This is a genomic window from Arcobacter venerupis, from assembly GCF_013201665.1.
GTDB lineage: Bacteria > Campylobacterota > Campylobacteria > Campylobacterales > Arcobacteraceae > Aliarcobacter > Aliarcobacter venerupis.
Genome location: NZ_CP053840.1, coordinates 2,190,757 through 2,248,427 on the forward strand (window position 1 = coordinate 2,190,757; position 57,671 = coordinate 2,248,427).

At 27.5% G+C, this 57,671-nt stretch carries 60 protein-coding genes (2 of these 60 only partly in view); 7 read left to right on the forward strand and 53 right to left on the reverse strand.

Translation table 11 applies throughout. The features are described from left to right. The 4 genes from AVENP_RS10910 to AVENP_RS10925 all read right to left on the reverse strand — a co-directional run. Positions 1-1,204, reverse strand: partial view of a catalase gene (locus tag AVENP_RS10910; RefSeq protein ID WP_128359396.1) — the 5' portion only. Its footprint begins 224 nt before the window's first position; 1,204 of the gene's 1,428 nt are visible here — the first part of the coding sequence; the start codon lies at positions 1,202-1,204; its stop codon lies beyond the left edge, outside the window. 144 nt (positions 1,205-1,348) lie between these two features. After that, positions 1,349-4,012: an MlaD family protein gene (locus AVENP_RS10915; protein ID WP_128359395.1), complete on the reverse strand. Its 2,664-nt coding sequence runs from the start codon at positions 4,010-4,012 to the stop codon at positions 1,349-1,351. Beyond that, positions 4,002-4,586, reverse strand: coding sequence for a paraquat-inducible protein A (locus AVENP_RS10920; protein WP_128359394.1), 585 nt, complete (start codon positions 4,584-4,586; stop codon positions 4,002-4,004). Before AVENP_RS10920 ends, AVENP_RS10915 begins: the two co-directional genes overlap by 11 nt. Continuing rightward, the gene (locus AVENP_RS10925; protein WP_128359393.1) at positions 4,587-5,183 is read right to left on the reverse strand and encodes a paraquat-inducible protein A; all 597 of its coding nucleotides are present in this window, start codon (positions 5,181-5,183) and stop codon (positions 4,587-4,589) included. A 135-nt stretch (positions 5,184-5,318) separates the two neighbouring features. Between AVENP_RS10925 and AVENP_RS10930 the strand changes: the two genes are divergently transcribed. Then, positions 5,319-5,753: a globin domain-containing protein gene (locus tag AVENP_RS10930; RefSeq protein WP_128359392.1), complete on the forward strand. Its 435-nt coding sequence runs from the start codon at positions 5,319-5,321 to the stop codon at positions 5,751-5,753. A 153-nt stretch (positions 5,754-5,906) separates the two neighbouring features. Beyond that, on the forward strand, positions 5,907-8,459 hold the full coding sequence (locus AVENP_RS10935; protein WP_128359391.1) for a putative bifunctional diguanylate cyclase/phosphodiesterase: 2,553 nt from the start codon (positions 5,907-5,909) through the stop codon (positions 8,457-8,459). Positions 8,460-8,468: 9 nt separating this feature from the next. Here the strand turns inward: AVENP_RS10935 and AVENP_RS10940 are convergent, their stop codons facing one another. The 6 genes from AVENP_RS10940 to AVENP_RS10965 form a co-directional block, all read right to left on the reverse strand. Next, positions 8,469-9,770: a SagB family peptide dehydrogenase gene (locus AVENP_RS10940; RefSeq protein WP_128359390.1), complete on the reverse strand. Its 1,302-nt coding sequence runs from the start codon at positions 9,768-9,770 to the stop codon at positions 8,469-8,471. Positions 9,771-9,782: 12 nt separating this feature from the next. Further along, on the reverse strand, positions 9,783-10,265 hold the full coding sequence (locus tag AVENP_RS10945; RefSeq protein ID WP_172664293.1) for an outer membrane protein: 483 nt from the start codon (positions 10,263-10,265) through the stop codon (positions 9,783-9,785). A 6-nt stretch (positions 10,266-10,271) separates the two neighbouring features. Beyond that, entirely contained in the window at positions 10,272-10,490 is a 219-nt protein-coding gene (locus AVENP_RS10950; RefSeq protein ID WP_128359388.1) for a hypothetical protein, read from the reverse strand. Between the two features lie 142 nt (positions 10,491-10,632). Beyond that, the gene (gene ybaK, locus AVENP_RS10955) at positions 10,633-11,100 is read right to left on the reverse strand and encodes a Cys-tRNA(Pro) deacylase (protein WP_128359387.1); all 468 of its coding nucleotides are present in this window, start codon (positions 11,098-11,100) and stop codon (positions 10,633-10,635) included. After that, positions 11,084-12,169, reverse strand: a complete 1,086-nt coding sequence (locus AVENP_RS10960; protein ID WP_128359386.1) for a DNA alkylation repair protein — start codon at positions 12,167-12,169, stop codon at positions 11,084-11,086. The genes ybaK and AVENP_RS10960 overlap by 17 nt, the downstream gene beginning before the upstream one ends. 7 nt (positions 12,170-12,176) lie before the next feature. Beyond that, positions 12,177-13,043 carry a RhuM family protein gene (locus AVENP_RS10965; RefSeq protein WP_128359385.1) on the reverse strand — a complete coding sequence of 289 codons (867 nt, stop codon included), beginning with the start codon at positions 13,041-13,043 and terminating at the stop codon, positions 12,177-12,179. Between the two features lie 173 nt (positions 13,044-13,216). Here AVENP_RS10965 and AVENP_RS10970 point away from each other — a divergent pair, with 173 nt between their 5' ends. Then, entirely contained in the window at positions 13,217-13,747 is a 531-nt protein-coding gene (locus AVENP_RS10970) for a hypothetical protein (RefSeq protein WP_128359384.1), read from the forward strand. Positions 13,748-14,467: 720 nt separating this feature from the next. On the opposite strand, the gene AVENP_RS16020 is transcribed toward AVENP_RS10970, so the two are convergent. After that, the gene (locus tag AVENP_RS16020) at positions 14,468-14,602 is read right to left on the reverse strand and encodes a hypothetical protein (RefSeq protein WP_268907621.1); all 135 of its coding nucleotides are present in this window, start codon (positions 14,600-14,602) and stop codon (positions 14,468-14,470) included. 142 nt (positions 14,603-14,744) lie between these two features. Here AVENP_RS16020 and AVENP_RS10975 point away from each other — a divergent pair, with 142 nt between their 5' ends. Together AVENP_RS10975 and AVENP_RS10980 are read left to right on the forward strand one after the other, a co-directional pair. Further along, positions 14,745-15,611, forward strand: coding sequence for an AraC family transcriptional regulator (locus tag AVENP_RS10975; RefSeq protein WP_172664294.1), 867 nt, complete (start codon positions 14,745-14,747; stop codon positions 15,609-15,611). A 45-nt stretch (positions 15,612-15,656) separates the two neighbouring features. Further along, entirely contained in the window at positions 15,657-16,868 is a 1,212-nt protein-coding gene (locus AVENP_RS10980) for an HD-GYP domain-containing protein (protein WP_128359382.1), read from the forward strand. Positions 16,869-17,300: 432 nt separating this feature from the next. Here AVENP_RS10980 and AVENP_RS10985 read toward each other — a convergent pair whose 3' ends face one another. The 3 genes from AVENP_RS10985 to AVENP_RS10995 form a co-directional block, all read right to left on the reverse strand. Beyond that, positions 17,301-19,658 (reverse strand): TonB-dependent siderophore receptor, encoded by a 2,358-nt coding sequence (locus AVENP_RS10985; RefSeq protein WP_228201886.1) that lies wholly within the window; start codon positions 19,656-19,658, stop codon positions 17,301-17,303. 93 nt (positions 19,659-19,751) lie between these two features. Then, positions 19,752-20,735 (reverse strand): FecR family protein, encoded by a 984-nt coding sequence (locus AVENP_RS10990; RefSeq protein ID WP_128359381.1) that lies wholly within the window; start codon positions 20,733-20,735, stop codon positions 19,752-19,754. Further along, a complete protein-coding gene (locus AVENP_RS10995; protein ID WP_128359380.1) occupies positions 20,736-21,209 on the reverse strand; it encodes an RNA polymerase sigma factor in 474 nt (157 codons plus the stop codon). It abuts the gene before it with no gap. A 160-nt stretch (positions 21,210-21,369) separates the two neighbouring features. On the opposite strand from AVENP_RS10995, the gene AVENP_RS11000 reads away from it, so the two are divergent. Continuing rightward, on the forward strand, positions 21,370-22,431 hold the full coding sequence (locus AVENP_RS11000) for an agmatinase family protein (protein WP_128359379.1): 1,062 nt from the start codon (positions 21,370-21,372) through the stop codon (positions 22,429-22,431). A 36-nt stretch (positions 22,432-22,467) separates the two neighbouring features. Here AVENP_RS11000 and AVENP_RS11005 read toward each other — a convergent pair whose 3' ends face one another. The 35 genes from AVENP_RS11005 to AVENP_RS11175 form a co-directional block, all read right to left on the reverse strand. After that, positions 22,468-23,769 carry a 2-isopropylmalate synthase gene (locus AVENP_RS11005; RefSeq protein ID WP_128359378.1) on the reverse strand — a complete coding sequence of 434 codons (1,302 nt, stop codon included), beginning with the start codon at positions 23,767-23,769 and terminating at the stop codon, positions 22,468-22,470. 178 nt (positions 23,770-23,947) lie between these two features. Continuing rightward, on the reverse strand, positions 23,948-24,733 hold the full coding sequence (locus AVENP_RS11010; protein WP_128359377.1) for an AraC family transcriptional regulator: 786 nt from the start codon (positions 24,731-24,733) through the stop codon (positions 23,948-23,950). 39 nt (positions 24,734-24,772) lie between these two features. Continuing rightward, on the reverse strand, positions 24,773-25,348 hold the full coding sequence (locus AVENP_RS11015) for a superoxide dismutase (RefSeq protein ID WP_128359376.1): 576 nt from the start codon (positions 25,346-25,348) through the stop codon (positions 24,773-24,775). 40 nt (positions 25,349-25,388) lie between these two features. Beyond that, positions 25,389-26,954, reverse strand: coding sequence for a hypothetical protein (locus AVENP_RS11020; RefSeq protein ID WP_128359375.1), 1,566 nt, complete (start codon positions 26,952-26,954; stop codon positions 25,389-25,391). A 9-nt stretch (positions 26,955-26,963) separates the two neighbouring features. Continuing rightward, complete coding sequence (locus tag AVENP_RS11025; protein ID WP_128359374.1) at positions 26,964-27,254, reverse strand: type II toxin-antitoxin system RelE/ParE family toxin; 291 nt, start codon at positions 27,252-27,254, stop codon at positions 26,964-26,966. Further along, the gene (locus AVENP_RS11030) at positions 27,255-27,485 is read right to left on the reverse strand and encodes an addiction module protein (protein ID WP_172664295.1); all 231 of its coding nucleotides are present in this window, start codon (positions 27,483-27,485) and stop codon (positions 27,255-27,257) included. A gap of 90 nt (positions 27,486-27,575) precedes the next feature. Further along, positions 27,576-28,136 carry a hypothetical protein gene (locus AVENP_RS11035; protein ID WP_128359372.1) on the reverse strand — a complete coding sequence of 187 codons (561 nt, stop codon included), beginning with the start codon at positions 28,134-28,136 and terminating at the stop codon, positions 27,576-27,578. Between the two features lie 65 nt (positions 28,137-28,201). Then, on the reverse strand, positions 28,202-28,969 hold the full coding sequence (locus tag AVENP_RS11040; RefSeq protein WP_128359371.1) for a sulfite exporter TauE/SafE family protein: 768 nt from the start codon (positions 28,967-28,969) through the stop codon (positions 28,202-28,204). A 63-nt stretch (positions 28,970-29,032) separates the two neighbouring features. Continuing rightward, positions 29,033-29,953 (reverse strand): manganese-dependent inorganic pyrophosphatase, encoded by a 921-nt coding sequence (locus AVENP_RS11045; protein WP_128359370.1) that lies wholly within the window; start codon positions 29,951-29,953, stop codon positions 29,033-29,035. Positions 29,954-30,205: 252 nt separating this feature from the next. Continuing rightward, a complete protein-coding gene (locus AVENP_RS11050; protein WP_128359369.1) occupies positions 30,206-31,384 on the reverse strand; it encodes an MFS transporter in 1,179 nt (392 codons plus the stop codon). A gap of 74 nt (positions 31,385-31,458) precedes the next feature. After that, positions 31,459-32,055, reverse strand: a complete 597-nt coding sequence (locus AVENP_RS11055) for a lactate utilization protein (protein ID WP_128359368.1) — start codon at positions 32,053-32,055, stop codon at positions 31,459-31,461. A 48-nt stretch (positions 32,056-32,103) separates the two neighbouring features. Beyond that, positions 32,104-32,598: an asparaginase domain-containing protein gene (locus AVENP_RS11060; protein WP_128359367.1), complete on the reverse strand. Its 495-nt coding sequence runs from the start codon at positions 32,596-32,598 to the stop codon at positions 32,104-32,106. Next, positions 32,595-34,007 (reverse strand): aspartate ammonia-lyase, encoded by a 1,413-nt coding sequence (gene aspA / locus AVENP_RS11065; protein ID WP_128359366.1) that lies wholly within the window; start codon positions 34,005-34,007, stop codon positions 32,595-32,597. Before aspA ends, AVENP_RS11060 begins: the two co-directional genes overlap by 4 nt. A 64-nt stretch (positions 34,008-34,071) precedes the next feature. Beyond that, positions 34,072-34,752 carry a response regulator transcription factor gene (locus tag AVENP_RS11070; protein WP_128359365.1) on the reverse strand — a complete coding sequence of 227 codons (681 nt, stop codon included), beginning with the start codon at positions 34,750-34,752 and terminating at the stop codon, positions 34,072-34,074. Positions 34,753-34,755: 3 nt separating this feature from the next. After that, positions 34,756-35,880, reverse strand: a complete 1,125-nt coding sequence (locus AVENP_RS11075; RefSeq protein ID WP_128359364.1) for a sensor histidine kinase — start codon at positions 35,878-35,880, stop codon at positions 34,756-34,758. A 107-nt stretch (positions 35,881-35,987) separates the two neighbouring features. Then, positions 35,988-37,430, reverse strand: a complete 1,443-nt coding sequence (locus AVENP_RS11080) for an alanine/glycine:cation symporter family protein (protein ID WP_128359363.1) — start codon at positions 37,428-37,430, stop codon at positions 35,988-35,990. A 125-nt stretch (positions 37,431-37,555) separates the two neighbouring features. Beyond that, positions 37,556-38,251 (reverse strand): 5'-methylthioadenosine/adenosylhomocysteine nucleosidase, encoded by a 696-nt coding sequence (locus AVENP_RS11085; RefSeq protein ID WP_128359362.1) that lies wholly within the window; start codon positions 38,249-38,251, stop codon positions 37,556-37,558. Beyond that, positions 38,244-39,173, reverse strand: coding sequence for an ACP S-malonyltransferase (fabD, locus tag AVENP_RS11090; RefSeq protein ID WP_128359361.1), 930 nt, complete (start codon positions 39,171-39,173; stop codon positions 38,244-38,246). Before fabD ends, AVENP_RS11085 begins: the two co-directional genes overlap by 8 nt. Before the next feature lie 138 nt (positions 39,174-39,311). Beyond that, positions 39,312-39,893 (reverse strand): FKBP-type peptidyl-prolyl cis-trans isomerase, encoded by a 582-nt coding sequence (locus tag AVENP_RS11095; protein WP_128359360.1) that lies wholly within the window; start codon positions 39,891-39,893, stop codon positions 39,312-39,314. 23 nt (positions 39,894-39,916) lie between these two features. Further along, positions 39,917-40,906 (reverse strand): tetratricopeptide repeat protein, encoded by a 990-nt coding sequence (locus AVENP_RS11100; RefSeq protein WP_128359359.1) that lies wholly within the window; start codon positions 40,904-40,906, stop codon positions 39,917-39,919. 5 nt (positions 40,907-40,911) lie between these two features. Then, on the reverse strand, positions 40,912-41,451 hold the full coding sequence (locus tag AVENP_RS11105) for an OmpA family protein (RefSeq protein ID WP_128359358.1): 540 nt from the start codon (positions 41,449-41,451) through the stop codon (positions 40,912-40,914). A gap of 703 nt (positions 41,452-42,154) precedes the next feature. After that, positions 42,155-43,426 carry a Tol-Pal system protein TolB gene (tolB, locus tag AVENP_RS11110; RefSeq protein ID WP_128359357.1) on the reverse strand — a complete coding sequence of 424 codons (1,272 nt, stop codon included), beginning with the start codon at positions 43,424-43,426 and terminating at the stop codon, positions 42,155-42,157. A gap of 5 nt (positions 43,427-43,431) precedes the next feature. Further along, positions 43,432-44,163 (reverse strand): TonB C-terminal domain-containing protein, encoded by a 732-nt coding sequence (locus tag AVENP_RS11115; RefSeq protein ID WP_128359356.1) that lies wholly within the window; start codon positions 44,161-44,163, stop codon positions 43,432-43,434. Positions 44,164-44,166: 3 nt separating this feature from the next. Beyond that, complete coding sequence (locus AVENP_RS11120; protein WP_235663728.1) at positions 44,167-44,502, reverse strand: biopolymer transporter ExbD; 336 nt, start codon at positions 44,500-44,502, stop codon at positions 44,167-44,169. Positions 44,503-44,560: 58 nt separating this feature from the next. Then, positions 44,561-45,121, reverse strand: coding sequence for a MotA/TolQ/ExbB proton channel family protein (locus AVENP_RS11125; protein ID WP_128359354.1), 561 nt, complete (start codon positions 45,119-45,121; stop codon positions 44,561-44,563). Between the two features lie 4 nt (positions 45,122-45,125). Beyond that, positions 45,126-45,503, reverse strand: coding sequence for an ATP synthase F1 subunit epsilon (gene atpC / locus AVENP_RS11130; RefSeq protein ID WP_128359353.1), 378 nt, complete (start codon positions 45,501-45,503; stop codon positions 45,126-45,128). A 20-nt stretch (positions 45,504-45,523) separates the two neighbouring features. After that, a complete protein-coding gene (atpD, locus tag AVENP_RS11135; RefSeq protein ID WP_128359352.1) occupies positions 45,524-46,918 on the reverse strand; it encodes a F0F1 ATP synthase subunit beta in 1,395 nt (464 codons plus the stop codon). Positions 46,919-46,936: 18 nt separating this feature from the next. Further along, entirely contained in the window at positions 46,937-47,821 is an 885-nt protein-coding gene (gene atpG, locus AVENP_RS11140; RefSeq protein ID WP_128359351.1) for an ATP synthase F1 subunit gamma, read from the reverse strand. Between the two features lie 10 nt (positions 47,822-47,831). Continuing rightward, positions 47,832-49,349: a F0F1 ATP synthase subunit alpha gene (gene atpA, locus AVENP_RS11145; protein ID WP_128359350.1), complete on the reverse strand. Its 1,518-nt coding sequence runs from the start codon at positions 49,347-49,349 to the stop codon at positions 47,832-47,834. A gap of 21 nt (positions 49,350-49,370) precedes the next feature. Continuing rightward, on the reverse strand, positions 49,371-49,904 hold the full coding sequence (locus AVENP_RS11150) for a F0F1 ATP synthase subunit delta (RefSeq protein ID WP_128359349.1): 534 nt from the start codon (positions 49,902-49,904) through the stop codon (positions 49,371-49,373). Beyond that, a complete protein-coding gene (locus tag AVENP_RS11155) occupies positions 49,904-50,416 on the reverse strand; it encodes a F0F1 ATP synthase subunit B (protein WP_128359348.1) in 513 nt (170 codons plus the stop codon). Before AVENP_RS11155 ends, AVENP_RS11150 begins: the two co-directional genes overlap by 1 nt. Before the next feature lie 15 nt (positions 50,417-50,431). Further along, positions 50,432-50,854 (reverse strand): F0F1 ATP synthase subunit B family protein, encoded by a 423-nt coding sequence (locus tag AVENP_RS11160; protein ID WP_128359347.1) that lies wholly within the window; start codon positions 50,852-50,854, stop codon positions 50,432-50,434. Between the two features lie 113 nt (positions 50,855-50,967). Next, positions 50,968-51,825: a ParB/RepB/Spo0J family partition protein gene (locus AVENP_RS11165; RefSeq protein ID WP_128359346.1), complete on the reverse strand. Its 858-nt coding sequence runs from the start codon at positions 51,823-51,825 to the stop codon at positions 50,968-50,970. 22 nt (positions 51,826-51,847) lie between these two features. Continuing rightward, a complete protein-coding gene (locus AVENP_RS11170; RefSeq protein WP_128359345.1) occupies positions 51,848-52,624 on the reverse strand; it encodes a ParA family protein in 777 nt (258 codons plus the stop codon). Further along, on the reverse strand, positions 52,621-53,256 hold the full coding sequence (locus tag AVENP_RS11175; protein WP_128359344.1) for a biotin--[acetyl-CoA-carboxylase] ligase: 636 nt from the start codon (positions 53,254-53,256) through the stop codon (positions 52,621-52,623). Before AVENP_RS11175 ends, AVENP_RS11170 begins: the two co-directional genes overlap by 4 nt. Positions 53,257-53,319: 63 nt before the next feature. On the opposite strand from AVENP_RS11175, the gene AVENP_RS11180 reads away from it, so the two are divergent. Then, the gene (locus tag AVENP_RS11180; RefSeq protein WP_128359343.1) at positions 53,320-54,213 is read left to right on the forward strand and encodes an AEC family transporter; all 894 of its coding nucleotides are present in this window, start codon (positions 53,320-53,322) and stop codon (positions 54,211-54,213) included. A gap of 2 nt (positions 54,214-54,215) precedes the next feature. Here the strand turns inward: AVENP_RS11180 and AVENP_RS11185 are convergent, their stop codons facing one another. The 4 genes in view from AVENP_RS11185 to obgE are tightly spaced (at most 39 nt apart) and all read right to left on the reverse strand, a layout consistent with a single transcriptional unit that may run on beyond the window. Next, on the reverse strand, positions 54,216-55,535 hold the full coding sequence (locus tag AVENP_RS11185) for a GAF domain-containing protein (RefSeq protein ID WP_128359342.1): 1,320 nt from the start codon (positions 55,533-55,535) through the stop codon (positions 54,216-54,218). 39 nt (positions 55,536-55,574) lie between these two features. Next, entirely contained in the window at positions 55,575-56,495 is a 921-nt protein-coding gene (gene fmt, locus AVENP_RS11190; protein ID WP_128359341.1) for a methionyl-tRNA formyltransferase, read from the reverse strand. Between the two features lie 11 nt (positions 56,496-56,506). Then, entirely contained in the window at positions 56,507-57,277 is a 771-nt protein-coding gene (gene proB, locus AVENP_RS11195; RefSeq protein ID WP_128359340.1) for a glutamate 5-kinase, read from the reverse strand. Then, positions 57,274-57,671 carry the final stretch of a GTPase ObgE gene (gene obgE / locus AVENP_RS11200; protein ID WP_128359339.1) on the reverse strand. The gene runs 694 nt beyond the window's last position, so the window shows 398 of its 1,092 coding nt (coding positions 695-1,092); its start codon lies off the right edge, out of view; the stop codon is at positions 57,274-57,276. Before obgE ends, proB begins: the two co-directional genes overlap by 4 nt.

The window sequence follows — 57,671 nt, forward strand, 5'->3', positions numbered from 1 at the left end:
CCGTTTCAAAAGCTGGTTCTGCAAAACTTGCATCTTCAACTGCTCCATCAAAACTATTTGGTTCATAATAAGCATCTGTAACTTCTTTTATTTCATAATTCATAGAACCATCTGTATGGTAAGTATTCACCTCAACTATTGGTCTATTAACTGGTAACATCTCATAGTGAGTACCAACTCTATATCTATGTGCATCTGGATATGAGAAAATTCTTGCTTGTAACATTTTATCAGGCGAAAAACTAATACCTGGAACTATATTTGATGGAGAAAATGAAGCTTGTTCTATTTCATTAAAATAGTTTTTTGGATTTTCTTTTAAAGTCATAACTCCCACTTTTATCATTGGATAATCTTTATGTGGCCAAACTTTTGTTAAATCAAATGGATTAAAATTACACTCTTTAGCTTCATCATTTGTCATAATTTGAATTTCAAAACTCCATTTTGGGAAGTTACCCGCTTGAATATTTTCAAATAAATCTCTTTGATTAGATTCCCTATCTTTGGCAACTATTGCTTCTGCTTCTTTGTTTGTAATAGTTTCTATTCCTTGAAGTGTTTTAAAATGGAATTTAACCCAAAATCGCTCCCCTTGAGCATTTATTAAACTATAAGTATGTGAACCATAACCATTTACATGTCTGTATGATTTAGGAAGTCCTCTATCAGACATCAAAATAGTTACTTGGTGTAAACTTTCTGGACTTAGCGACCAAAAATCCCAAGCTGCTGTATTACTTCTTAAATTTGAATGTGGATGTCTTTTTTGTGTGTGAATAAAATCAGGGAATTTATATGCATCACGGATAAAAAATACTGGTGTATTATTTCCAACTAAATCCCAGTTTCCATCACGTGTATAAAATTTTAAAGCAAAACCTCTTACATCTCTTTCAGCATCAGCAGCACCACGTTCACCTGCAACTGTTGAAAACCTAAGTAACATTTTTGTAGTTTCACCTTTTTGTAAAACTTTTGCTTTTGTGTATTTTGAAATATCTTCAGTAATTTCTAATACTCCAAAAGCTCCACTTCCTTTTGCATGAACAACTCTTTCAGGTATTCTTTCTCTATTTTGATGAGCTAGTTTTTCTATTAACTGATAATCTTGTAAAAGTACAGGTCCTCTACTTCCAGCAGTTATTGAGTTTTGATTATCCGAAATTGGATTTCCAGCTGTTGTTGTCATAGTTTTTTTCATAGTTCATCCTTTAAATTTACCAAGGATAATATTTATCCTTTAATAAATTTATTCTATTACTATAAAACTTAATTAAATATTAAAAAGTCAATTCTTTTTACTCTTTTATTAAACTTCTATTCTATTTTTAAATCTATTTTATTACTACTTAATACTTGGACTGATACTCTTCCAATCTTCTCTAAGCGTTTTTACTAATGAAAATTTATCTTTTGGATTTGCAATTTCTCCATATTCATAAGGAGTAACAACTACTAATCCACCTTTTAGTAAACTTGTAAAAGTATTAGATTCAACAGATGAACCAGAAAAAATTGAAAATTTCATTTCAAAACCACTTATGTCATAAAATTCTGAGTTTTTTCTTATAAGTTTCACATATTTATCATAAATCAAACAATCAACTACAACTTTAGAACCATCATCACTTAAATCAATTTTACTTACTTTTCCTATTTGTACATTTTTATAATAAACAGGAGAATCAACGTTTACACTTGAAGCTGTTGGGTCTTCTACTTTAAATACTGTTCCAAAATATGATTTTTCAACTGAGGGTTGATTTTCTAATCCTTCAAATTTTATTTGATATTTAGTATTATCACTTTTAATAACTCCAATATTTACAGCCATTACAGTTGAACCTGCATTTGCTATTTCTTGTAAAGAGATTCTTGGTTTTTTAAGATAAAAGATTGTTCCTTCTTTTGCAAAGGAAGTAAAATCATCATAAATCAAAGCTTTTACTACAACTTGCTGTTTTTCATTTAGACTTACATTTGTAACTTTCCCAACATTTACACCTTTATATGTTAATTGTGAGAAATTTTCTTGAACACCTTCAACATTATCAAAAATAATAGTTAAGCTATTAGTTGAATTTTTCATATTATCTTCAGTTGCATAGATTTGTGTTTTTTCAAAGGCAGTATTTGAATCATTATTAAGATGTATTGACCCCTCAATCAAAGAAGTAAAATTATCAACTTCAAATAAAACTCCACTTAAACTAGCTTTGAAATCAACAATACCTTTTTTATAAAATCTGCTTTTATCCGTAATATATTTTTTGTAAGCTGTATATACAAATAGAGTTACTTTTGATTTTTTATCATCAAATCTTATATTTTTTACAAAACCAATTTCTTGATTTTTATAAACAATCGCCATATCTGGTTTTATCTCAAAACTATTATCAAAATCAGCTTCAATAGTAAATCCATTATTATTAAATCTTTTTAGTTTTTCTATTTCTTTATATGAACTATATAATTTAAACTCATTTTTTGTTAATTTACCCTCATCTATTTTATCTGCAATAAGTCCAATAGCACCATTTAATAAAGGTTCAATTCCACTATAATTTATATTTAGATTTAGATTTTTCATTTCTACTAATTTAGAACTCATATCATAAAAAAGATTATTGTCATTTATTAAATCTTTATATTTATCATCTATTAAAAGAGTAATTTTTACATTTTTTAAATCTTTAGTTAAAGCATAACTATCCACAAACCCAATCTCAATATTTTTATAATATACTTTTGATTTTTCAGATATTGAGTTTAGATTTTCACTTAAAAGTTCTACTTTAATTGTACTATTGATTTTGTTTAAATCTTTTTTCTTAATTGCTGTGAAAGTATTTGAGAAGTCCCCTTTTTTATACTCTAAAGAAATAAAATTACCTTTTACAATATTTCCTAAATTCTTCACTCCATCAAAAGAGATTGTCGGTTCTTCAACAAAAAATTTAGTTTTATTTGTTAATAAATATTTATACTCTTCATATACAAATGCTTTTGAGATTAACACATCTTTATTTAATTTTACATCTATAATTTTACCTATTTCAATACCTTTGAAAATAATAGGTGTATTCTCTTCTATACCATTTACATCAAGAAAATTAAGACTAATAATTTCTTTCTTTTTCAAATCATCTTTTTTTCCATATAAAAGATATGGTTCATCTTTAATAATTTTAGCAGCCTCTTTATCTGGTGTTAATACTGTAATTCCACCAACTAAAGCTGAATATAAAGACCCCACTTCAATATTTAATCCACTTGCTCCATAACTAACTTTTAAGGCTTCATTCATTACAAATTTTGAACTTTTGTTTACTAAATAATTAAATTTATCATAAATATAAGCTGTGAAATAAACTTTTTCAAAAATAAACTCTTTAGCAATAATTTCACCTATTTGAAAATTATTATAAAAAATTGGAGTTCCAACTTCAACGTTATCTTTGTCATTTGCAATTAAAGAGACATAATATCCATCATTTTCAAATTCATCATTTGGTTGAGTATCTAAACCATCAAAATAGTACTTTTCTTTTCCTTCTTCAAACTCTTTTTGTGTTTTAAATACAGGCGATAATTCAATTTTATAACCACTAATTAAAGTATTTAATCCAGAAATTTTAGTTAATGAAATAGTTGGTTTTTTTATCCAAAATTGAGAACTTTCATTTGCTACATATTTTGCAACTTCATTGTCAACTAAAACATTTACTTTTACACTTTTTAAATCTTCATGAATACTAATCTTTGTAACTTTTCCAAGTTGTAAACCTTTGTATTCTAAAGGTGTAACACCCTCTTTTAGTCCCTCTGCACTTTTAAATACTAAAGTAATATTTGTACCTTTTTTCATATAAGATTCATATGCAATCCAGCCTAAAATTGCTAAAATAATCAAAGGTAAAACCCAAATAAATGAGATAGGTTTTTTATCTTCTATTTTTGGTTCATAAACTTCTTGTTTGAATTCTTGTTCTATTATTTCATTGCTCATCCCAAATAATCCTTGTATCAAATCTATTTGCTGCTATCATTGTTAATATTACCATTAAAGCAAAGGAAGTCGCAGCAATTCCTCCTTTTATATTAAATATCTCATCAAGTTGCACAACTGAAGCTAATATAGCAACCACATAAATATCAATCATAGACCATTTTCCAATGGCTTCTACAAATTTAAATATTAATATTTTTCTATTATTATGCATTTTTACTTTTACTTTTATACTTATAAAAATAAAAAGTAAACCAACTAATTTTATCATTGGAATTACAACACTTGCAGTAAAAACAACAAAAGCTATAAAATAACTTTTATATTCCAAAAAGCTAATTACTCCACCTAAAATTGTACTTTCAACTTTTACTCCAAGCCTTGTAACTTCCATAATTGGATAAAGCATTGCTGGAATATAAAGTAATATTGCACAAATAGTAAGTGCAATTGATACTTGTAATGAATCTTTTATTCGTTTTCGTACCAAATGATTACATCTACTACAAACAAAATCATCATAATTTTGTTTTTCGTACATTTTGTGACAGTTTTTACAAGATATTAAAACCATTTATTCCTCAAATACACTTTTACCCTCAAATTTTATATTTGACATATAAAAACAAAATATATATGCCAACATAATATAAAAACCTATATCGAACTTTGTACTACTAACCATTCCTACAAGTTTGATATATGTAACAATAATACTTATTACAAAAACCTCTATAAATCCCCAGTGTTTAAAAAAATGAAAACTATCATGAAGCAAAGTATCTGTAAAAAATCTTATCTTAGTTTTATCTTGAATAAAAGCAAAAATTATTACTAAAGAGTTAAGAACTGGTGCTAAAACTATCGTAAAAAAAACAACTAAAGAAACAAAAAAGAAATTTTGTTCTAAAAGAATTGATACAGTACCTAATAAAGTAGCTTTTAATTCCTCATCATTTATATTTAAAGAGATAATAGGATAAATATTTAATATTCCAAATAATAAAAGCGCTGAGATAGAATAATATAAAGAATCATTTGTTTGTTTTTTCTCAATTTTAATTTTACTATTACATCGTGGACATCGTTGAGTATGAATTTGGTCGTTATTTTTTTTTATAAATAATCCACAATTATAACATTCTATAATATTATCAATACTTCTTTGCATAAAATTTTACCTTTTAGTTTCGGCATTCTAACATAGTAAACTTTTTTTCATTCTAAAAAGTGTTTAAAATTAAATATATTGTATTATGCTATGGCAATTATGCAATAATATATTATTTTTTAAAGGTTAATAAAAATGCAATTTACTATAACACAAGCACAATTTGGACAAAGACCTCCTGTTGTAAAACCAGCACCTGAAGTTTTAAAATTTTTAGGTGAAGAAAAAATGAGACAAATTATCTCAGAACATTATGATTTATTAAGACAAAGTAACATAAAAGGATTATTCCCCCCCACAGATGAAGGATTTGAATTAGCAAAAAAACATTCAGCAGATTTTTTTATTCAAATCTGTGGTGGACCTGATTATTTTAATCAAAGTAGAGGTGCACCAATGATGGCTGGACGACACGCTGCTTTTAAAATTACTCCTGAGGCTAGAATGATTTGGCTTGAATCTTATATAATAGTTTTATCTTCAGTTGATATGCCTGATGATTTAAAACAATCTTTTTGGAATTACCTAGATATTTTTTCAATTTGGATGGTTAATACTCCTCAAGATTAGTAAAAATGGGTGAATCCCATTTTTATTGATTAATAATTTTTTTCATCTTAGATTCTCAATACTTTCTTAAATTTAATAATATTTCTCAATAATTTATGTATTAAATTACCATTTTTTTGCTACTATTAAAAATACACTTTTCTAGGACTCATTATGAAGAAAACTTTCAAAAATTATATCTTTTCAAGACAAATAATTTTGGTTTCATTGATTTTTTTTATCTGCTTTATTTTTAGTACATACTTGCATACAACTCTTACCAAAAAAGAAGCATTACAACACTCAAAAGCAATATCAAATCAAGTATTTTCTTCTATGTATCAAGTAATGAAAAAAGGCTGGGGTAAAGAGGATATTAAACTATTTACAAAATCTTTAGAAGATAATTTTGAAAGTAGCAACTATGAAATAAATCTTTATAGAGGGAATAAAGTAAGAGAACTTTTTGGTGATATTGATGAAAAAGCAAAAGATAGTACTTTAGTAGATATTTTAAATGGTAAGATTGAAAAACTTGATAGTTTTGAAAATAATATTGTAAGAAATATCTTGCCATTAAAAGCAAAAAATGATTGTTTATCTTGTCACACAAATGCTCAAGTAGGAGATGTTTTAGGAGTTTTAGAAGTAACACAAGATCTTAACTCTATTTTTACAGAATCAAAATATCAATATATTTCTTTTTTCTTTATTATTGTTCCTATATTTTATCTTCTTGCTTTTTTATCATCAAGATATACGACAAAACCTATTATAAGAAATTTAACTTTGTTTAATGAAAAAGTTAAAAATATAAATTCAGTTCAAGACTTTAAAGCCTTTGATTCAAAAAATATAGATTTATATTTTAAAGAATTCAACCAAGTAGTACGCAATGTAGATTTAATGGCCAATAAGTTAAAAGCAGTTGCCGTTGATAAAGAGTTATTAGAGTTTGAAATAAGATTATTAGATAAATTTATTATTACTTCAGATGTTGTAAAAGATTGGAGAGAGTTTATTTGTGATTTATTAATAGAGATAAATAAAATCATGGAAACTTACAGTTTAATGACTATTTTTAGAGTTGGTGAAGACCAATTTGAAGTTGATATTTTTTGGCTTGGAATGCCAAAAGAACATCAGAAAGAAGTTTTTGATGAATATATAAATAAAACAATTAGAGAATCTGATTATTTCAAAGAAATGACAGATTTTACAATTAAACATGTAATTGCAGATAGAAATAGATGTTTGAGTGAATTAGAAGAAGATAATATTGAATATCGTTCAAAATCTCTATTTTTAGATAGTCCAAAAATCGGGGGAATTGTTGGAATTGGGCTACAATCAGTTTTTGCTAGTGATCCCGTTAGATACATAGTAATTGACTCTATTTTAACAACAATGGCAAATCTTGTTGGTTCAGTAAAAGCTATTCATAAATATACACAAGATTTAGAATATTATGCGGCAAGGGATCCATTAACAGACCTTTTTAATCAAAGAGTTTTTAATGACATGATGAGTTATGAAATAAAAAGAGCAGCAAAACATGATTATCCATTTTCATTGATGGTTATAGATTGTGATAATTTCAAACCTATAAATGATAATTTTGGTCATGCATTTGGAGATAAATTCTTACAAACAGTTGCAAATATTCTTGAAGATGAAAAAAGAGATGAAGATATAGTTGCTAGATATGGAGGAGATGAATTTACTATTATTCTTCCTGAATGTGATGAAAATGGAGCTTTAACTGTTGCAAATAGAATTTCAAAAAAAATTGAAAATGAAAAATTAATTGCCCCAGATGGAACAAAGGTTGGAATAACTATTTCTATTGGAATTTGTGTTTATCCAACTCACACTTTATCTCAACAAGATATGTTTGTTATTGCAGATGCAATGATGTATCAAGTAAAAGAGGAAGGAAAAAACTCTATTAAAATTCCAAATGAACAAGATATTTCAGATATTTTAAAAACAAATCAAGAAAAATCTTCTTTGTTAATTAGAGCAATAGAAAATGATGAAATTCATCCATATTTCCAACCTATAAAACCAGCTAACTCAAAAAATGATCTTGTGATTCATGAACTATTAATGAGAATAAATCAAGATGGAAAAATAGTTTCAGCCTATGAATTTATAGAAATTGCAGAAGCTAGAGGACTTATTAATACCATGGATTTAATGGTTATTGAAAAAGCTTTCAAAGAGATTCAAAGAACTAAATATGAAGGAATTTTATTTATTAATTTATCTCCGAAATCTCTAATAATGGGAGATTTTATAAATAAAATAAATGCTTTTGTTTTGAAATATGACATTAAAAAAGAAAAAATAGTATTTGAAATCACAGAAAGAGAGACTGTAAAAAACTTCTCTTTATTAGAAAAATTTGTGCATAATCTAAAAGCAGATGGATACAAATTTGCCATAGATGATTTTGGTTCAGGATTCTCATCATTTCACTATATTAAAAAATTCCCTATTGATTATGTAAAAATTGATGGTGATTTTATTATAAATATAAATAAAGATGAAAAAGATAGAGCTTTTGTAAATAGTATTGTAACTTTAGCAAAAGAGTTAAAAATACATACTATTGCAGAATTTGTTGAAAATGAAGAGATAGTTGAAGTTCTAAATGATTTAGAAATCGACTATTATCAAGGTTTCCATATTGGAAAACCAAGTAACAAGTTTATCTCTTTATAGAGATAAACTTTAGTTTCCAATGGCTAATGCGTATAAAACCATTGTATTTTCTTCTATAAACTCACAAACTTCATCGTCATAATAAGCCCCTATTCCACTACAACCAATATCTAAATAGTTTGAAGCAATATAAAGTCTATGTCCAATAACTCCAGCTTTTTGATAAAGTTCTTGGTAGTTTTTACCTTTTGATGTTAAGAAAAACGTAACTGCGCTAGATGTTCCTAAATCTTGCTCTAAACATAAATATCCTGCTTTTGAGTTAAAATCACCAGTTCTAAGTAGTTCACCATTTTTATAAAGTCCTAAAATATAACCCTCAACTCTATTTATAGTGTAATAAATATCAACTTGCTCATCACAATCACTTTTTATTGCTTGATTTACAACATTCATTATTGATTCAAATTGAAGTTTTGAAATACTTTGTTTTGTGAACTCTCGGATTGATCTTCTTTTAAAAATTGTATCTTGAAGCTTTTGTTTTTGAAAATTAAAAATAGCACTTTTTTCTTGGGCTTTTTTATCTGTTATTTCTAAACTATCTTGATAAGCCATTTCAACTAGCTTGTTTTTTTCAAAAAACGAGATATTCTCTTCTATATAACTAGCTCCATCTAAAGTAGGAAGCAACATAGAAAAACTCACTTTCTTATTATTTTGTTTTTCCCCAGCAATTACAATAGAAGTAAAAAATTCTTTTTCATCAAAAGAAAAGAACTCATTTAATTTTTCTTTAGAAAAATCATATATTACTTCAAACTCTTTATTAAATAAATATGAACTAGCTTCAATCGTTCCAATTAAATGTCCAGCATCCAATAAACAATATCTAAATGCCCTATTTTTATATTTCCATGATGACCTAAAATATAAAGATGAAACAAAAAATATAAACCCATCAATACTGTATGATAATTCTAAAAGTTCTTCTATTCCCTCATTATTTTCTAGTTTTTGTAATAATACTGCGCTTGAACTTGCCACTTCTAAGTGATAAATTCCATCTTCAAAACCATCTACATTTCGCACTTGAAAATAGAGTTCATTTGGATATAAAGCACCAGCACTTGGATTTACTCTTAAATAGTATTCCACACCTGGGTAGGTTTTTTTAGCACTAATTCCACTAATTAAATATAAAAAATTATAGTTATCATTTTGAGAAAGTAATGGAATTCGTGTATATTCTTTGGGATAAAATTTGAATTTATTTGGAGGATTATTCCAATTTACTCTATTTGGATTTACTCTGATTGAATTGTATGAATGTTTTGTGTTTTGGTGGTAATTATTTAAAGGTATTAACATAAAGTTCAACTATTAAAAGTTGAACTTTACAGCAAGATTTGATGTATCATAATCATAATCTCTTGGTGAATCATTCATTGTAACTGTTTTATAACTTCCTTCAATTGCTACATTTGAAGTAAGCCTATATTCCAACGCTCCACCATAACCAAGACCAGTAGCAGTATCATTATCAACAGTTTGAGCAACGCCTGTTCCTATTGCAAAACCAGTTAAGTTATCAATTATTTCGTAACCTGCTCTTAAATCAAGATCAACACTGATTGCTTCAACTCCATTTTTTACATTACCATAAGATAAACTATTCCCAAAACCTAAAATAATTCCATTATCTAATCTTGTATTTGATGTATAACCAATACCATATTGTGTGTAAGTTGTACCTTTTAATTTAGCAGAACTTGCACCAATTGATGCTTTTGTATCAAATTCACTTGCAATTAATACAGATGAAAAACCCGCTATTAATGAAATTACTAACAAACTTTTTTTCATTATTTTTTATTCCTTTAATTTTTTATTACCATCAACGTTTGATTGTTCTTGTGTTCCTACATAATCAGTTGGAATAGAAGTGCTTTTTAAATAAGCAAAAATTCCACCAACAATTAACAATAAAATCACTACAAGTCTTATTGTATTTCTTTTTTGTTTTGATTCATTTCCATTATAATCATCAATTTTTTCTAAACTTGGTTCACCCTTATTTAATTTACTCATAAGAACTCCTTTATCTTTTTATAACTATAACTAATCTAAACTTAATCCCTATACCATAACTTAAAGTTATATTAAATAGAGTATAAACTTATTAATTCTAACTACTATATTTTTATTCTATTGTTTAAAAAAACTAATATTATCAAACTGTAACTTTATATATCTTTGCACTTAATAATTTTTCTAAATCTACTGGTTTAACCTCAATATCAAGACCACGTTTACCACCACTAATAAAGATAGTTTCAAAGCTTTTAACACTTTGGTCAAGAACTGTTTTTAATCTCTTTTTTTGCCCCAAAGGTGAGATTCCACCCAATAAATAACCAGTTACTTTTTGTGCTTCATCTTTATTTGCCATTACAGCTTTTTTAACACCAAAAGCAGCAGCCACATCTTTTAATGAAAGCTGATTTGAAACAGGTAAAACACAAACTGCTAACTCTTTTGGAGCGAGTTCCACAAGTAGAGTTTTATAAACTTGATTAGCATCTAAACCTAATTTTTCTACCGCTTCATCACCAAAATTTGTGCAAGCTGGGTCGTGGTCATATTTATGTATTTTAAAATCACATTTGTTTTTTTTAAGTAAATCAATTGCTGGTGTCATTTAAATAAAATTCCTCTTTTAAAACTTCAACACCATTTATCAAAATAGCAATAAAATGCTTTCCTAAATAGTGTTTTCGTGTTGTCATATTTTTAAAACTCTGTTTTTTTGTAAACTTTTTTGAAGATGATTTTATCTCATTTTGGCTTATCATAAAAACTTTTTTATTATGGATATTATTTGATTTTAGATAATAAATTACATATTCAACTCTAATATTTCCAATAATCTCATTTGAATTTATCTCAAATGAAAAAGTCAAATTTTCATCTACATTTACACTTTTATCATAACAAAAATTTGTGAGATTTATATGATGTGATTTAGAGAAATCAAACAAGTCCAAAATCTGCTTATCACCTTTTTTTAGAAGTGTTCGAGATGCGTGTTTACAAATCCAATCCAGCTCTTTTGTGCTTCCAAGATTTTCTTTTACAAACTCTATTACAAGTTCTGGATTGTCTTTTGAAATATCATTTAGATTATTTGCAACAGATTTCCTCACATATAAACTTTTGTCATTTTTTAGAAGCTCTAAAATTTCTAAAACTTTTGAAGGATTTTGTTTAAATTTTGGCAAAGCCACAGCCCAAGGAAGTCTTGGACGACAGCCTTCTGATGAGAGTCTGCGTAAATGTTCATTTGAACTTTGACTCCAAAGTTTCATTTGATCCATAGTTTCTTCTTCATACTTTAGAATAAACTGCCGAATAGCAAACTCACTACTAGAATCTTGTGTGAAAACTTCCAAAGCATTTAAAGACTCTTCTAAATCATCAAGGCCAAAAACCTCAACAAAATCTTGAAAAACCATAGCTTCAAGGCCACCAAAATCTTTTTTCACCTCTTTTAAAATCTCAACTTGTTTTTTGTATGTAAGAGGTAAATATTTATTTAAAGTAAGAGCAATATGTCTCATTCTGGCTTTTAGTTCTAACTCTTCCCAAGAAGCATCAAAAATAGAGTTTATAAAATTTTCTTTTTCGAAGTTTGAGTAAGTCAAAGAAAGTTTATTTGCAAGTTTTTCAATAAACTCTTTTGAATATAAATTTTTTAGTTGTTCTGCCATGTTATTCCTAATTAAGTTTTTTTATTAATTCATCAATATCAAGGTTTATCTTTGAAAAAGCAAACCATCTTTTACCAAGATCTTTGATACTTGCACCTATATGAAAAATCTCTTTTTTATCAATTATCAAAAACCTATCATGTGCATTTTGAAAATTTTTTAAAGTAATATTATCATACTGTTTTGAATACTTTTCAAAATCTAGTTTGAGTTGCTTTGAAATTGTATTTGTAAATATTGTCACTTTTATATGTGGAGTTTTTGAAAAAAGAGTCAAAGTTGTATCATCAATGTAATTATCAATAAGTATTATCTCATCTTTTGCTTTTTTTATTAAATCAGATACAAAACTATAAGCATCATAAACTTGCCCATCAAAAAAAATACCTTCTTTGATTTTCAAACTATTATCTTCAAATTTAACTGAGATATTATCAATTTTATTTTTTAAGATATTCACATCTTTTTCTAAAGAAACAAACCTTTCATTTGTGATTTTATCGCTATTTATTACATAAGCATTTTGAATATAATTTTTTAGAATCGTGGTTGCCCATTGACGGAATTTAATTGCTTTAACAGAATTAGTTCTATAACCAACAGCGAGAATAATATCTAAATTATAATGTTCAACATTTCTAAGAACATCTCTATCTCCTTCTTTTTGAACTATTTCCAAAATGGAAACAGTTGAAAATTGATTTAATTCATTGTCTTTATAAATATTTTTTATATGTTTAGAAATAGCTGGAATATTTACTCCAAAAACTTCTGATATTTGTTTTTGTGTAAGCCAAATTGTCTCTTCATTTACTGAAACTTTTAGTTCCAATTCACCATCATTATAAACTACAATATTAGATATATTATTCATAAAAATACCTTTTGAAATTAATTGATTTTGAACTATATCGTAAAAGATAATTTTGGGTTTAAAATATTACAGATTGTTATGTTTTGTTAGATTTTAAGATCTATATTCATTTTATTATTTTAAGGGTGTTTTATATAGAATGTATATTAAGAAAATTATTATAGGATTTGTAAATGACTGAAGGAGTTAATGCAGTTGGTGTAGCTAGTAGTTGGATTCCTGTTATTGGTACATTAAGTGGTGCAATTGTAGGATTTCTAGCCTCGTTCACTACATCTTGGTGGAATAATAAACAACTACTTATTAAAAGTAAAGAAGAGCGTAAAAGAGAAAAGTTAGAAGATGCATATAAAACATTAATTGCAATTGATAAAGATTATAAAGAATTATTGGGTCAGATTATAAACAATATCCATCATAATAAAGACATAATAGTAAATTCTCATACTGAAATTCCGCCATTAATCAAGTTTGAAATGCTTGTAGCTTTATATTTACCTCAATTAAATGTAGGCTGGCAAAAACTTATAAAATCTAAAGATGAATTTAGTGAGGAATATGCAAAAGTAATAGGAGAAAATTTTCAAACTAAACCATTGAAATTGAAACAAGAACTTACCATTAAATTTTTGTGTTTACATGGAAATATAATACAAAACATCACCTCATTACAAAAAGAAGTTGCAACGATAATAAAACCATAAATTTTAAAAATTGAGAGAACAAAATGCTAATTTTTATTTATTAATAAAAATCTCTTATTTAAATATTATTGCAACTTTAATTCATTTCTAAAAATATCTAAATATATTCGATTCTTCTCACTTTGTATGGACAAAGTAAGCAAAACCACCAACGGCTTCGAAGCCCTTTGGTTCCTTCACTTATTGTTTTATCTTTTCTGTCTTGCCTGTGTTTACACTCTCTTTGAGAAAACTCGTAAATAAATGTGCATTTAGCACATTTATTTACTCAAACAGTTGCAAGCCTTTTCGAAAAGAGAAAACAAACGTTCAGCTTCTGCAAATGTTGAAATATGGGATAAGGACATTTGCATTTTTGATTTTCTTTATTCTGAATTTCTTATAAACTCAATTTAAAAAAGATAGTTTGAACACTCGGGATTTATTCTGCCTTTGATGAAGCTAAGATTTTAGGCTTTTTTTTCGGTGAAAAGTGAGGACTGTTTGAGGAGAGAAAAGTGCTAAATGCACTTTTTCGACGAGTTCCGCAACGCAGAAAAAAAAGACTAAAATCTTAGGAAGCTTTGCCTTCATCAATTTGGCAGTCTTTTTTGCTTACTTTTTTGAGACCAAAAAGTAAGAAAAAGCGGAAACTTTCAAGTTTTCAAGAGAGCATATTAAAACATCCTAAAACACTATTTTCCTCTCAATCTCAGTCACATTGAAATACTATATATTTTCTCACTTTTGTATTATCGAAGAAAAGATAAGATTTACATCCTTTTTTGTTTTAAACTCTTTCTCTTTTGTTTTATTTCCTACTTTTAAAGTAAATAATAAACTTACAAAAATGAATAATATAAATAAAGTTCTCATTTTTACTCCTTTTTTAAATTATAAAATTTAAAAAGGGTTTTGTCTTTTTATTATGTTTGAATATATTTATCAAATCGTGCTATTATGTTTATACTATCTTGCTAATTCATAATTTTCTACTTAAAAAATGTTATTATCTTTTATGAAAAAAACAGTTACAACCAATGAACATAAACAAAGAATCAACGAAGTTCAATATCATATTTATAAATATCTTTCAATGAAACTAACAATTGAAGACTTAGCAAAAATTTCATCTTATTCTGCTTTTCATTTTCAAAGAATATTTAAAGAGATTACTGGGAAAAGTGTTAATACTTATATAAAAGATTTAAGACTTCATTGTGCTGCAAATCTTCTTGTTTTTAATCCAAAATCAGCAATTACAAATATAGCTTATGAGTGTGGGTTCAAATCTTCTGCAACCTTTAGCAATGAATTCAAAAAACTTTATAATTGTTCCCCAAATGAGTGGAGAAATGGCAAATATAAGAATCATAAACCAACAGAGTATGAGTTAAAAGAAAAAGAAGTAGACTTTTCAAAAATAGAGATTAAAAAAATACCCGAAATAAAAATCGCATATATAAGGCAACTGGGATTTGATAAAACCATAAAAAATACTTGGCAAAAACTTTTATTTCTTTTAGAAGAAGAGTTTAATATAAAAGAGCCAACAATGATGGCAATTCATCATAGTAATCCAAATATTACAGATATAGAAGAATATAGATATATCGCTTGTGTTGATTTAGAAGATAAAAAAATTGAACCCAAAGGTGATATTGGATTATGTTGTATCAAAGGTGGTTTATATGCCACAATAAGATTTCAAGGTAAATGTGAAGATGCTTTGACTTTATATCAAAAACTCTATTATCAATGGCTTCCTAGTAGTGAATTTGAAGCAGTTGAAAGTTCAGCTAGTGTTTTATATTATAAAAATAATTACTTAGATCCAAATGATGAATTTGATATGGAATTTAGAGTACCTCTTAGATATAAATAAAATCACTTGAAACATCTGTTATAATACACCAAAAATGAGATTACAATGAAATTTAACCTAAACCAATTCCTTTTAGCTTTATCCGATGCACTTGATTTTGTGGAGATAAATACCCTTGGAGCTACATCTTTTCACTCTAAAAGAGTTGCTTATATCGCTTTAAGATTGGCGGATTTTTATATATTAAATGATAAAGAAAAATTCGATTTATGCTCATTTTCAATACTTCATGACAATGGACTTAGTGAAGAAGCAACTGTTAATGAATTTGAAGATAATCCTAAAAAAGAAAACCATAATATTTTAGAACAGTATACAAAACATTGTGAAATTGGAGAAAAAAATATTATTGATTTTCCATTTTTATCAAATCACAAAAACATAGTAAAATATCATCATGAAAACTACGATGGAAGTGGCTTTTATAAACTAAAAGATACACAAATTCCCCTACTTGCTCAAATAATTGCCCTTGCTGATACAGTTGATAATATCTTTCATTTTGAGAACCCCTCAATTGAAAATAGAGAAAAAATTGTTAAGTTTATAAATGATAAAAAAGGCATTTATTATTCTGAGGAATTAGTAAATAATTTTAATACATTAGTGAAAAAACCTGCATTTTGGTTTGATTTACAATCTAATAATTTAGAAAAATTAGTTTTAAGTAAAATTGAAAATTTTACAATGAATATAGAATTAGAACAGTTAGTAAAATTATCTTCAATTTTTAGTACCATCATTGACTCAAACTCTGCATTTACATCTAGACATTCATCTGGACTTAGTGATAAGGTTGCAAAAATGAGTAATTATTATAAATATGAACATGAAAAAACTATGAGATTAATTATTGCTGCAAATTTACATGATTTGGGGAAACTTGCAGTTCCAAATAAAATATTAGATAAACAAAGTGCCTTAACACAAAAAGAGTTTGAGATTGTTAAATGCCACACCTATTACACAAGACAAGCTTTAGAAAAAATAAATGGTTTTGAAGATATAGTTGAATGGGCTGCAAATCACCATGAAAAATTAGATGGAACAGGTTACCCTTATGGTTTTGATGCTCAAAGATTGTGTTTTGATTCAAGACTAATGACATGTTTAGATATTTACCAAGCCTTAACAGAAGAGCGACCATACAGAAAAGGAATGAGCCATAACGATACTATGAATATCTTAAAAGATCATGGTTCAAAAGGTTATATTGATAATATTATTGTAAATGATATTGATAAGGTTTTTGGGTAAAAAAGCAGATTATCTATATCATATATGAATACCACGAATAGTGTAAATTTTACTATTTATATCTTCTAAAATCAGCCCCATCATAATAAGCTTTTTAGATTTTTTATAACTTTATCAAAAAAATTAGTTTTGATTTAAAATATTGCAAATTGAAATATATGTATAGAAATAGCATAAAATCCATAGCCTGTGGATTTAGAGTGAGAGACTAATTCATTCATAATTATTTATATGACAAGGAAACGAACACATAAATATAAATCCACTGCGCTATGAAGTTAAGTTTATAAGAGTTTATAAACTTAGGTATGGATTCCAAAATATCTGAAAATTTGATATTTTGTTTTGTTGTTAAATAATCAGTTTTTAGGAAAACTTAATATTTTGAAACCCATGCGTAAATTTATAAAGGAAGAAATCTTCCTTTATATTTTAAAAAGTGTATTTCATAGCAAGAGTAAAGTTTCTAGGATCACCATAAGAAACTTGGTTAAAAAAACCTATATTTGTATAATATTTTTCATCAAATATATTATTAACATTTAATTGAACTGATAAATCTTTATCAATTTTATATTTAGCCATAGCATTTACTAAAACATATGATTCTTGCTCAACTCCATTTTCATAAGTTTTTTCTCTCCAATTTGCTCCAGCACCTAAACTAAACTTATCCCAACTATATTTTGAAAAGACATTAAAAGTTTTTCTAGGGAAAGAAGTGTTTATTTTATTATCATCAGCATCTTTTGCTTCAAATTGAGAATATCCAACACCTAAATTCCAATTATCAGTAATTTCTCCATTTATATCAATTTCAAATCCTTTACTAGTAGTTCCTTCAGCTTCTATACTTGCTTGAGTTGTAGTACCAGGGATTAATGCACCACTTGGATCAGTTTGAGCTAATTTATCTTGTTCTATTCTAAAAACTGAAAAACTTGCATTTAATTTATCTTCAAAATATGCTGCTTTTATCCCTGCTTCATAATTTTTACCCTCAATTGGATTAAGATATTTTCCATTTTTATCTCTCTCACTTTGAGGATTAAAAATATCAGTATAACTTGTAAAAATTGTATAGTTATCATTGATGTTATAAACTAAACCTGCATAAGGTGTTAAAATATTATTATGTTCATAGTTTTGTTTTTCACCATAATTAAATGCATCTCTTTCCCAATTAGTTATTCTACTTCCTCCAATAAATTTTAAATCATCAGTTAAAGAGATTCTTCCAACTAGATAACCTGCTGTTTGTTTTACATTTGAATCTACAACTTGAGAAGATTTTCCCCATTTTGGTTCACTTGTTCCTTTATATGTATAAAAGTTATCTATATTTGAATTAAAGCTTCCTGCAATACTTGGAGTATTATAAGCTTCCAAATCTTGTTCGCTATACATAACTCCAGCAACTATTTCATGGTCCAATTTATTCACTTGGAATGGAACAGAAGTATAAATATCAACATTATGTTGCTTTTGGAAAGTTTCATATCCTTGAACAGCACTTGCTTTAAGTCCACTTCCAGTATTTTTATCTAAACTTCCACTAACATAAGAAAGTTTTGAATCTCCGTAATTATCAGAATATGAATATGCTCCATACAATTTTATATCATTATTGAAATAATGTTCAACATTTGTAAAATAGTTTTTATTTTCAGAAGACCAATATGTCCAATCTGAAGCAGTTGATTTTGATCTATCCCAATTTGTAGATGTTCCATCACTAAATTTTGAAGGTAATCCACCCCACATACTTCCTTTTGGGTCATTTTTTTGATAGCTAGTTCCTAAAGAAACTCTTGTATTGTCTGTTATATCAGCATCAACAACTCCATATAGAACTGTTTTTTTATTTTCATAATAATCTATAAATGATTTTTTTTCTTCATAACTTGTTGCAATTCTAGCTCTAACATTTCCTTTTTCATCAAGTGGTGTTTGAACATCTAAAGTACCTTTATATTTATCCCAAGATCCTCCTTGTAAAGAAACATCTCCTTTAAATTCTTTTGAATTTGCATGTTTTCTTACCAAATTTATAGCTGCACTTGGATTCCCAGCTCCCGTTAATAATCCTGTTGATCCTCTAACAATTTCAACTCTGTCATACATAGTTAAGTCTTGTGAAGTTTCACCTGTCATAAATCCACTTTCATAAGTTGTTGTTACTCCATCAATTTGATAATTATTAATTCCAAATCCTCTGGCAGAATAGCTATTTCTTTCACTATCCATATTATTAGAACTAAGTCCTGTAACACTATTTACAACATCTGTTATATTTTCTAAACCCTTATCTTCTATTTGTTGTTGAGTAACAACACTCACTGATTGAGGTGTTTCTCTGATTGATAAATCTAATTTAGTTGCAGTATTGGTACTTTTTGTAGTATAAGAACCACTTCCTTCTGTAGTTCCAATTGGAAGATAAATTCCCTCACTAACAGAAATTTCTTCTAAAACCGTTCCACTTCCAACAACTGCTTTTTTCTTTATAATAATCGCACCATCTTCAATAACAGCTTCTAAACCACTATTTTCTAGTACTTTATCCAAAGCATTTTTTGTTCCATTTATATTTTTGATGGCATTTGAAGTTTTGCCATCTAAAAGCGAACTATTTGCGATATATGGGGTGTTTGATTTTTTTGATATTAATTCAATTGCCTCTTTTAGAGATTGTTTTTCAATCGAATATGAAATATCATCAGCATAAACAGTTGTGCAGATAAGTAAAGCAACTACTGGACTTAACAAACTTTTCTTAAACAAATTCATCTAATCTTTTCTCCTTGTGTATTGTAAAAACAATTTCGATAATCATTCTTAATTACATAAGACAAAAAAACTATTGAAAAACGGACATGATTTTTAATTTTTTTTAGAAATTCTTATATTTTTATCATTTTTATCAACTTTTAGAGGATAAATTTTGCTAATTGTTTTTAAAAATATTTCCAATTGAGTTGAAGAAAACTCTGCAGTTATAAGATAATTTTCCACTTCTTTTGAGGAAAATGAAGTTGAAATATCATTATATTTTGAAAATTCATCAAAAGCATCTTTTAAACTTACTTTATTTAAACTAATTAAATTTTCTCTCCAAAGAGCTATCTTTTCTGGATTGATTTTTTCTTGATTATTTATATTTCCTTGAAAATTTGAATAGGTTATACTATTTTCTTTAGTAAGCAGTTTTTCATTTTGTTTATCAAAAAAATATGAAGAAAAATAAGTTTTTACAATACCCTCTTCCACATTTATAGTTGTAATATCTTTTTTATGTATTACTTCAAACTTTGTTCCAACTACTTCTATATTTATATCACCACTTTTTATGATAAATACTCTATTTTCATCTTTTGCCACTTCAAACATAACTCTTCCATTATTTAAAGTTACTTCTCTTTTTCCTTTATAAAACTCTATATTTAGATTTGTTTTTGCATCAATAAAGATATTTGAACCATCGGGAAGTTGTTGATTTGCTAGATTTGTTTTATCTGTTTGAAAGGTTTTTGAATATTGAACAGCAAAATTATTATCATAAATTTTAAAAGCTGAAAAACAAACTATTAGTAAAATTGCAGATGCACTTGAAAAATATCTTGTTTTTTCTAAAAATCTAATTTTTCTAGCTTCTTTATGGGCTTGCTCACTTAAAATCTGGGCATTTTCTTTTGATATTGATTTAGCCATTTGATGTACTAACTTCATTCGATTATATGCTTTTTGATGTTCTTGATTTGATTCAAGCCAATGTTTTAATTCTTGTTTTTCAAGCTCATTTAGACCCTCTTTCTCACAGGCAAGCCAATAAATTGCTTCTTCTTTGATTTTAGTTTTGATATTCACTTAAAATCCTCTCTTTTCTATTTCTTCTTCAACTTTTATGGTGGCTCTTTTTATGAGTTTTTCAACTGCATTTGAGCTTACTCCTAGGATTTGGGCTATCTCTTTTCTACTATAACCATCAATAGTATATAAAATAAAAGCTTCTTTTGCTCTTTGTGGTAAGTCGTTTATTATTTGCATAAAAATCTTTTCTTGGTCTTCTTGAATTAAAATTTCTTCTGGTTGTTCAGATATAGGTGAAAGATGGATGTTTTCTTCATATATGGTAGTTTGGAGTTTTTGATTTTCTAAAGCTTGATTTATAACTATATTTTTTGCTATTTTATACAAATATGCTCGTTCATTATTTATCTCAAATTTTTCTCTTATCTCAAGAACTTTACTATAAGTCTCTTGGATAATATCTTTTGCTTTTTCTTTATCACCTACTTGTTTTTGGGCAAAGTATATAAGTTCATTGTAATATTTGAGCATCCACATACCTAAAGTTTTTTGAGAGACATTATCATAATGTTTCTTAAAAATATTTTTGAAAATATACTAACATGACAGGTAAACCCAAAATTAACTTAACTATTTCCATATTTATCCTATAATTCAAAATAAAATAAATACAACACATTAGGAAAAACAGATGTCTTACAGAACCTTAGAAGAAGAAATAAAAGTATTAGAATTAGGATTACCTCCAATGGAAGGTGATGGTTTTATTGGGGGAAGATTAGACCCAAAAGAAGCTAGTTTAGTTTTAGTTCCAGTTCCTTGGGAAGCTACTGTTTCATTTGGGCAAGGAACGGCAAATGCTCCTGATGCTATTAGAATTACAAGTCACCAACTTGATGTTGAAACTTTTCACTATGTTAAACCTTATGTTGCAGGTATTGCTATGCTTGAAACTGATAAACATTTATTAAAATTAAGTCACAAAGCTAGAAAAAAAGCTTTAAAAGTAATTGAAGCACTTGAAGAGGGAAAAACAAATAAAAAAGCTCTGAAATTTGTAAATGAAGCATCGGCAATTTTAAATTCTTCGGTATATCAAAAATCTTTTGAGCAAATAAAAAAAGGTAAGTTTGTAGCAGTTGTTGGTGGTGACCACTCATCTCCACTTGGACTTATCAAAGCTTTAAATGATACGCAAACTGAATCTTTTGGAATCTTACACGTAGATGCTCACCATGACTTAAGAAAGGCATATGAAGGGTTTACTTACTCTCATGCTTCAATTTTTTATAATGCTATGAATGAGTGTGACAAAGTTTCAAATTTAGTTCAATTTGGAATTAGAGATTACAGCAGTGAAGAAGCAAATAGAATGAAAGAATATGGTCTAAAAGGTGCATGTTTATACGATACAGATATGCAAGCACAATTAGCTAGTGGTAAATCTTTAGAAGAAGTTTATGCTCCATACATCGAGCAACTTCCTCAAAATGTTTATTTATCAATTGACATTGATGGATTAGAACCACTAAACTGTCCAAATACAGGAACACCAGTTCCTAGTGGTTTAAGATATGGAGAGTTAGAACACTTGATATTTATGGTTGTAAAATCTGGAAAAAATATCATAGGTTTTGATTTATGTGAAGTTGGGGATAGCGAAGACGGATGGGATGCAAATGTAGGTTCTAGAGTTTTATATCAACTTTGTGGAGCATTATTGGCAAGTCAAGGTAAAATCGAATATAAATAAAATTAAAAGTAAGTTTTAAAACTTACTTTTAACTATTTAACTATTTAACTTTTTATATAGTTCGATTATTTCTTCTTTTTCTAACTCTCTTTTTAATTTATCAGATTCATCTTTTATAACTAAACCAAATTTTATAGCTTCATCTTTACTCATATTTACGCCTAAAAATTCACTTATTATAAAACTTGCTCCGCCTTTTCCTGATTGAGAATTTACTCGTATAACTTTTTCATATCCTCTTTTTATATCTTTTGGGTCAATTGGCAAATAGGGAACATTCCACTCTTGAGAATTTTGGGTTCTGTAAAAATCCATTCCTTTTTTAATAGCATCCTGATGTCCTCCACTAAAAGCTGTAAATATCATATCACCTACAAAGGGATGTCTTGGATGCACAATTAATCCAGTTTTTTCTTCATACATGGCTTTTACTTCATCAATGATTGATAAATCAAGTTTTGCATCAATGCCTTGTGAATAGATATTAAAAGCAAAATTTACTAAGTCCAAGTTCCCTGCTCTCTCGCCATTTCCAAATAAAGTTCCTTCAACTTTGTCTGCACCTGCAAGTACTGCTAACTCTGCACTTGCCACAGAAGTTCCCCTATCATTGTGTGGATGAACGCTGATGATTAAAGCTTCACGATGGTGTAAATTTTCACACATCCACTCTATTCTATCGGCATAAACATTTGCAGTACAAGCTTCTAGGGTATTTGGCAAGTTTATTATCATCTTTTTATCAATAGTTGGTTTTACTACATTTATAACTTCATTACAAATTTTTACTGCAAACTCTAAATCAGTTTGAGAAAAACTCTCAGGTGAATATTGATAAGTTACATTTCCTTTAAAATCTTTTGTTAATTCAACTAAATATTTCATTGATTCAACAGCCATTGAGATTATCTCTTCATCACTTTTTTGAAAAACCACTCTTCTTTGAAACTCATTTGTTGGGTTGTATAAATGAAAAATTCCATTTTTAACTCCACTCATTGCTTCAACACTTTTTTTAATCCACTCTTTTTTTGCAGGAATTAAAACTTGAATCGCTACATCATCTGGCACTAAATTTTCTTCTATTAATTTTCTAGTAAATGAAAAATCCGTATCACTAGCACTTGGATAACTCACTTCTATTTGTTTAAATCCCATTTTTACTAAAGTATGAAAATACTCTAATTTTTGCTCAACGCTCAAAGGATTTATCAAAGCTTGATTTCCATCTCTTAAATCAACACTGCAATATATTGGTGCTTGTGTGATTTGTTTATCTGGCCATTTTCTTGGGAAATTTTGCACAATAGGATATTGTTTATATTTTTTAAAACTCATGGTTTGCTCCGATTATTTATTTTATTTTTTAGATTGTATTTGATTGAATGATTAGAAGTTTAAGAGGAAGAGGAAAGAAAAAGAGATAAATTGTTTTGAAATATTTATACTCATGCAAGACTCCTTTTTTTAATTTTGCAAAGTATAACAATAAAAAAAGATTAAATCTTGTACAAAATTAACATTTAGGGAAAATATTGTTTTGATACTCTTTTGGAGTGATTTGAAAGATTCTTTTAAAACTTCTATTTAGATGGCTTTGGTCAAAAAAACCGCTGTTTTGTGCAACTTCAATAATGGGCATATTTGAAGATAATAACTCTTTTGCAAAATGCACTTTTTTATTTAAAATATATGAGTGAATCGGAAGTCCAAACTCTTTTTTAAATACTCGAATTAAATGAACCACACTTAAATCAAAACTCTTTGCTAAATCATCTAAGATAAACTCTTCAAGATAATTTTCATCTAAATATTTTTTGATATTTGTTGCCAAAATTGACTCTGTTTGTTCATTTGTTTGTTTTTGCTCAAAAGAAAAAAAAGTTAAACAAAAAGAGTAAAATATTTCCTCTTTTTCAATTAAAGATACTTTTTTATCCAACAAACAATCACATAATTTTATAAAACTTTTATAGATATTTTTTTGTTTGATTATTTCATAAAATGAGTTGAAATTTAGATTTATATTTTTTAAGTACTCTTTTTTTAAATACAAAACATATCCATCTTTTGATATTTCATTTGTTGTGGCACAGTGAGGTATATCACTATTAATAATGGCTATTTCATTTGTGATTAATTCAAAAGTAGTGTCATTAAATATCAAATTTAATGAACCTTTTTTTATGGCTGTAATAGTTAACTCTTCATGAATATGCATTTTTGTACATTCAGGAATATCTTGAACATATCGTAACTCTAGGAAGTTTAATTTGGGATTTTTAAAAATATCTGATTTCATATATGAAAAAGTATGGAAAGTTCCATACTTTTTATCTTCTTACGCTAGATTTTGCTCTACAAAATTCCAGTTAACAAGTTTCCAGAAATTTTCTAAATATGCAGGTCTTGCATTTCTTACATCAATATAATACGCATGTTCCCACACGTCACAGACTAAAATAGGTTTTAAATTATCTGTTAGTGGATTTGCAGCATTTGATGTTGTTACGATTTTTAAGTTTTGATTTTCATCTTGAACTAACCAAGCCCAACCAGAACCAAATTGTCCAATGGCTTTTGTTGTGAACTCTTTTTTGAACTCATCAACTGAACCAAAAGTTTTAACTAAAACAGCCTCAACTTTTGCTGGAATTGCACTTTGAGCAGGAGTTAAACCATTCCAAAAAAAGTCATGGTTGTAAACTTGAGCTGAGTTGTTAAAAATTCCTCCATCTGAATTTAAAATAATATCAACTAAAGTTGAATCTTCAAATTTTGTACCAGTAATTAAATTGTTTAAGTTATTTACATAAGTTTGGTGATGTTTTCCATAGTGAAACTCTAAAGTTTCTTTTGACATAAGCGGTTCTAGCGCATCTAAATCGTAAGGTAAAGTCATTAATTCGTGTTTCATTTTATATCCTTTAATAATATTTTTCCAACACCTCAGGATACTATCTTTTTGATTTTATTTGACTTAGTGGAAAAGAACTTGTGTCCAAATCGAAATCTTCTAAATCACTATCATTCAACAACTCAGAAATAGCACCTTCGTCTTTTTTATCTTTATTTCTTTCTAAGACTTCTTTTATATTTTCTTCCCATTTTTCTCGTGGGTTTGATGATATGTTTAATTCATTTATTTCTTTTAGTTCAAATTTTCTATGATTTCTCTTTCCTCGAACATCACTATAATAATCATAATATTCATAAGCATTAATAGATATTGTTAATATTAATTTGTAGAAAATTCCTTGTATCAAATCAGTTTGTTTTTGTAATTTTTCTATCGAATAATCTTTCATTTTTCCACCATGAGCAGAATCATTTCTTCCTTGCCAAGCTTTTAATTCTAATTCTCCAAGTGAAATATCTAAATGTTCAAATAATTTTTTTAGAGTGTCTATTTGAGATAATTGATTAAAATCTAGTTTTTTTTCTAAATTTTTCTTATTTTCATCAGTGATATTAAAATTAGAAATTATATTCATAATTTCTTTTCTTAATTCTTTAAATTCTTTTTTTTCAATAATACGATTAGTCCATTTTTCATTATTATTATCAATATATGCTTTTTGTAAAGCTTCTATTGTAGCACCTAATTCTCCACATTTTGTATGAAGAGCAGAACATTGTGCATGCCAATATAACCATGAAATATGATGAAAATCACATAAATCATAATTTCTTAAAAATAGTGTTGCATAGTTAGATAAAACACTAGCCTCTATTATTAAGTTATTAAAATCATTATTTAAAGGTATAGGAAGAAGTGTATTAATTTTAGAAGCTCGATTATTCATGGTATTATAAGGAGTAAACGCTTTATAAGAAACTTTATTCCAATTACTATCATAAAAAGTTTCTTCTAATAGAATTAATATTCTACCAATAAAAAAAGACAATATATTTCTTATCTTGTCCCTCAATTCTTTTGTTGGATTACCTTTATACAATATTGTTCCATTTGTATATTCTTTTTTATTTTCTTTTTTAATATTTTTTAATAAATAAATTTCTTGTTCATCTACTTTTAAAATTAAATTATTTCTTGAAAAACCCATTTGTTCTATATCATCAATTTTAATTTTTGTTTGTTTTTTTATTTTATTATCATCTCTATTACTCCAGAAATGTATATTAGAAATATTATCTACAAATTCAATTATATATTCACTATTTTTGGAAATGTCACTATTCCATTCTATAGACTCAACATAAGCTTCAGAATTTATTTTAGTTTTATTATTAGATATATTAATTGACTCATATGAATAAAAATAAACATTTTTTATTATATACTTTGTTTTTTCTTCTCCTAAAATTGGTATTGAACTAATTACATTACTGTTGCAATTACGAGCTTTATTAGATATTATTATTTCTTGATTTAATATGATATTTAATTCATCATCTCTTTTAATTTTTATGCTATGTTCATCTTTATAATTTTCATCATCTATTGTAAAAGTATTTTCAGAGATAAGCTTATCAAAATTATTTTCATCCAATATAGACATTAATATTCCTTATTTTCTATATTTCCAATAATTCGGTTTTCTATTTAGTTGCATAATTGCTAGTATAATTATTTCATTATCTCTTTGATAATAAATTATTCCAAAAGGAAACCTATTTATTAGGCATCGCCTAATATTAGAATCTAGTATTTGCCATGCTTTTGGGAAAGTTAAAATTCGTTGGATAGTTTGGTAAACCTCACTTGCAAATTCAAGTCCAAGGTTAATTTTACACTCTTCATAGTAATCAATAGAAGCATTTAACTCTATTTGGGCTTCTGGATGAAAGAAGTAAGTCATCTATTTTAATCTATTAGCAATTTTTCTGAAAACCTCATCACCTGAAACTAAAGTTACTTTTGAAGATTCAATTTCATCTTTTCTTTTATTCACTTCTTCTATCCATAAATCATCCATTGATTTATCAATAGGATTGATACTATTTAAGATTTTATCTACAATTTTTGTTTTTAAATCAATAGGTAAAACATCTATTTCATCAAATAATTGTTCTTGTTTTAAAGCTGTCATTTTAAACATCCTTTTTATTATTGCTTTTATTATAACTAATTTTTATAAAGTTCTATTTAGAAAAACAAAAGATTTAAAAGCCTATTTCAACTATTCAAACTCAAAAACATCAACACCCATAAATCGCGTTTTTATTTTTGTTTTTCTACACATATCTTTCTTTTTTAGTTTTGAAGTAAAGGCTTCTTCGAAAAATTCGTTGATTATATGATTTAAACTATGAGCTAAAACATTGTCATCTATTTTTAGATTTTCTACTCCAAATAGATAAGTTTTGTAGATTTGAATAGCGTTGATTTGACAGCTTGTAAAAAGGTCATTTTCATTTAGGATAGTTCTGATTTCTAATTGTTTTGAGTTTGAAAGAGTTGAAACATTATCATTTTTTGTTTGTTGAGTAGTTTCTAATTTTTGAATAATTTTTTTGTACTGACATAACATATCAATAAGTTTATACATTTTTGAAAAATATCGAATTCCGTCATATTGTGTTATGTGGTCAAAAAAAGAGAGGTATTTAAAAGAAGCGATTGTAGGGATTAACTCAAAATCATAGGGACAAGCATCTATAATAGTGTAAATCAACTCTTCACGGTTTGCATTTAGTTGAGCATTGTTGTTTGAGTTGTTTACTTCTATTATTTTATTCATTTTTATCTTTTTAAAAAAGTATTTACTTTATGACTTGCAAATATTGTTCTTTTGAAGATAAAAACCTAACTTATTACCATTTTTACAATATTTGCCAATAACATAAAAACAAGTACAAATATAAGTATTTTTTTGATGAACTCTTCTCCACCTTTTATGGCATAGTGACTTCCCACATAAGAACCAGCTACATTTGCTAAACCTAAAACGATAGCAACTCCCCATAAAACTTTTCCAGCCATTATAAAGGCAATTGCCGAACCTAGATTCGTTGCAAAATTCAAAGGTTTTGTTGATGCTGTTGAAACTAAGTAATCAAGATGTAAATATTTTTTCATAGAAATAGTCATATAAGTTCCAGTTCCAGGACCAATTAAACCATCATAAAAACCAATAGGAGCAGTTGCTAGAATTATATTTTTGTTGTTTAGTTCAGTTTTTTCTTCTATGATTTTTTTACTTTTTTTAAACAAAAAAATCATTGCAACTGGAATAGCTAAAATAATAGCCCATTTAATTATGTCATCAGATACAAACATAACTAATCTACTTCCAATATAAGAAGCAAGTAAACAAGGAATCATTGCAATACTTACAACTTTCCAAGATATTTTTTTACTAAGTGCATATTTAATTGTAGCCATTAAAACACCAACTAAACTAGCCATTTTATTTGAAGCTAAAACATTCAAAGGTGAAATTCCACTTAAAAGTAAAATCGGAACTTGTATCATTCCACCACCACCCGCAATTGAATCAATATACCCAGCAAAAAAACCAACAACAATAAAAGTAATTACCCAAAAAAGAGTAATATCAGCAAAAAGTTCCATAGGGAATCCTAATAAAAATATTATGTAAAAATATAAAAAAGATAGCGATATGCTATCTTTTTTTTAAGCGAATGCAGGTTCTAAGAAAGGAATAATTTGTTTTTTTCTTGATAGACAACCGTCTAACCAAACTTTGTTATCTTCAAGTTTACAGTTAAATGCTTTTTCAAAAATTGAATTATCATCGCTAGCTACAAGAACTTCTGAACCTTCTTTTATAATGTCAGTTAATAATAAAGCAACTGTGTGAAGATTGTTCTCTTCTTTTACTTTTTTAATATCAGCCATTAGTTCATCTTTGATGTCATCAAATACGCTTCCATCAACAACTTCAAGTTGTCCAACACCTACTTTTGTTCCATGCATATCAAAGTTTTTATAATCTCTCATTACAAGGTCTCTGATTGGAGTTCCAATAACTTGTGATTTAACTTTGAACATTTCCATACCAAGAGCACCGAAATCTTCAATTCCACAGATTTTTGATAATTCTCTAACAGCTTTAATGTCTGTATCTGTACATGTTGGTGATTTGAAGATAACTGTATCAGATAAAATTGCACACATCATAATTCCAGCTATGTTTGCAGGAATTTCAACTTTATGAAAATCATACATCTCTTTTACGATTGTGTTTGTACAACCAACAGGTCTAATCCAACACTCTAATGGAGCTGAAGTTGTAATATCACCAAGTTTATGATGGTCAACAATTCCCACGATTGTAGTTTTATCAAGCTCTTGTGGAGCTTGCGCAACATCTGAATAATCTGTGATGAATAACTCATCACCAGCAAATGAAGTTTTTAAAACTGGTAACTCAAATCCAAATTTTTCTAAAATAAATTTTGTTTCTGGATTTGGTTCACCTTGTCTTGCAGGAGTTGCTGGTCTTCCTATTTTATTTAGTAAATATGATAATGAGATTGCTGAACAAATAGAGTCAGAATCTGGAATAATATGTCCACATGTATATAAAGCCATTTTATAAAGTCCTAGTTTAAATTTTTTCCATTTTATCTAAAGTTAGGTTATTTTAATTTTAAAGAATAATTCTTCTATACTGAATACAATTAAAATTAAGGATTTACTATGTTAAAAAATGAACTTCAAGAAGAAGCAACCTTAAACACTATCATAGAGAAAATTAAACTTGGGGGATAATGGTTATGAACTTATATAATTGGATCAAGAGTTAGCAACAAAAGTATTTGTTGACCCAACAAGTTAGATTTTCTAACTCTTATTTGCTTTTAATGTAGTTTCAAAACCCTGCTCTGGTTTATATGGAACTAAAAAAGATAAAATAAATGATAAAAATCCAATAGCTGCTCCAATTATAAAAACTAATGAACTTGAATATAACCAGACCATACCTAATAAAAATGGTAAAAATACTGCTGCTATATGATTTATTGTAAAACTAACAGCATTTGCAGTTGAAATATCTTTTGGATCTGCAATCTTTTGAAAATATGTATTAAGAGCAATGGCCATTGAAAATAAAAGATGGTCAACAATATATAAGAAAAAAGCAAAATATATATTTTCAACAAATGCATAAGAAATAAATACAATAACAAGTCCAATATACTCAAATCTTAAAGTAATTGATTCTCCAACCCGAGCAATAAATCTTCCTATTTTTGGAGCAAAATAAATATTCAGACAAGCATTTACAAAGAGTAAGATTACCATATTATGAATATCTACACCAAATTTCTCTACAAGTAAGAATCCTGCAAATACTACAAATATTTGTCGTCTTGCCCCTGCAAAAAAAGTCAAAATATAAAAAAGCCAATACTCTTTTTTTATTACTAATTTTTTTTCTTGAACAACATCATCTTTAAAATGTTCAAATCCTATCCAAGCTATTATTCCAACAAGAGAAGTACTCAGACCAAAAAAAGCATAAACATATTTATATTCAACACTATAAAATTTCATCATGATAAAAATAACAATAAAAGCTATAAGTGAAGCAAATGATTTGGCTGCACTTAATTTTCCTAAAATAATTGGAGCTTTTTGTTTATCTATCCATTGAAGTGATAAGGATTGATTTAATGTTTCTAAATAGTGAAATCCAATAGACATGATAATAGTTGTAAGATAAAGTCCTGTGGCACTTGGATAAAATCCAGTTAAGAAAACTCCTAAACCCAAAGTTATCATTGAAATATAAGCGAGCCTTTGTTGGGCAATAAATAAAATAACCAATACAACAGTAAAAGCTAAGAAGCCTGGTATTTCACGTAAACTTTGTAAAATACCAATTTGACTACCATTAAAAGAAGCTACTTCTATTACATAATTATTTAGTAGACTCATCCAAGCTGAGAATGAGAATACCATAGAAATTGACATTATATAAAGTAATGCAATTCTTGACTTAAAAAGATTTTTTATCATTATTATTCCATATTTAATTGTTCTAGAATAATAGCTTTAAAAAATAAATATGACTTTAATCACTTCTTTATATTTTAATACCCTAACTCTTCATCAACTAAAATGATGATGATTCTATCTTTATCATCAGCTTTTACCCATGAAAATTTATTTGCAATATTGTCAAGATTATATTTTGGCTCTTTTCCCATTTCTATTGCTTTGTTGTTTATTCTTTCTATATTTTTAATAGCAGCAACTTCCATAACTCTTTTAAAACCTGCTTCAAGATTTTCAACAATTTTATTAATTCCAACAATTACTAAAACATTCTTAGGTCCATAAGAAAATGCAGCAACTCTATTTCCACTTCCATCAGCATTTACAAGTTTTCCATCTTTTGTGATTGCATTTGTACTTGTAACAAAAATATCAGAGATTAAACCTTGTCTTCTTCTATGAGTATTTTCATCCATAGAGATACCATCTTCATATTGATTAAAAACTGTAATATCTTTTTTATTTAATAAATAATCTAATAATCCAATCTCTTGAACACTAACGCTGCCACCAAGACCAACACTCATTCCAGATTTTATATATGTTTTTGCTAATTCAAGAGCTTCTATTTTAGTTTTTACAAAATGCGCGTCATAACCACAATTTTTAAAGCTATTTATTAATTCTTCCACGGGAATAGTCCTATTATTTTAAATTATCATATTATTCAATTATAATACTTAATTCTTAACTAAAAACTGGCCTACACTTCTATCTTTTACTAATTTTGAATGCTCAACTACAACTCCATGCATTGATAAATAAATACCATTTTCTATTGGTGCATTTAAAAATCCAATTGCTTGAGAAAAATTCATAGTTGCTTCAACTTCATCAATACTCATAGGAACCATTGCACCTGTGAAAACTATTTTTTTACCTTGAATTTTATCTTCAATAAATTTTGAAGTTAAATCAACAGTATCAGTTCCGTGAATAATGATAATATTCTCACTTGTGCTATTTTGTATCTCTTTTAAAATAGTCTCTCTATCTTCTTGTGTAAAATCTAAACTATCTTTTGAAACAATATTTTTAATGTCAAATTGTACATTATGGCAAGATTTTACAATCTTGTCTAATGCGATATTATCAGTTGGAACTTCTAATTGTCCTTTGATTGGATTATATCTTTTATTAAATGTTCCACCTGTATTTAATACAGTTATTTTCATTTTGCGTCCTTAGAAAGGTTAGTTACCATATTTTCAGGTCTTAATAACTCATCAAGTTCTTCTTTTGTAAATAACTCTTGCTCTAAAATAATGTCATAAACTCTTTTGTTTGTTTTTAAAGCTTCTTTAGCAAGTGCTGAACTTTTTTCATATCCTAAAATTGGATTTAAACAAGTTACAAGTGTTACTGAATTTAAAATATTTTCCATACAAACTTCTTCATTTGCAGTAATACCTTTAACACATTTTTCACCTAAAGAGTAAAATGCTCTTCTCATCATATTAATTGAAGTAAATAGTTTGTAAGCAATTAATGGTTCAAATACATTTAATTGTAATTGTCCACCTTCACTTGCCATTGCAATAGTCATATCAGCACCAATTACTTCAAAAGCAACTTGGTTTACAACTTCAGGAATTACTGGATTTACTTTTCCAGGCATGATTGAAGATCCAGGTTGCATTGGAGGAAGATTAATTTCATTAAATCCTGCACGTGGTCCAGAACTTAAAAGTCTTAAATCATTACAAATTTTTGATACTTTAATTGCAATACTTTTTAACATCCCAGAAATATGTACAAATGAACCTGTATCTTGAGTAGCTTCAATTAAATCTCCAGCTGCAACATAATCAACACCTGTAACTTCTCTTAAATTTGAAATAACTTTTCTTTGGTATGCAGCTTTTGAATTAATCCCTGTACCAATTGCAGTTGCACCTAAATTAACTTCTCTTAAGTGAGCTTGTACATCTCTTAATCTAAAAATATCCGCATCAATCATAACTGCAAAAGTTTTAAATTCTTGTCCTAAAGTCATAGGAACAGCATCTTGAAGTTGTGTTCTTCCCATTTTTAAAACATCTTTAAACTCAACAGATTTTTCTTCAAAACAATCTCTTAAAAATCTTAATGACTCTTTTAATTTATAAATTAATTCATGAAGAGTTAATTTAATAGCAGTTGGATAAACGTCATTTGTTGATTGACTCATGTTAATATGATTATTTGGGTGAATAATGTCATATGAACTTTTTGGTTTTCCCAAAATCTCTAAAGCTCTATTTGCAATAACTTCATTTGCATTCATATTTGTAGAAGTTCCAGCTCCACCTTGAATTGGGTCAACAATAAATTGGTCATGAAATTTTCCATCAATTATTTCATTACAAGCTTGAACAATTGCATCTTTTTGTATATCAGTTAAGTCACCTAACTCATAGTTAGTTAAAGCACAAGCTTTTTTTACTTTTGCAAGTGATTTTATAAAATTTGGAAACAGTGATATATCTGTTTTAGTAATATTGAAATTCTCTTTTGCTCTTAATGTTTGAATTCCATAATATTTACTTGAATCTATCTCTTTTTCACCTAAAAAATCTTTTTCAATTCTGTGTAACTTTTCCATTATAATCCTCTTAATTAATAATTTATTTATAATAATATACAAGTAAAGTGGCTAAAAAGTAGCTTTACTGTTGTAAAGTATATCCCTCTTGCGGTATATTTTTGATTACATTAACAGGTATCTTATGTCTTAGCTCTTTTATAAACGATTTTAACGCATGTGTAGTCATCTCTTTATCATTCCATAGTTGAAATTCTATCTCTTCATACTTTAAAATAGAACTTCTTTTTTCATATAAAAGCTCTAAAAAATCTTTTTCTCTTTTTCTTAAAGGAATAATTTCATTATTTTTGTAAATTAACTCTCTTTTTTGTATATCTAAAATCAAATCATTACATAAAACTATAGGTTTCATAGTTTTATTTAAATATTTTTCTAATGCAATATTTAATTTTTTTAAATTTAAAGGTTTTAAAATATAGTGATTTATATTTAAATTAATCAATTCCATTAAATACTCTTCATTTGAATAAGCAGTAAGCATAATAATCATTGTTTCAGAATCATTTTTTCTTATTCTTTTTACTAATTCAACCCCATCACAATCTTTCATTTGAATATCACTTAGCACTATTTTTGGTTTGTAATATTCATATAATTCATAGGCTTCATTACCATCTTTTGCTTCATACACATCATCGAAGTAATATTTTAAAGTACTAACTATTGTTTGTCGAATTCCATCATCATCTTCAACACATAAAATTGAAACATCTTTTAACTCTTTTAATAGTTCATTATCCATTTTTTATCCTGCAATTACAATTTTAAAAACTGCACCTTCTTGATTATTATAAATACTTAATTCTCCACCCATATTTCGCTCAATTATAAGTTTTGAGATATAAAGTCCAAGTCCTGTACCTTTTGAAGATTCTTTTGTACTAAAATATGGATCGAAAATAATCTCTAGATTTTCTTCTTTAATCCCACCTGCGTTATCTGATATTTCAAGAATACATAATATCCCTTTTGTATCAATAGTTATATCAATTCTTGGATTTTTTATATCTCTTTCAACTAAAATATCTTTTGCGTTACTTAAGATATTTAAAATAACTTGAGAAAATTCTGTAGGATAACCATATATCTTTTTATCATTATTTATATTGATATTTAGTTCAATACCTAAATTTTTTAAAGTTGCATCAATAATATTTATTGCTCTTGAACAAGCAAGAGAAACTAAAAATTCTTCTTTAATTTTATCAGGTTTATAGAAATTTCTAAAGTCATCTATTGTGTTGGACATAAAATCAATCATTTTATCACTTTTCTCAATTGCAGTTAAAATGTGATTTTCATCTACTTTTTTAAATCTAGTTGCAGTTTCTAGTTCCATTAAAATTCCAGACAATTCACTAAGTGGCTGTCGCCATTGATGAGCTATCATACTAATCATTGAACCAATTCTTGCAAGTTTTGCTTGTTCTAATATTTTTTTATCTTTTTGTTTGGCTTCTTGAATACCACATTGAACTTTCATAAATAAATTATCATTTAAAGCTTTAAGTTCATCTTCTCTATTTTGAACTTGCTTTTTGTATTTTTTTATAACATCTTTAATAATTGAAATCATCAGAAAAGAAAAAAATGCCATAAAAAGAAGAACAACTAAAGTAACAACCATCATAAAATCTAAAAACAACTCTTCTCTTCTCTTTTCTTCCTGAATTTTTTCTTTTACTAACAAATCTAATGTTTGATTATCAATATTTGTTTTAATATAAATTTTTTTATACTCATCTAAATCTAATTGAAAATTACTTTGTGAAAGTTTTAAATTATATGAAATTGAAAGAAAAGATATAAATAAGATACAAAAAAAAGGGATAACAACAGTAAAAAAAGGGATTCCTTCTTTATTAAACATAAAAAACCTTCGGTAATAATTCTAAATCTATAATGTCTAAATATTACTTAAAAGTTTTAGGGGAAATTATAGATATTCCCCCTAAAAGCATAAAAAACTAAATTTATTTAATCTTTCGACTTCTTGTCATTGATATTATCAACTATCTCTTTCCAAGTCTCTTTATCAAAATTAAACTCAACATAATCGTTATATCTAAGAACTGGCGTATTACCCTCTTTTATTTGTCTTTCATAACCTCTAATTAATTTTAATACTGGTTTATATAACAATGTAATAACAATCATATTAATAATTGCTAATAATCCCATAGTTAAATCTGCAAAGGCAAAAATAGAACTTAAATCTTGGAATGAACCCCAAACAACAAGTAAAATACAAGAAATTCTAAAAATATTAAATACTGTAATATTTCCTTTACTAAAGAAATTTAAACTATTTTCAGCTAAATAATAGTTATAAATCATTGAAGAAAAACCAAATAAAAATAGTGCAAATGTAATAAAATATCCACCCAATGGTCCAATATGTTCTATTAAAGCATTTTGAGTTAATAAAATTCCTTGAACACCAGTTACTCCTGGCGTATAAACACCTGATAGAAGAATAATAAAGGCTGTACAAGAACATAATATGATTGTATCGATGAATACTGAGAATGATTGAACTATCCCTTGTTGAACAGGATGTGCAACATAAGCAACAGCTGCAACATTTGGTGCACTTCCAAGTCCAGCTTCATTTGAGAACATACCTCTTTTTGCACCTTGTAAAATAACTGCTCCAATTCCCCCTGCTATTGCAGAACTTGGATTAAATGCCTCAGTAACTATCATTGTTATTAACGATGGGATTTCACTTAGATTTAAGGCAATAACAACAAGTGCAATTAATAAATATCCTAAAGCCATTATTGGAACAATAACTTCTGACATTTTAACAATTCCCCTTACTCCACCAAAAATTGTAATTCCAAAAACAATACTTAATACAATTCCACTTACCCAAGTTGGTAAATTAAATGATGCTTCAAATGAAGTAGAAATAACAAATGATTGAGTTGCATTAAATGCAAGTCCAAAAGTAATTAAAATTAAAATAGAAATTACTACACCTAACCATCTTTGACCTAAACCTTTAGTGGCATAATACGCAGGACCACCTCTATAAACACACGAATCTAATCCATCTTTTTCTTTGTATAATTGCGCTAGTGAACACTCAAAGAAACTTGTAGCCATTCCAACTAAAGCAATAACCCACATCCAAAATACAGCTCCAGCACCACCAAGAGTAATAGCAACAGCAACACCTGCAATATTTCCAACTCCAACACGACCAGAAACACTTAGCATTAATGCTTGAAATGAACTAATATGTCCATCTTTATCATGCACAGTACCTTTTAAAATATTGAACATTTTAAAAAAATATCTAAATTGAACAAATCTAGAACTAATAGTAAAAAAAACTCCAAGAACTGGTAGTAAATATATTAAAATATTTCCCCAGATAAGATCATTTAGAAATGTATTAATTTCTGCAAACATTTTTATCTCCTTTTTATAATATCAAACTTTATCATGTAAAAGAGTCTAAAAGGTGTGTATAATAAGTAAATTTAAAGTAAAAAATAAAAATCGAAATTAATTTCGATTTTTATTAAATAAAGTAGTTATTTTTTTAATTCTTTAACAATTTTTATTAAATAATCAGCAGAATTTTTTGCACTAGATTTTAAAAATTCATCAAAATCAAATCCAGCATCCATATCAGCAGTATCAGAAATAGCTCTTAAAATGAAATATGGAATATTTAAAGCATCACAAACAACAGCAACACTTGCACCTTCCATTTCTAAAGCATCTGCATCAAAAGTTTTTTGAATGAATTCTTTTCTCTCAGTTGAATGTACAAACTGATCTCCAGTTGCAATAGTTCCCTCAATTACTTTTAAATTATTCTCAAGTGCAACTTTTTTTGCAATAGTTCTTAATTCTTCACTTGTTTGAATAAAAACTTTTCCACCAGGAACATATCCATTTGGATGACCAAAAGCTGTAATATCTAAATCATGTTGACATAATTTATCAGCAATTATTAAATCTCCAATTTTAAGCTCAGGATTAATTCCACCTGCAACACCTGAAAATAAAAGAGTATCACATCCAAATTTTTCAATCATAGTTGCAGCCGTTAAACTTGCAAATACTTTTCCAATTTTTGAATATGCAATTACAATTTCTAAACCATCGTAATTTACTTCATAATATTTATTGTTTGCAAATTCAACTGTATTTACATTTTCAAAATATGATAAAAGAGGTTCGATTTCCTCTTCCATCGCTCCCATTATTGCTAATTTAGTCATTTAATTCACCTATTACACTTTCAAGTGATTTCATATCTGAAACATTAATTGTTGCTACTTTTGTAATTTTTTTATTTAAACCTTTTAAAACAGCACCATTTCCAAATTCTATAAATAAATCTACATCATTTTCAAACGCAACAATTGATTGTTTGTATTTTACAGGGCTAGTAAGTTGAGCAGATAATAATTTAATTGCTTCATTTTTTGTTGTATATGCTTGTGCTGTAACATTTGAAATAACAGGTGAAAATTCATCTTTTATAAATTTTTCTAAATATGGATTTAAATTTTCAACAGCACTTGTTAATAATTCACAGTGACTAGCAACTGACATATCTAAAACAATTGCTCTTTTAGCTCCAGCTGCTTTAAATGTATCTACAAGTGATTCTAAATCAGCTTTAAGACCTGCAAGAACAAGTTGTCCATCCATATTATAATTTGCTGGCCAAACTTTTTTGCCTAAAGCTCTTTGCTCTTCACAAATTTTTTCAACAATAGCATCATCAATTCCAACTAGGGCCATCATTCCAGCTCCACCACCAGAACAAGCATCAGTCATAAATAAACCTCTTTTATGCACTAATTCTATTGCATCTAAATAATCAATTCCACCAGCAGATACTAAAGCTGAAAATTCTCCCAATGAATGACCTAAAACAAAGGTAGGTGTGATATCACATTTTTCTTTAAAAATTGCATTTGCAATAGAGCTAACTAATAAAATAGCAGGTTGAGTAAATTCTGTTTTTCCAATATTTTCATTCTCTTCAAATAAAAGTTTTTCAAAGTCAATTCCTAATCTCTCACTAGCTTTTGAAATCATTACTTTTGCTATATCACTATTATCAAAAAAATCTTTTCCCATTCCTATAGTTTGACTTCCTTGTCCAGGAAAAATAAAAGCAACTTTTTTCATTGTTAATACCTCTTTATAAATTAATTAATTTTAATAAAACCATTTTTTAAAGTTAAAATACATAACCCTAAAAAATAATTTTGCCCAAATGTAAGAATACACTCGGGCAAAAAATCATATCTTTTTAAAAAGAAAGTATTAATGACAACCACAACCACCGTGAGAATGTCCATGACCATGGTCATGACCTTTATCTTCAGTTCCACAAGAACCACCACCATGAGAGTGACCACCGCCACCACAACAACCTCCACCCATAGCAGCCATTCCACCAACAACACCAGTTTGAACTTCTTCTTCAGTTGCATCTCTTAAAGATAAAATTGCTACTGAGAACATTAACGTTCTTCCAGCCATTGGATGGTTATAATCAATTGTTACATCAGCGTCAGTGAAAGATTTAACTACAACTTGTACAGTTTCTCCATGCTCACCATTTCCGTATAAAGACATTCCTTCAACTAATTCAATACCTGCAAATTGCTCTTTTGGTAAAACTTGAATAGCTTCTTCATTATACTCACCATAAGCATCAACAGGTTGAACTAAAACATCAGCCTCTTCATTTGCAGACATTTCAATTAGTTTTGACTCAAGTCCTGGAATAATTTGACCTTTTCCTGAAATAAATTCTAATGGAGATTGACCTACATTCGTATCTAATTGCTCACCAGTTTTTGCATCTTTTAATGTATATTCAATACCTATTACTTTTGACATGTTTTTTCCTTATTTAATAATTATTATAATTTAGCTAAATTTTGTTTTGCTACTTTTGCTTCATTTGAATTAGGGTAAAGATCAACTAAAGTACTATAAAAACTTTTTGCATTATCTTTATCTTTTGTTTTCTCAAATGAAATAGCACTATGCAATAATAATGTTGGCATATAAGCTGCTTTATCATTAAGAATAGCAGATTTTTTATAATGACTTATTGCAACATCATACTTTTTTCTCATATACCAATTTTGTGCCATGTAGAAATTAACTTCTGCTGGCTTATAGTTTGCTTCAAGCAGTTTATCAAATTTTTGACTAGATGAATCATAACTTCCTGCATCAAAATCTTTTTTTGCATCGTTAAGTAAATTTGCTTTGTCCGTAGCTGATAAATTTTTTACAGATACTTCATCTTTTTTATCATCTACTTCAACACCAGCTTTATTTGTATCTAATTTTGTTGATGCTTTAACTTGAGATGTTTTGATACCAGCAGCTTTTTTTAAAGCTTCGAACTCTTCTCTTGTTACGAATTGATCCATATTATTTTTCAATTCATTGGAAGAAACATATTCAGAATTAATTTTATTAACTAAAGTTGTTAATTTTGTGAGTGCGGCTTTTAGACCATTAACCGTGTCAGATAATTGACTATCATTACCTTGAGTTGATGAAGAACTATTAGAACCTAAATCTGAAGATAGACCAACTTTCTGTGCTAAATCATCCACTTTTCTAGAAGTAGAATTTAATTTTGCAGAATCACCTTCATATGTAGATTCTAAGCCTTCTAATCTCGTTTTAATAGATTCAAGTAAAGAATTTACATCTCCCATCTTAGATGTTAGATTATTGATGCTTGCTTGATTTTTCAAGATATGTTTTTCAGAAGAAGTTAGTCCATAAGAACTATTCCCACTTGAATCACCTGAACCATAAACCGAAACCTCTTCGGCTTCGGCTACGGTTAAAGAACTTGCTATTAAAAAAGATAGAAGATACTTAGTCATTGAAATTATTTACTTAATTCGTGTTCAACTCTTCTGTTTTTTGCCCAACATTCTTTAGTTTTTTCAGTACAAACTGGAGAACTTTCACCTAAAGAAACTAATGCAACATTTGCAGTTACACCATTAGCAACTAAAACATCTTTAACAGAGTTAGCTCTTTTTAAACCTAATGCATAGTTATACTCATCTGATCCCCACTCATCTGTGTTACCAGAAACAGTTACAGTTGTATCAGCAGTTAATGCAGATAATTTAGAAGCATTAGAAACTGCTTTATCTTTGTTATCAGCAGTTAAGTTATATTTGTCAAATCCAAAATATACATGCTCAATTAAAACTTTTTGACCATTAATCATATAATAATTACCATTTCCAGCTTTTTCTAAAGCAGAAAAACTACCATCAGCCATATTTGAATCAGTAGTACTTGCAGCTTCAGCAACTGGAGCCGTATTGTCAACATTCATATCAGCATTTTTTTCACTACAACCAGTAGAGAATAACATTGCCGCAACTAATAAAGAATAAACACCTAATTTTTTCATAATTTTGTCCTTGAAATAAAAATTTGCTGAAATAATACAAGAGTAAACCTTAATTATTGTTTATAAAAACAAAATCTATTCTTACATAAATAAAAAAATTCAATAATTCATAATATTTATTAGATACTATCGGATTTTTTTAAATTAAAATTAAAAAAAAAGGATTGTTTTTATAACTAATATACCGAAAATTAATCTAATAATTATACTCTCAAATAGCCATTATATAAGTATTTTATTTTATTTTTAAAAATGATAAAATCAACTAATCTCTTTTTGAAAAAACTCTAATTACTACTAAAATCAAATCTAATGATGGTTTTAATAGCTTGTAATTGATTTCAAAGAGAATATTACCTATTGTGGACAATACCTTGTCTATTTAGAAATAATTGATTTGATTGGATAATAGTAATAATAAAAATTTAAATGACTTTTCTAAATTACAATTTATAAATGAATTTTTCATAAATATCATTTAAACATTTATATATATTATTTCTTTTCAAATAGTATAGTAATTAATAAAAAAATATCATATAAATTTCTGATAGTTTTTAATAAAATTAATTTAGAAGAATGATAATAAAAATGATTTAAGAAGTTTTTTGAAGTAATTAAGTATAAATTAGAGTAATTATTACTACAAGGTTTCATAAAAAATCTATAAAACACTTGCAATAATATTATATTTTCTTAAGAATTACCAATCTATTGATTGAATTCTTTTACCGTTTAATGAGAATAAAAATGATTTACTGTATGCTAATCTAATAATTCCTATTGAACTTGATCCACCAAACGTTTTTATATATAGTAATGTTTCACCATCACCTGAAAATTTAGGGAACTGATTAATACCACTTGATGTTAGCCGTTTCATATTATCTGACTTAGTTGATATTAAATACAAGTTAAAACTTTTATCACCTAATTCATTTGTAGAGTCCTTACTACTATATACAATATTGTTCCCAAAAGCAGTTGCAGATGAGTTATTATTACTGTGATATACTAATCTTTCTACAGAAGTTGAATTAATTCCTTGTGCAAAGATATTTGGATTTCCTAATCTATCAGAAACAAACACAATTCTTGAATCATTATCGATAAAATGACCACCTACATCAATACCACTATATTTCGTAATTTGAGTTTTACTTTTTGTTCTTGTATTATATAAATATACATCAGGTTGACCATTAGGAGATGCTGTTACTAATAATTTAGTTCCATCTGCATTAACATCAGAACAAGCTAACATACCATCTGACTCCATGATAGTCTCTTTACTTCTATTATAAATATTTAACTTAACTAAAGTTGGTTTTGCATAATTATAAGTAGTATAATAAATTGTTTTTTGATCTGCATCTGCCCATTTAGGGAAAATATTTAAACCACCTGATACAACAGTTTTCTTATATGTTAAAGTATAATCTCCAATCATAATATCAGCTTTACCGGAAGCTGTATAAGTTGAAAATACTACAAATTTTTCCATCCAAGAAATACTTGGTGCTTTAAAAAAGTCATTAACTGAAATTGCAGCTTTATGTGCTAAAAAAACAAATCTATCTTCTTGAGTTGTTGTAAAATTTTTCTCTAAAATAAGTACTTTAGAATTCATATCAAAAAGTTTTGTCATTAAAGTGTAAGAACCATTTGATTCTTTTGATGCTGATAGATTTAAATATAAATCAACACCTTGATTTGATAAACTAATAAGATCAGGCATACTTCCATAAGCTGTCTGACTATTTACATTAACTACTTCAAAATGCCCACTAACAGATAAGTCATCTGCTAAGCTTTTTTTTATTCTACCTAAAGTTTCAATTTCTCCTGTGTCAGTAGAAACTGAAACTAAAATTTTCGGTAAAGAAGTAGCCTTTTTAACTATTTCTAAATTTGCATCAACTTGTGCAAAAACTGAACTAAATACCAATGATATTAATAATAATATTTTATACATAAATTTTATCCTTCTGATTTGAAATCAACATTAATTCGTACATCTTTATTTTTTGTAGGTATGGGATAAACAATATTTTTTTGTTCTTCCAAAAAATTCCTTAAAGATGTATCAAAAGTTTCATTTCCTGAATTTGTAACAAAACGATAATCAAACCTACCATTTAAATCAATCATAACTAAAACAACAGCCTTTAAACCTGGCTCTCTTGTTGTTGGCATCCAAGCTGATAACATTTCATCAATTTGTGAGAAATAATCATCACTCTCTTCACCTTTATTAGCATTTTTACTTTTCGAATTAGATGCAGTTTTTTCATCTTCTAATAACTTATCAATCGTTATATTAGATGATTTTTTCTCTTTTTCGAATTTAGATTTAAATCTTTTAGGGTCAATTGATTTCTCAACATTATTAACCTCTTGTTTTGCTACATTTGTTGCTTTTTCTTTTACATTTGCAAATAAAGATTTTAAATCAGGTCTTTTTTCATTTGAAACTGATGTCTCTTTTTCTTTCACTTCTTCTTTTTCTATAATTTTTTCTGTTTTTTTCTCAACCATCTTTTTTTCAGCTTTTTCAACTATCATATCAAGCTCAATCGTTGTAGATGTAGGCTTAATATTAAAAGTTTTTGGAGTTGGACTAGCAATATAAAAAAACAACAAAAAACACATAAAAGCATAAAATGAAAATGCTATTATACCTGAAAGTATAAACGAAAAATTATTTTGCATTTATTATCCATCAGTTACTAGTGCAACTTTGAAAAAACCAGCTTCTTTAACTGATTTTAAAACAAAAATTATATCATCATACTTCAATTCTTTATCTGCTCTTATATGTATTGGAGTATTTTGATCTTTTCCATTTGCAAATAAAAGAAAACTATCAGGAAAATTTACTATATCTACTTTATTTTTATTAAGTGTAACTACTCTATCTTTAGTAATAATAATATCAATTTTTTGGAAATCTTGTACTTGTTGTGATTTACTCCCACTAGGAAGATTTATAGGTTCTTCAAACTCAATAACTGGTGCTGTAACCATTAATATTGCTAGTAAAACTAGCATAATATCAACTAAGGGTGTAATATTTAAATCAGGTTTGTCATTAAAATCATACACTATATTAACCCTTAGCAATTAAAATTTGCGATTGTGCCTTAAGATATATATTTAACTCATAAATTTTTCTTGAAAGTATTTGATGAAATGTATACGCAAATATAGCAACAAATATACCTGCTGCTGTTGCAACTAACGCTTCACTAATTGCTGGTGCAATAATAGAAAAAGCAACTTTTGATTGATTCGCAAATTTTGCGAACGACTCTAATATTCCAATAACTGTACCAAAAAGACCTATAAATGGTGATGTTGAAGAAATAATAGCTAACCAAGAAATTCCCGAACTTGCATCTTTAATTATATTTATTTCACATGCATATAATAACTCTTTTGAAGCAAGGTTATTTGTACATTTATTTAATGCAGATAATGATGAGAATCTAGCTTCTCTTGATGTTAAACCCTCTAAAGAGCTAACTTCATTTCTAATTAATGCAGTAACTGCGAAATATCTATAAAGGAAAATCCAAATTGTAACGATTAGATAAATTGACAATAGTGCTAAAACTATATAAGTTATAGCACCACTATTTGCCAAATAATTTAGTATTGTAGTAATCATGCTTTTACGCGAATGAGTTGATTTTTGCTTCAACTGAAGCAACAGAAATGTTTGAATCTTTTACTGAATTTACTAATACTTTTGCAGCTTCAATATTCTTAGCAATCTCAGAGTCATTTCCTGCAGTTAATGCAATAGCTCCATCAGCTAATACATCAACAGATTTTTCATCTACTTTAACATGTCCCCAGTTAATAGCAACTGCTTCAGTAGAATTTGCTTTTTCGATAACAATTACACCAACTGTTAATGAAGAAATCAATGATGAGTGTCCAGGTAGGACACCGAACTCACCCTCTTTTCCAGGGAGAGTTACAGTTTTTACATCATCATTAAATATTTCTCCATTAGGTGTAACTATTGATAATCTAATTGTATCCATGTTATGCCTTAACGGTTTTGTTATTTCATTTTCTCAGCTTTGGCAAGAACTTCATCAATTCCACCAACCATATAGAATGCCATTTCTGGAATATTATCATATTTACCAGCTAAAATTCCTTGGAATCCAGCAATAGTATCTTTTAACTCAACATATTTTCCTGGACTTCCAGTAAATACTTCTGCAACGAAGAATGGTTGAGATAAAAATCTTTCGATTTTTCTTGCTCTTGAAACAACAAGTTTATCAGCTTCTGATAACTCATCCATACCAAGAATTGCAATAATATCTTGTAAATCTTTATATTTTTGTAATACAGATTGAACACCTCTAGCTGTATCATAATGTTCTTGACCAAGAATATCAGCACTTAAGATTCTTGAAGATGAATCTAGTGGATCAACTGCTGGGTAGATACCTTTTTCAGCAATTTTTCTGTTAAGAACTGTAGTTGCATCTAAGTGAGCAAAAACAGAAGCTGGAGCTGGATCTGTTAAGTCATCCGCTGGAACATAAACTGCTTGAACAGAAGTAATAGAACCTTTAGAAGTAGAAGTAATTCTTTCTTGTAATTTTCCCATTTCTGATGCAAGTGTAGGTTGGTATCCAACAGCTGAAGGAATCCTTCCTAATAATGCTGACATCTCAGAACCTGATTGTGCAAATCTGAAGATATTATCAACGAACATTAATACATCAAGACCTTTTTCATCCCTAAAGTATTCTGCCATTGTAAGACCAGTTAATGCAATTCTATTTCTAGCACCTGGTGGTTCACTCATTTGACCATAGCATAATGCAACTTTGTCAAGTACGTTTGAGTCTTTCATCTCATGATAAAGGTCATTACCCTCTCTTGTTCTCTCACCAACACCAGCAAATACTGAGTATCCAGAGTGTTTAAATGCAACATTATGAATTAATTCCATGATAATAACTGTTTTACCAACACCAGCACCACCGAATAGTCCAACTTTTCCACCTTTTGAATATGGTGCTAAAAGGTCAACAACTTTGATACCTGTTTCAAACATTTCTGTTTTTGTTGATTGCTCTTCAAATGAAGGAGCAGATCTATGGATTGACCATCTTTCAACATCAGCAGGAATTGCTTCACCTTCATCTACTGGATCACCAATAACATTAAAGATTCTTCCTAATACTGCTTCACCAACTGGAACTTTAATTGGTCCACCAGTAGCAACACACTCTTGACCTCTAGTTAAACCTTCTGTCATATCCATAGCGATAGTTCTAACTCTACCATCACCAATATGCGCAGCAACTTCTAATACTAATCTGTCTTTATTAGCATCTGCTAATACTACATCAATAGCTTCATTAATTTCTGGTAAGTATCCGTCGAACTCTACGTCAACAACCGGACCCATTACCTGAATAATTTTACCTTTCATACGGGCAGCTCCTTTAAATTATTTTAATGCTTCAACACCACTGATAATTTCTATCAGCTCTGTTGTAATTGCAGCTTGTCTAGCTTTGTTATATTCAACTGTTAAACTATTAACTTTTTCTTTTGCATTTTTAGTAGCAGCTTCCATTGCTTGCATTCTAGCACTGTGCTCTGCAGCTAAAGAGTCAATTAAAGCATAATACATATTGAAATCAATATATTTATCAGTTAACTCATTTAATACTTCTTCATCATCATCTGGTTCAATTTCTAACATAGATTCTGAATTTTTAACTTCAACAGCATCTAAGCTAACTGGTAATAAATCTCTAACTCTAATTTCTTGAGTTAACATATTTAAAAAACCATTATAAACAACGATTACTTTGTCAGTAACTTCATTTCTAAAATCTTCAACAACAGCATGAATAAACTCAGCAGCTCTATCATACTCAGGAGCAGAAGATAAATCAGAAACTTTTTGCTCTAAAGCAACACCTTGGAAAGAAAAGAAATCAACACCTTTTCTACCAGCAGCTCTTAATCTAACTTTTGTACCTTTTGCTTCATATTCAGCAATTAATCTACTAACTGTTTTAATTGTTGCCATATTAAAACCACCGCAAAGTCCTTTATCAGCAGTTACAAAAACAATATCAATTGTTTTTGGTGCATCATTTTGTACAAATGCTCTACCAATATTTCCTTCGTCTTGAACTTTGCTAACTCTAGCAGCAATATCAGAAAGAACTTCATTTATCTTTCTTGCATAACTTCTAGCTTGATCAGACAATTGTCTAGTTCTAGTAAGTTTAGCAGAAGACACAAGCTTCATAGCTTTTGTAGTTTTCTGAGTATTTTTAACACTACCTATTTTTAATTTAATCTCTTTTAAGTTAGCCATTGACTAATCCTTAGTTTGCACTAAATACAGTTTTAAACTCTTCTAATGCAGCTTTTAATTCTGCTTCTGTATTATCATCAATTTTTTTAGAAGATTTGATTGAATCTAAAATATTTGAATATTTTTGTTCGAAGAATGTATGTAATTCAGCTTCAAATCTTACAACATCACTAACTGCAACATCATTTAAGTAACCTTTAGTACCAGCATAAATAATAACAACTTGTTTTTCAATAACTAGTGGTTTGTTTACACCTTGTTTTAATACTTCAACCATTCTTTGACCAAGCTCTAATTCTCTTCTAGTAGCTTCATCTAAATCAGATGCAAATTGAGCAAATGCTTCCAGTTCTCTATATTGAGCAAGAGATAATTTTAAAGTACCAGCAACTTGTTTAGTAGCTTTAATTTGTGCAGCTCCACCAACTCTTGATACTGATAAACCAACATTAATTGCAGGTCTAATACCTGAGTTAAATAGGTTAGTTTCTAAGAAAATTTGACCATCTGTAATAGAAATAACATTAGTTGGGATATATGCAGCAACATCCCCAGCTTGAGTTTCAATGATTGGTAATGCAGTCATAGACCCAGCACCTCTTTCATCACTCATTTTTGCAGCTCTTTCTAATAATCTTGAGTGTAGATAAAATACATCTCCTGGATATGCTTCTCTTCCTGGAGGTCTTCTTAAAATTAATGACATTTCTCTATATGCAACAGCATGTTTAGACAAATCATCATAAATAATTAATGCATGTTTTCCGTTATCTCTAAAAAATTCACCAATAGTAACACCAGTATATGGAGCTAAGAATTGTAATGCAGCAGAATCAGCAGCAGAAGCATTAACAACAATTGTATACTCCATAGCACCTGCTTCTTCTAATGTTCTAACAACAGAAGCTACAGAAGATGATTTTTGACCAATTGCAACATATATACAAACAACATCTTCACCTTTTTGGTTAAGAATAGTATCAATTGCAACAGTTGTTTTACCAGTTTGTCTATCACCAATAATAAGCTCTCTTTGACCTCTACCAATTGGAACTAATGCATCAATAGCTTTAATACCAGTTGTTAATGGTTCATGAACAGATTTTCTAGCCATAATTCCAGGAGCTTTTTCTTCAACTAATCTGTTTTCAGAAGCAGCAATTGAACCTTTACCATCAATTGGCTCACCCAGTGCATTAACAACTCTTCCAACCATTGCATCACCAACAGGAGTTGATAAAAGTTTTCCTAGTCTTTTACAAGAAGTACCTTCTCTTAGACCATCACCTTTACCAAGAATAACAATACCAACTGAAGATTCTTCTAAATTTGAAGCAAGACCTCTCTCACCATTTTCAAACTCAACTATTTCCCCTGCCATAACATTTTTTAGACCGTAAACTTGTGCAATACCATCTGCATAAGAGATAATTTTACCTGTTTCATTTACATCTACATTTAATTCAAAGTTATCAATTCTTTCTTTAATTATAGAACTGATTTCATCAGCTTGAATTTTTGCGCCCATTCAATTTCTCCTTTGTAAGTTCTAAACTGCTTTTAAAATATGATCTATTAACTGTGTTTTTAATCTCTCTTTTGAAAAAGAAATCTCAACGCCAAGTCCATCAATATCTACTTTAATACCATCATAATCACAAACATTTTGCGATAATGACAATTTAACATCAAATTTTTTACTAAATTGTTTTTCAATTGAAGATACATAATCACTTGATAATTCAAGATTTGTATAAACAACTCCAATATAACTATTATTCATTTTAGCAATTTGAGTATTAAGCTCTTTTGCAATAAATGGTAATAATGATAATCTTCTTTTTTCACCAAGTAATTTAATGAAATTTTTTAAAACTTCATCATTTGCAAAATCTACTAAAGAGATTATAAAATCTACTTTTGTATTATCAGCAATCTGAGGAGAAGATACTATTGAATTGAATTTCTCATCAGCAAATGCTGAAGAAATAACATTTAGCTTACTGCTAATAGTATTAATAATATCACTATTTCTACCATCAACTAATGCTTTAACATATCTTTTTGCTACTAAATCATTCATTATGCTACCTTTTTAAGAACAATATTTGCTAACTCATCTTGAGTTAATTTAATATTTTCAGAACTTAATAGCTCTTCAAGAACTTCAGTAACAACTTCTTTTTTAGCTTTTGATATTTCAACTTTCATCATTTCATCTAAATTTTTATTTAGATTAGCGATGTCTGCATCAACAGCAGTTGCAACTTTTTGTTTAACTGAATCTATATCAGCTTTTGCACCATCGACAATATCAGTAGCAATTTTTTTTGCTTCTTCTAATTTCTTTTGTGCATCTTTAACTTTATCTCGAGAAGCTTTTAAAGTATCTTGTACTTTATCAAGTTCTGCTTGAATAGATAAAGATCTCTCAGCAAAAAATGCTTTAATTTTATCAGCAAGTAAATACCATAAAATTCCAGCAAATATTATAAAGTTAACGGTTCTTTGCACTATGTCAGTTTCTACCGCGCCTTCGTTTGCAAGTAATGCAACTGGAACTAAAGCCAACCCAAGTAATAACATTCTTTTCATATTTCCTATCCCTTCTTAAATAGAGCTAAGCTTAGCTTTTAGGCTCTCATTAAATTGAGGCATAGAAGATACTAAAGAATCTCTCAAAGCTTTAGTCTCGTCTTGTAAGTTTTTAGTAAATTCCGCAGATTTTACTTCTAAATTAGATTTAGCACTTGCAAGTTTTGCATCAGCACTATCCTTTGCTTCCTTATAAGCTTGTTCTCTAATTGCAGCTGCCTCTTTTTTCGCTTTAGCAATAATATCATTTGCTTCGGCTAGTAAACCGTCTACATCAGCACCGTTTGATTTCGCGTCTTCTAAATCTTTTTTTATAGAAGCCTCTCTATCATCCATGTGTTTAAGTAATGGTTTGAAAAGACAACTGTTTAGTCTAGCAACAACTAAAAGAAAGATGATACCAGAGCTAAGCAATAATACAGGACTTATGTCTAACATTCATTCCTCCATATTTTTTACAGTTTAGTTTAACTAAAACTCAATTATTTTACCAAAACTAAGTATAAAATTATATTAAAAGAAAAAATTAGCTTATAAATTTTTGGATAATGTTACGATTGGATATTAAAGTAGCTAATAATTTTATCAATTTCTTCTTGTGAATTAAATTCTATTTTGAAATAATTTTTTTCAACTTTCATTTTTAAATTATTCTCTTTGAATTTTTCAATAATGTTATTAAAAGAATTGAAATTATAAGTATTTGTAGTTTTATCTTTTTTGGGTTTTTCAGTATTTTTTTCTTTTAGTTCTTTAACTAATTTTTCTGTTTCTCTAACTGAAAGTTTTTGACCAACAATTGAATCACAAACCATTTTTTGTTCTTCTGAACTAAGTCCAAGCATAACTTTTGCATGACCTGCACTAATTTTGTCAGTAGCTAAAAATTGTTGAACATATGAGTTTAATTGTAACAGTCTTAATGTATTTGTTATTGAAGTTCTACTTTTAAATACTTTTTTTGATAGTTCTTCATGGGTAATATTATGTTCATTTAGTAACTGTGCGTAACAGTATGCTAATTCAATAATATTTAAGTCATCCCTTTGGATATTTTCTATTAAAGCCAATTCTCTTAATTTAAATTCATCCGCATCAATGATTATAGCTTTTATTTTGTTGATATTTGCAAGTTTATGAGCTCTAAGTCTTCTCTCCCCTGCAACTAAGGTGTAACTATTATTCCCATTTTCAATTACAATTATTGGTTGTAATAATCCATGCTCTTTAATAGATTCACTTAAATCATTTAATTTCTCTTCATCAAATATTTTTCTTGGTTGATTTGGATTAGCTTTTATCGTCGAAACGTCAATTTTACAAACGCCTGATTTGTTACTACTAGCTGAATTTTCATATGCTGATTCAACTTCTCCTAATAATTCTCCTAATCCTCTACCTAATGCCATATCATCTTCCTACTAATAAAAATTAACCTGCTATTGCTCTTGCTAAATGCGTATACGCTTTTGTACCACTTGAATTTGTATCATATAACATTATTGGTTTACCAAAACTTGGACTCTCCGCTAATTTAACATTTCGTGGAATTACTACATATGAATTATCATCTATTTTAAATAATTTGTTTTCAAAATGTTGTGCTAAATCTGCAAATACTTGTTTTGACAAATTATTTTGCGAGCTATACATTGTTGGTAAAAATCCTCTTATTTGTAAAGATTGGTTTATAGTTTGTTTTACTAATTTTATAGTGTTTAATAATTGTGCTAATCCTTCTAATGCAAAAAATTCACATTGAATAGGAATAAGTACAGATGTTGACGCACTTAATGTATTTATTGTAATCGGTCCTAGAGCAGGTGGTGAATCAATAATAATATAATCAAAATCTTTTTTAATAGGATCAATTTTTCTTTTTAATACTAATTCTCTTTCTTTTGTATTTTTATAAAACTCTTTTTCGATTCCAACAAGACCTATATTTGATGGTGCAACTTTTAAATTTTCTATTTCTGAATCTAAAATAATCTCACTTAACTCTTTTGTACCTAACATAACATGATAGATATTGTATTCATATGTATCCCTATGAAAACCTAAAGAAGTTGTAGCATTTGCTTGTGGATCTGCATCAATTAATAATACTCTTTTACCTTCAAGTGCAAGGGCTGCACTTAAGTTTACAGCAGTCGTAGTTTTACCTACACCACCTTTTTGATTAGCTATTGAAATAATCTCTGTCATCTTAAACTAAATACCTTTTTATTGTTTACTTGTATTGAACCATCATCATTTAACATCACATTTTCGAGAGAAACCTTTTGATTGTCGATGGTTGTTTGGAACTTTTTGCTATGCTGAAATTCTATCTTAAAATCACTAAATATCTGCTTCCAAAAAAGCTTTTTTTCTAATTTAAAAAAATAAATTTTTAACATATCATCTATATCGACATTTATATCGAGTTTTCCAAAATCATCACTTACCCTTTTCAAATTTATACCAATACCACAATAAATTAAATCTTTTGAAACAGTTGTAATTGTTCCTCCTATTTTTTTATCTTCAATATAAAAATCATTTGGCCATTTTAACCAAACTGATGAGCCCATCTCCTTTAGTACATCTTTTAATATATATGAAAAATATATTGAACTACTTTGTAGTGGTAAATCATTAGGTAAAAAAGAATTATTTATAACAAAAGAAAAAAAGATATTGCCTTTTATTCCAAGCCATGAGTTTCCTCTACTTCCAACTCCATTTGTTTGATAATCAGAAAAAACACATAAAGGTTCAGTGTATCCTTTTTCTAAAATATAATCTTTTATATATCTATGAGTAGAATCGATTTCATTTAATTTTATTATTCGCATTTTTAATTATACATAATAAAAATAGAAGATATTATTAAATATAATCCAAGTAAAAAGGTTAATATGTTAGATCCTGTTTTACCAATTGCAATATATTTATTTTTAGGTTATATCTTCAAAATATTTTATCAAGATAATTCAAAACAATTAATTGAATTTATAATTTATTTTTCACTTCCTTCTATTGTATTTTCTAAAATTTATCCTTTAGTTTTGGATGAAAAAATACTTGGCTTAATTTTAATGTTTATGTCATTTATTCTTTTAAATTTATTATTTGCCTATTTTATAGGAAAGATGATGAAATTAAATAGAATACTACTAGCAACTTTTATGATTATGGCAACTTTTGGCAATACTTCATTTATTGGTTTCTCATATATAAACGCATTTTATGGTGAAGACTATATTGTTTATGGATTAATATATGATTTATTTGGATCATTTTTACTACTTGTTTCGGTAGGTATGTTTATAATCACATGGGGAAGTGGTAAAAAAAATAATTTTACATCTATTTTTAAAAATATTTTTTTATTTCCACCATCATTAATGTTTTTTATAACCGTTGCTGCAAAGAACTTTGAAATTCCTAATTTTGTTTTATTAACAACTCAAACATTAGGTTCTACCTTAGTTCCAATTGCTATGATTGCAATTGGAATGAAATTAGAAGTAAAACATATTTTTGTAAAATTTCATATTGTTTCAATGGCAATGCTATTAAAAATGGTAATAGTTCCAATAATAGTATTAATTGGTTTCCAACAATTTTATGGAATACATGAAACATGGGTGAAAGTTACAATAATTGAAGTTGCAATGCCACCAATGACAATGGCAACAGTTTTAGCAATAAAAGGTGGATTAGATGAAAAAGTTGCAATTAATTCATTAGTTTTAGGAGTTTTATTAAGTCTTGTAACAATAACTTTATATACATCTTATTTAGCGTAATTTTACGCTAAAGTAATTAAATATTCATTGCCATTATAATTAATATCTTCATATAAGAAATTGATATTTTTTAATTCAATATTTCCTTTTTTATATTTTTTTATAATCATTCTAGTCATATACATATTTTCATTATCTTTTTCTATATTTCTTTTTCCATCATTACTTTTTAACTTTAAATATATTTTTTTATCAATACAATTTAAATCAATAAAAATATATCTTTTATCTTCAATAGAAATCTTTTCTATTAATCCATTTATTAAATTATTTATAATATTTAATATTGCTTGACTGAATTCATTTTTAAGACCATAAATATTTATAGAATAATCTAAATTCAAAACTAAATTGATACTATTTTTTTTCAAGCTAGCATCTGCTAATTCTAGGCATTTAGCAATAGTTTCTGAAATATTAAAATTATCCGCTACACTTTCAACTTTATAAAAATCTTTAAAATTATCAATATTCATTGATAAATTTTGAGTAATATTAACAATCTTTGATAATTTAGAAACGGACTCGTTTTTATTAATATTGTCATATTCAATATTAATTTTTAATCCACTTGCAAGTGTAGAAATAATATTTAGAGGTTCTTTCCATTCTTGTGCAATATCACCCATTAGTTCTGCCATTGAAGATATTTTTGATTGATTGAATATTGTAGTTGACTTTTCCTGATTATTTAATATCTCTTTTTCAACTTTTTTTTCTAATTCAATATTTACTTTTTCTAATTGTTCATTTAAAAGTTGAAGTTTAATAATATCAGTTTGAGCTTTTGAAATTGATAATGATATAAAAGAGCTAAACATTGATAAATAATCTTTATCTTTTTCATCAAAAGGCACAAATTTATCATCATTTTTTTTATTCAATAGTTGAATTACACCTAATATTTCATTTTTAATAGGATGAATTAGTGGTATTGTAATAATTGAACGAGTTTTATAATTAAATTTTTCATCAAACTCTTTAGTTCCTGAGAATTCATATTCACTAGAATTGTAAATATCATTAATTATAATTATTTTTTTTGTTAGATAAGAATCTACTGCAAGATATTTATTTTCAATAAATAAAGGAAGTTTATAATCTTTAAGTAAATAGAAATATTTGTAAACATCTTCATATGATAAAATATCATTTTGAAAAATATGAAATTTTAAGTATTCATCTTCTTTAATATAAATAGTACCAGCTTCTGCATTTAATAATTCTCTAGTATATTTTAATATTTCATGTAAAAGCACATCTAAATCACTGATTTTAAGCAAATTAATATCATATATTTGTCTTATTTCTAAATCTTTCATAATAAATACTTTTAATTTTAATTTTTAATTATTATATCATTAAAATAGTATTTTATTTAATTCTAGTCTTTGACCTCTTATATAATCTGTCGCATTTATTGCTTTTTTTGAAGGAGCTTGAATAGTTCTAATTTTTAAGCTTCCAACTTCACATCCAATTATTACATAATCATTAGTAGTTTCTAAAATTTGACCTTGATTATTAATAGATGATTCTTCATTTAGTTCAATATCTTTTAATTTTAATTCAGATTTTAAAAAAACACCTGGCCAAAAAGAGTATGCTTTATATTTCTGATATAATTTTTTTGCATTAGAAAAATCAACTAAGCCATCTTCTTTTTTGATTTTTTTACAAAAACTAACTTCAGTTTCATTTTGTTTAGTTGGTTTTATATTTTCAAAATTATCTAAAGTTATAATAGTAAGTTTTGCAGCAATTAAAGATAATTTTTCAAAAGCCTCTGAAACTTCCATATTTGATGTAATTTTAAGATATTGTAATCCTAAAATATCTCCACTATCTAGTCCCTCTTCCATAAGCATTGAAGTAACACCTGTATAAATATCATCATTTAAAAGTGATTCTTGAATTGGACTTGCACCTCGATATTTTGGAAGTAGTGATGCATGTAAATTTATACATGGAGCAATATTAAGTATATCTTTAGGTAATATTTGACCATAAGCAGCAACAATTATAAAATCGGGATTTAACTCTTTTATTTGTTTTGCTACTTCTTCATTTCCTCTTAACTTTAAAGGTTGAAAAATTGGGATATTTAAATTTTCATCTAGACAAAATTGTTTAATATGAGGCGGTGTTAAAACTTGTTTTCTTCCAAAGGGTTTATCTGGTTGAGTAAATAATCCTACTATTTCATACTCACTATTTATTAACTCTTTAAAAATAGTTGTTGCATAATCTGGTGTTCCCATAAATAGAATTCTTTTACTCAATCTTTTTCCTTTTATTTTTTTGCTTGAAAAATTGTTCCGCTTTTATGATTTCCATCAACTAAAAAATCATAAGCATTTGTTAAATCAAAACCTGATGATAAATACATTGGAATTCCTCTTTTCATTAAAAAATCTGCTGCTTTTAATTTTGTTACAATTCCACCTGTTGCAAATTCTGAATTTGCAGTATGCTTCATTTCAAGTTCATCAGGATTTATTTCAAAAACATTTTTTTGTAAAACTGCGTCATCAAACTCTCTTGGGTTTTTATTATAATATCCATCAATATCTGATAAAATTGCTAACATATCTGCATTGAAATAGTATGCAACATGAGCTGCTAACTGATCATTATCACCAAATAATAATTCATAATTTGCAATCACGTCATTTTCATTTATAATTGGTAAGATATTATTTTCTAAAAGTATTTCCATAACATTTTGTGCATTTTTTGTTCTTTTTCTTGAATCAAAATCATCTGCAATAAAAAGCATTTGCGCACATGTAATATTATGTTCTTTAAATCTTTTTTTATAATTTTTAAGTAATAGTGGTTGACCAATAGCAGCTAATGCTTGTTTATTTGCAATTATTCTTTTATCAAGTTTTAATGAAGTAAATCCAGCTCCAACAGCTCCTGAAGAGACTAATATCACTTCAAAATTTTTTTCATTTTTTAATTTAGCAATTAAATTAACTAAATTATCCATTCTCTCAAGAGCCAATTGGCCATCTTGAGTTAAAACAGCTGTTCCAACTTTAATTACTAATCTTTTCATTTATCTTGTTCCAATAAATTATATAATGCAAATCCTAAAGGTTTAAGATTTAGTTTTGTTAAAGATGAAATTGGTAAAACAAAATATGGTTTACTATTATCGAATCTTGAATAAATTAAATCTTGAACAAAATATGGATTTTCTCCTTCAAATTTAAATTCATTTGATTTTGTAGGTTCTAAACCAATATCTTTAATGAATTTTTCTATATCTTCATCTAAGCTTTCACCAAGGTATCCATCAATTTTACTTATAACAATTGCAAAATTTCTTTTTGATAACTCACCTGAGAATTTAGCAACTTCTTCTTTCAATACTCTATATTGGTCAATCATTGTTCGATAGTTGGCAACATCGATTACAAATAGAAGTGTTTTAGTTCTTTCAATATGTT

Coding starts and splice junctions, on each gene's coding strand:
- AVENP_RS10915 (WP_128359395.1), bottom strand. CDS start 4,012: ATGAGCAATGAAATAATAGAACAAGAATTCAAACAAGAAGTTTATGAA.
- AVENP_RS10920 (WP_128359394.1), bottom strand. CDS start 4,586: ATGGTTTTAATATCTTGTAAAAACTGTCACAAAATGTACGAAAAACAA.
- AVENP_RS10925 (WP_128359393.1), bottom strand. CDS start 5,183: ATGCAAAGAAGTATTGATAATATTATAGAATGTTATAATTGTGGATTA.
- AVENP_RS10930 (WP_128359392.1), top strand. CDS start 5,319: ATGCAATTTACTATAACACAAGCACAATTTGGACAAAGACCTCCTGTT.
- AVENP_RS10935 (WP_128359391.1), top strand. CDS start 5,907: ATGAAGAAAACTTTCAAAAATTATATCTTTTCAAGACAAATAATTTTG.
- AVENP_RS10940 (WP_128359390.1), bottom strand. CDS start 9,770: ATGTTAATACCTTTAAATAATTACCACCAAAACACAAAACATTCATAC.
- AVENP_RS10945 (WP_172664293.1), bottom strand. CDS start 10,265: ATGAAAAAAAGTTTGTTAGTAATTTCATTAATAGCGGGTTTTTCATCT.
- AVENP_RS10950 (WP_128359388.1), bottom strand. CDS start 10,490: ATGAGTAAATTAAATAAGGGTGAACCAAGTTTAGAAAAAATTGATGAT.
- ybaK (WP_128359387.1), bottom strand. CDS start 11,100: ATGACACCAGCAATTGATTTACTTAAAAAAAACAAATGTGATTTTAAA.
- AVENP_RS10960 (WP_128359386.1), bottom strand. CDS start 12,169: ATGGCAGAACAACTAAAAAATTTATATTCAAAAGAGTTTATTGAAAAA.
- AVENP_RS10965 (WP_128359385.1), bottom strand. CDS start 13,043: ATGAATAATATATCTAATATTGTAGTTTATAATGATGGTGAATTGGAA.
- AVENP_RS10970 (WP_128359384.1), top strand. CDS start 13,217: ATGACTGAAGGAGTTAATGCAGTTGGTGTAGCTAGTAGTTGGATTCCT.
- AVENP_RS16020 (WP_268907621.1), bottom strand. CDS start 14,602: ATGAGAACTTTATTTATATTATTCATTTTTGTAAGTTTATTATTTACT.
- AVENP_RS10975 (WP_172664294.1), top strand. CDS start 14,745: ATGAAAAAAACAGTTACAACCAATGAACATAAACAAAGAATCAACGAA.
- AVENP_RS10980 (WP_128359382.1), top strand. CDS start 15,657: ATGAAATTTAACCTAAACCAATTCCTTTTAGCTTTATCCGATGCACTT.
- AVENP_RS10985 (WP_228201886.1), bottom strand. CDS start 19,658: ATGAATTTGTTTAAGAAAAGTTTGTTAAGTCCAGTAGTTGCTTTACTT.
- AVENP_RS10995 (WP_128359380.1), bottom strand. CDS start 21,209: ATGCTCAAATATTACAATGAACTTATATACTTTGCCCAAAAACAAGTA.
- AVENP_RS11000 (WP_128359379.1), top strand. CDS start 21,370: ATGTCTTACAGAACCTTAGAAGAAGAAATAAAAGTATTAGAATTAGGA.
- AVENP_RS11005 (WP_128359378.1), bottom strand. CDS start 23,769: ATGAGTTTTAAAAAATATAAACAATATCCTATTGTGCAAAATTTCCCA.
- AVENP_RS11010 (WP_128359377.1), bottom strand. CDS start 24,733: ATGAAATCAGATATTTTTAAAAATCCCAAATTAAACTTCCTAGAGTTA.
- AVENP_RS11015 (WP_128359376.1), bottom strand. CDS start 25,348: ATGAAACACGAATTAATGACTTTACCTTACGATTTAGATGCGCTAGAA.
- AVENP_RS11020 (WP_128359375.1), bottom strand. CDS start 26,954: ATGTCTATATTGGATGAAAATAATTTTGATAAGCTTATCTCTGAAAAT.
- AVENP_RS11025 (WP_128359374.1), bottom strand. CDS start 27,254: ATGACTTACTTCTTTCATCCAGAAGCCCAAATAGAGTTAAATGCTTCT.
- AVENP_RS11030 (WP_172664295.1), bottom strand. CDS start 27,485: ATGACAGCTTTAAAACAAGAACAATTATTTGATGAAATAGATGTTTTA.
- AVENP_RS11035 (WP_128359372.1), bottom strand. CDS start 28,136: ATGAATAAAATAATAGAAGTAAACAACTCAAACAACAATGCTCAACTA.
- AVENP_RS11040 (WP_128359371.1), bottom strand. CDS start 28,969: ATGGAACTTTTTGCTGATATTACTCTTTTTTGGGTAATTACTTTTATT.
- AVENP_RS11045 (WP_128359370.1), bottom strand. CDS start 29,953: ATGGCTTTATATACATGTGGACATATTATTCCAGATTCTGACTCTATT.
- AVENP_RS11050 (WP_128359369.1), bottom strand. CDS start 31,384: ATGATAAAAAATCTTTTTAAGTCAAGAATTGCATTACTTTATATAATG.
- AVENP_RS11060 (WP_128359367.1), bottom strand. CDS start 32,598: ATGAAAATAACTGTATTAAATACAGGTGGAACATTTAATAAAAGATAT.
- aspA (WP_128359366.1), bottom strand. CDS start 34,007: ATGGAAAAGTTACACAGAATTGAAAAAGATTTTTTAGGTGAAAAAGAG.
- AVENP_RS11070 (WP_128359365.1), bottom strand. CDS start 34,752: ATGGATAATGAACTATTAAAAGAGTTAAAAGATGTTTCAATTTTATGT.
- AVENP_RS11075 (WP_128359364.1), bottom strand. CDS start 35,880: ATGTTTAATAAAGAAGGAATCCCTTTTTTTACTGTTGTTATCCCTTTT.
- AVENP_RS11080 (WP_128359363.1), bottom strand. CDS start 37,430: ATGTTTGCAGAAATTAATACATTTCTAAATGATCTTATCTGGGGAAAT.
- AVENP_RS11085 (WP_128359362.1), bottom strand. CDS start 38,251: ATGACTAAATTAGCAATAATGGGAGCGATGGAAGAGGAAATCGAACCT.
- fabD (WP_128359361.1), bottom strand. CDS start 39,173: ATGAAAAAAGTTGCTTTTATTTTTCCTGGACAAGGAAGTCAAACTATA.
- AVENP_RS11095 (WP_128359360.1), bottom strand. CDS start 39,893: ATGTCAAAAGTAATAGGTATTGAATATACATTAAAAGATGCAAAAACT.
- AVENP_RS11100 (WP_128359359.1), bottom strand. CDS start 40,906: ATGACTAAGTATCTTCTATCTTTTTTAATAGCAAGTTCTTTAACCGTA.
- AVENP_RS11105 (WP_128359358.1), bottom strand. CDS start 41,451: ATGAAAAAATTAGGTGTTTATTCTTTATTAGTTGCGGCAATGTTATTC.
- tolB (WP_128359357.1), bottom strand. CDS start 43,426: ATGTATAAAATATTATTATTAATATCATTGGTATTTAGTTCAGTTTTT.
- AVENP_RS11115 (WP_128359356.1), bottom strand. CDS start 44,163: ATGCAAAATAATTTTTCGTTTATACTTTCAGGTATAATAGCATTTTCA.
- AVENP_RS11120 (WP_235663728.1), bottom strand. CDS start 44,502: ATGCTAGTTTTACTAGCAATATTAATGGTTACAGCACCAGTTATTGAG.
- AVENP_RS11125 (WP_128359354.1), bottom strand. CDS start 45,121: ATGATTACTACAATACTAAATTATTTGGCAAATAGTGGTGCTATAACT.
- atpC (WP_128359353.1), bottom strand. CDS start 45,503: ATGGATACAATTAGATTATCAATAGTTACACCTAATGGAGAAATATTT.
- atpD (WP_128359352.1), bottom strand. CDS start 46,918: ATGAAAGGTAAAATTATTCAGGTAATGGGTCCGGTTGTTGACGTAGAG.
- atpG (WP_128359351.1), bottom strand. CDS start 47,821: ATGGCTAACTTAAAAGAGATTAAATTAAAAATAGGTAGTGTTAAAAAT.
- atpA (WP_128359350.1), bottom strand. CDS start 49,349: ATGGGCGCAAAAATTCAAGCTGATGAAATCAGTTCTATAATTAAAGAA.
- AVENP_RS11150 (WP_128359349.1), bottom strand. CDS start 49,904: ATGAATGATTTAGTAGCAAAAAGATATGTTAAAGCATTAGTTGATGGT.
- AVENP_RS11155 (WP_128359348.1), bottom strand. CDS start 50,416: ATGAAAAGAATGTTATTACTTGGGTTGGCTTTAGTTCCAGTTGCATTA.
- AVENP_RS11160 (WP_128359347.1), bottom strand. CDS start 50,854: ATGTTAGACATAAGTCCTGTATTATTGCTTAGCTCTGGTATCATCTTT.
- AVENP_RS11165 (WP_128359346.1), bottom strand. CDS start 51,825: ATGGCATTAGGTAGAGGATTAGGAGAATTATTAGGAGAAGTTGAATCA.
- AVENP_RS11170 (WP_128359345.1), bottom strand. CDS start 52,624: ATGACAGAGATTATTTCAATAGCTAATCAAAAAGGTGGTGTAGGTAAA.
- AVENP_RS11175 (WP_128359344.1), bottom strand. CDS start 53,256: ATGCGAATAATAAAATTAAATGAAATCGATTCTACTCATAGATATATA.
- AVENP_RS11180 (WP_128359343.1), top strand. CDS start 53,320: ATGTTAGATCCTGTTTTACCAATTGCAATATATTTATTTTTAGGTTAT.
- AVENP_RS11185 (WP_128359342.1), bottom strand. CDS start 55,535: ATGAAAGATTTAGAAATAAGACAAATATATGATATTAATTTGCTTAAA.
- proB (WP_128359340.1), bottom strand. CDS start 57,277: ATGAAAAGATTAGTAATTAAAGTTGGAACAGCTGTTTTAACTCAAGAT.